Here is a 57,671-nt window from a genome sequence, read left to right on the forward strand (position 1 = left end):
CTCGATGTTTCGGCTGAGCCAGAAACGGCGCCAAACGTCACGATTCATCCGCAACAGCTGGCGTACCTGATCTACACATCGGGCTCGACCGGCAAACCCAAAGGCGCGGCCATCGCCCACGCCGACATTTCGATGCACATCCAGACCATCGGCGAGCGCTACCGCTTCACCGCCGAGGACCGGAAATTCCACTTCCTGTCGATCAGCTTTGACGGCGCCCACGAAGGCTGGATGATGCCGATGTGTTACGGGGCTCGGGTCGTGTTGCGCGATCAGGAACTGTGGAGCGTCGAGCAGACCTACGACACGCTGATTCGCGAAGGCATCACGGTCGCGTCTTTCCCGCCGAGTTATTTGCGTCAGCTGTCGGATTGGGCTGGTTTGCAAGGCAAGGGGCCGGGCGTGAAAACCTACTGCTTCGCCGGTGAAGCTTTTAGCCGCGAGATGCTGCACGACGTGATTCGTAACCTCCAGCCGCTGTGGATCATCAACGGCTACGGCCCAACCGAAACCGTGGTCACGCCGACCCTGTGGCTGGCGTCCTCTGAAACGGCGGATTTCACCACGGCCTACGCGCCGATTGGTGATCTGGTGGGGGACCGTCAAGGCTACGTGATGGACGCGGATTTGAACCCGCTGCCCCAAGGCATCGCTGGTGAGCTGTATCTCGGCGGCGCTGTCGCACGGGGCTATCTGGACCGTCCGGGCGCCACCGCCGAGCGCTTCCTGCCGCACCCGTTCCGGTCGGGCGAGCGTATCTATCGCAGTGGCGACCGCGTGCGCCTGAACAGCGAAGGCCTGCTGGAGTACTTGGGCCGCATCGATCACCAGATCAAGATTCGCGGATTCCGCATCGAGGCCGGGGAAATCGAGGCGGCGCTGAAGGGTTGCGAGGGCGTGCGGGAGGCGTTGGTCATCGTCCGCGAAGGGGCAAGCGGCAAACAGCTGCTGGGCTATGTGGGCGGCGATGACGGTGGCAACGTCCTCAGCGAAGACAGCCTCAAGCAGCAACTGGGCCGCACGCTGCCGGAATACATGGTGCCCGCGCACATCGTGATCATGGAACGTCTGCCGCAGCTCCCCAACGGCAAGCTCGACCGCAACGCGCTGCCGAACCCGCAGATCAGCAGCCACGCCTTCGAAGCGCCTCAAGGCGAGCGCGAAACGCAATTGGCGCAGGTCTGGCAGCAGCTGCTGCGCATCGACTCCGTCAGCCGCCAGGACAGCTTTTTCGAGCTGGGCGGCGATTCGATTCAGTCGCTGGCAGTGATCACCCGCTTGCGTCAGGTCGGTTTGAAACTGGTGCCCAAGGACGTGTTCAGCCATCCCCGGTTGAAAGACCTGGCCCTGCGCCTGACAGCGGTTGAAGCCAGCGCGGAAGTGATCATCGAAGAAACACCCACCGGCGAACTGCCGCTGACGCCGATTCAGGCGCATTTCTTCGAACAGCCGATGATCAATCGGGGGCACTTCAATCAGGCGCTGCTGCTGGAGGTTCAGCGTCCGGTGGAGGCGTCGGTGCTGGATCGTGCGCTGGACGCCGTGCTGCACCATCACGATGGGCTGAACCTGCGCTTCACGCGGCGTGATGACGGCACCTGGCAACAGGCGTATCGCCAGACCCCGGCCAGCAACAGCGTGTGGGTGCGCGACGTGGCCGATGACGCCGGGTTGACCGCGCTGTGTCAGGAGGCGCAACGCAGCCTCGATCTGGAAAACGGACCGCTGTTGCGGCTGGTACTGGCGCAGACGGCTCAACGACAACGCCTGTTGCTGGTGGCCCATCACCTGGTGGTCGATGGCGTGTCCTGGCGGGTGCTGCTGGAAGACCTGTCCCGGGCCTACGCGCAGCTGGCGTCGGACACTGTCGTCAATCTCGGTCCGAAATCCAGCAGCTATCAGCGCTGGGCGCAGCATCTGGTGCAGGCGGCGCAGGCCCCTGAACGCCAGGCCGAAGCCGCGTCGTGGGTCGAGCGGATCGGGCAGGGCGAGGACGTCTGGCCGGTGGACCATGCTGAAGGTCGCGCCACCCAGCAAGACCTTGAACAGACTGAACTGCTATTGGACGCCGAACTGACCCGTCGCCTGCTGCGCGAGGCCCCGGCGGCGCTGGAGGCGCGGGTGGATGAAATCCTGCTGGCCGCATTGGCTCAGGCCCTTGGCGGCTGGACCGGTCAACGTGCCAACCTCGTTGCGCTGGAAGGCCATGGCCGTGAAGCGCTCAGCGAGGGCCTGGACGTTGGCCGCACCGTGGGTTGGTTCACCAGCCTGTTCCCGGTGCGGGTCGAGGCCGCGAATGACATTCGGCAGACCGTCGACCAGGTGCGCGCCGTCGTACGGGGCCTGCCGGACAAAGGCGTCGGTTTCGGTCTGCTGCGTTATCTGGGCAGCGAGCCCGTGCGTCAACGACTGGCCGCGTTGCCGGAGCCGAAGGTGGTGTTCAACTACCTCGGCCAGTTCGATCAGGACCTGGGGGATGGCCGTTTCGCGCCGTCGGAGGTGCCTGCCGGTGACCTGATCGACCCGGCCACGCCCCTCAATCGCGAACTGGAAATCAACGGTCAGGTCTTCGCCGGGCAGTTGGGGCTGACCTTCCGTTTCAGCGGGCGGCGTTACGAGCGTCAGACCATCGAGCGGCTGCAAGCGGCCTATCGCGCCGCGCTGGTGGCGTTGCTGGAGGGCCTGCCGATCAAAGAGGCCTCGCCAGTCGCTCAGGCCCAGGCGGCGAGCAACCCTGGCACGCCGAACCCGCTGATCCGCCTGAGCAGCGGCGCCAGCGACAAGCCCGCCGTGTTCTGCGTGCACCCGGTCAGCGGCACGGTGGTGGGTTATTACGCGCTGGCGCGGCGTCTTTCGGCGCAGTGGGACGTGTGGGGGATTCAGAACCGTCAGGTGCTGGACGGCCAGTGGCGCGACACGTCCATCGAACAAATGGCCCGCGACTACGTCAAGGCGTTGCTGGAGCAGCAGCCCTCCGGGACGTATCGCCTGATCGGCTGGTCCATGGGCGGCACGATGGTGCTGGAAATGGCCCGTCTGCTGACCCGGCTGGGCAAGCGCGTGGAATTCGTCGGCCTGATCGACGGCTACGTGCCGGGCGCCGGGCAGCCGCGTCCACCGGTCCCTGAAACGGCGCCGCAGTCCCTGACTGACGGCGAGACCGAAGGCGACGAACACTGGCAGCAGTTGCTCGGCGTCGAGCGGCACATGCGCCAGTTGGCCAACCAATGCCGGGACATCCCCGCCCTCCGCGTGCCGGTGTACGCGTGGTGGGCCGAGCGGTCTCCGGAAAACAACGAAAACGCACCGGCTCTTCTGGAGCAGGGCATGGGTGGGCGCATGCAGGTTTCAGCCTGGATCGATGCCGACCACCTCTCGATCGTCCGTGATCAGTCGTTCATTACCCAATTGGCCGAGTCCCTCGCGCAGGTCAACGAGCGCCCTCAGTCCCACGATTTCCAGGAGCAGGAATATGCATAGCCCACACAACGTGACGTCCATTGGCGAGCTGAGCCCCGAGGCCGCACTGATCAACGCCGACTACCGCTTCGCGCCCACGCCGCGACTGGAGCGGCAGGCGGCCGTGGAATCCAACGCCCGCAGCTACCCACGCCGCATTCCGCTGGAACTCAAGCGCGCCCAGGGGATTCACGTGCAAGACAGCGAAGGGCGCTGGTTCATCGATTGCCTCGCCGGTGCGGGCACCCTCGCGCTGGGGCACAACCACCCCGAGGTGGTGCAGTCGATGCGCGACTTGCTCGACGGCCAGCGCCCGCTGCACACCCTCGACTTGATGACCGAGGCCAAGGACGAATTCATCCGCGAGCTGTACGCCTTGCTCCCGCCTGAATTCGCCAAGGACGCGCGCATTCAATTCTGCGGCCCGGCAGGCACCGACGCGGTCGAGGCGGCGCTGAAACTGGTGCGCACCGCCACCGGGCGCAGCAACCTGATGGCTTTTCACGGCGCCTACCACGGCATGACCCAGGGCGCGCTGGGGCTGATGGGCAACCTGGGGCCGAAGGCGTATCTGGACGGCATGGCCTCGAACGCGCAATTCCTGCCGTTCCCCTACGACTACCGCTGCCCGTTCGGCGTGGGCGGTGAAGCGGGGGAACGCATCGGCCTGCATTACATCGAGAACCAACTGACCGACCCGGAAAGCGGTGTGCTGCCACCGGCCGGGATGATCCTCGAAACCCTGCAAGGAGAGGGCGGTGTGGTGCCGACGTCTGCCCACTGGTTGCGCGAGATTCGCCGCATCACCCACGACGCCGGGGTGCCGCTGATCCTCGACGAAATCCAGTGCGGCGTGGCGCGGACCGGCAAGCCGTTTGCCTTCCAGCACGCCGGCATCGTCCCGGACGTGTTGGTGCTGTCCAAGGCCATTGGCGGCAGTCAACCGATGGCGGTGGTGGTCTACAACAAGGCGCTGGACGTCTGGAAACCGGGTTCTCACGCTGGGACGTTCCGTGGCAACCAGTTGGCCATGGTCGCCGGTTCCACCACCCTGCGCATCGTGCGCGAACAGCAACTGGACCAGCACGCGGCGGCCATGGGCGAACGCTTGACCGGCCATCTGCGTGCCCTGCAAAAAGACTACCCGCAGATGGGCGACGTGCGTGGCATGGGCCTGATGCTCGGCGTGGAAATGGTCGATCCCGCAGGGCGTCCGGACCTGCTCGGGCGGTTCCCCCACAGCGGTGAGCTGGCGTCGAAGATTCAGCGCCACTGCTTGCAACGCGGGCTGATCATCGAGGTGGGTGGCCGTCACTCCAGCGTCATCCGTTTCCTGCCGCCGTTGATCGTCACGGCGACGCAGATCGATCAGATCGCCGACATCTTCAGTGCCGCTGTTTCGGCTGCCATCCACACCCGTTAAGCCCGTCCGTGTATCCGCGAAGTGACAAGGGAATGCACTTCGTTGTTTGTATTGAATACCAATAGTAATGAGAACGTTTCTCTGTTACATTTTCACGCTTTTTTGACATATGCAGTCAAAATTTTGGGGCTTGAGGCCCCGTGTTTCTTCAAGGGAGGGGGAGTTCGGATGGTCAGCAACAACAAAAATCAATTCAAGGTGAAAGCCCTGGCAGCGCTGGTTGCAACAGTCGCGTGCCACGGTCTGGCATGGGCCGACGATGCCCCTGCGAAATCGGCGAAAGGCTCCACCATTCAATTGCAGAATTCGGTGGTGTCAGGTGAAGCCCCGGTGGCTGAAACGGACGTAGGCTATCAGGCGAAAAACAGCACGGCGGGCACGAAGACCAGCACGCCATTATCGGAAACGCCGCGTTCTGTATCGGTCGTGACACGTCAGCGCATGCAGGATCAGGCGTCCCAAACCCTGACCGACATCCTCGGCTACGTGCCGGGCATTTTCGCCCCACCGTTCGCGGTCGGCGACGGCCTGGCCGGTGACCTGTTCTCGATTCGCGGCTACAACGCCACCGACTACGGCTACGGTCTGCTCAAGGACGGCCTGCGTCTGCAAGGCAACCGCTACGACACCACCACCGAGCCGTATGGTCTGGAGCGCACCGAAGTGTTCCGGGGCCCGAGCTCGATCCTCTACGGCGAAAACGCGCCGGGCGGTCTGGTCAACCTGGTCAGCAAGCGCCCGACCGAAGTCGCGCAAGGCGAAGCCAAGTTCACCTACGGCAGCAACAACCGTCGTCAACTCAGCCTGGACGTCTCCGGCCCGCTGACCGACGACAACCGCATTCTGGGCCGTGTGGTCATGCTCGGCCGCAACGCCGACACCCAGGTCGATTCCGTGCCGGACGACCGCATTTACATCGCGCCGTCGATGACCTTCAACTTCGACGAAGACACCGCGCTGACCCTGCTGTCTTCCTACCAGCGCGACCGCACCAAACTGGAACTGGGCTACCCGGCGGCGGGCACGCTGCTGAACAACCCCAACGGCAAGATCGGCAAGAGCCAATTCAACGGCAACCCCAACTGGGACGATTTCGAGCGTGAAAGCTGGACCCTGGGCTACGAGTTCAGCCACCAGTTGAACGAGAACTGGCAGTTCCGCCAGAACTCGCGCTACATGGAATCGCGCATCGACCGCCACGAGACCTGGCCGAACAACCTGAACAACGGCGGCTTCGGCAGCACGTTGACCAGCACCGCGTACGACCGCGACAACAAATCCATCGCCTACTCGGTCGACAACCAGTTCGAAGGCCACTTCACCTCCGGCGCGCTGGACAACACCGTGCTGCTGGGCGCGAGCTACGACCGGACCTCGTTCAACCAGGATTGGGCGGCGGGCAACGGTGGTACGTTCAACGCCTTCAACCCGGTGTTCCCGGCGGGCAATCCACGGATGCTCGCGACGATCCAGAACTCGCAACTCGACCAGCAGATGTACGGTTTGTACAGCCAGTTGCAGAGCAAGTACGACAACTGGATCTTCCTGCTCGGCGGTCGCCAGGACTTCGTGAACAGCAAATACCGCAACCGCGCCGGTACCACCAGCGGCGTGGCGGATCTGGACGGCTGGGATCACCGTTTCAGCTGGCAGACCGGCCTGATGTACCAGTTCGAAAACGGCATCTCGCCGTACGTCAGCTATTCGACGGCCTTCACTCCGGTGCAGCAGTCGTCGCAGCCGAATGGTGATTTGCTGCACCCGATCCTCAGCCATCAGTACGAAGCCGGTTTGAAAATCGAGCCGAAAGGCTGGAACACTACGTTCAGCGCAGCGGTGTTCGAACTCACCAAAACCGATGACGTCGTGGCCGGGTCCAACGGTTTCAGCCAGCAGGTGGGCGAGAGCAAGTCCAAGGGCATCGAACTGGAAGCCAACAGCGACATCACCCAGAACCTGAGCCTGACGGCGTCGTACACCTACACCGATGCACGGGTGACCAAGGATGCGCCGGGGTCGTTGTTCGAGGATCACCAGTTGACCGGCATTCCGCGTAACCAGGCGTCAGGCTGGGCGACCTATCGTTTCCTCGACGGTCCGCTGAGCGGCTTCCGTGTGGGCGGTGGTGTGCGGTATTTCGACAACACCTTCGCGTACACCGCGCCGACGTTGTACGGCAAGTTGAAGACGGGCGATGTGACGCTGGTGGATGCGTTGGTCGGGTATGACATCGACAAGCACTGGTCGGTGGATGTGAACGCGAAGAACCTGTTTGACAAGGAGTATGTCAGCGGCTGCAACAACGCCGGTCGTTGCTATTGGGGCGAAGAGCGCACCGTGTTGGGTACGGTGGCGTTCCGCTGGTAAGGGCAGGGGTTGAAGAGAAGGGCAGGCACGGGTGACGTGACTGCCCTTTTTTGTTTTTTGTGGCGCTTCGTTATTAGTCCACATCCAATTTTGGTGGCGGCCCACCTTCACCTTTCCGCCCCCCCCCCGGCGGGTCACTTTTGAAAAAGCACCAAAAGTAACCAAAAGTGCCTGCTCCTGGCTTGGCCCTCGTTCCTCGGGTTCCCTCACTCCGGCGACGCTCCGTGGGCCCGCCGCGAAGGGCCATCCATGGCCCAGCGCGGCTCTCGCGGCATCCATGCCGCTCGACCCACTCCGCACCGCCTGCGTTCGGCCTGCGCCCAAGTCGCGATTTGTGGTGTCTGGACTTTCGCGCATGAAGATCAAGAGCAGCTGGCTGGAGCTAACGCTCTTCGCTGCTTGAGGTCGGTCATGCAATGTTCGTCATCCCCCCATCCCCTGTGGGAGCGAATTCATTCGCGAAGAATGGTTCTGGCGATAGAAGTGTATGAGCTGGACCGGCCCCTTCGCGAATGAATTCGCTCCCACAGTTGAGACCCGTGCACGGATTGAAGCTTTGCGCAGGTCATTACACCGCGAGGAGCGTTAGCTCCAGCAGAATGCTTTTGATCTTCAAACGCGATAGACCAGACACCACAGATCGCGACTTGGGTGCAGGCCGAACGCAGGCGATGCGGAGTGGGTCGAGCGGCATGGATGCCGCGAGAGCGCCGCAAGGACATGGATGTCCGTTCGGCGCGGGCCCACGGAGCATCGCCGGAGTGAGGGAACTTCGACGAAGTCGAAGCCAAACCAGGAGCCTGAGCGCTTTGGTTACTTTCGTCTGGGCCGGCACTCCGGCTTTTCGAAAGTGACCCGCCGGGGGGGCGGAAAGGTGAAGCAGTGTCGCCACCGCAAATGGATATACATGCATAACAACGCACCGCCTTTGATCCGCTTCAAGAAAAAACACTAATCATCCGCCCCCCTCATTCGTCTTCTAGATAAGCCCGCATCACACGCGGCCACTCATCACGAAGAGGCAACCCCATGAGCTTTGACGGCGAAAACACCCAATTCCGCGTGGTCATCAACCACGAAGAACAGTACTCCATCTGGCCCGACTACAAAGCCATCCCCGAAGGCTGGAAAAGCGTCGGCGTCGAAGGCGACAAACAGACCTGCCTCAACTACATCGAAACCACCTGGACCGACATGCGGCCCCTGAGCCTGCGCAAGGCCATGGCCTGATTCATCCCCTTTTTGAACTGCTGCCCTGGAGCGTCTTGCCCATGAACATGAGCATGCTCACGCCACATACCCTCCACGTCGAAACCGGCTTCCCGCTGCGTGTCTACCCCGGCCAGACCGGCGCGACCCTGGCCGCCGAATTCGAATCCCTGCGCGGCGTGGTCGACCGGTTGCTCGAACGCGACGGCGCCATCCTGTTCAGCGGCTTCAACAGTGAAGGCGTCGACGGCTTCCAGCGTTTCGCCGCCGCGTTCGGCCATCCGCTGCTCAATTACGAGTTCGGTTCTACCCCGCGCAGTCAGGTGGACGGCAAGGGGGTCTACACCTCCACCGAATACCCGGCGCACCGCTCGATCCCGCTGCACAACGAACAGGCTTACACCAACGAGTGGCCCATGCGCATCTGGTTCTACTGCGCGAAGGCCGCCGCCAGCGGAGGCGAGACGCCAATTGCCGACAGCCGCGAGGTGTTCCGTCGGATCAATCCGGCCCTGCGCAAGCGCTTCGAAGAGAAACGCCTGATGTACGTGCGCAACTACGGCAACGGCCTCGACCTGACTTGGCAACAGGTGTTCAACACCGAGCGCCACAGCGAGGTCGAGGATTACTGCCACAGACGCGGCATTCAGTGCGACTGGAACGAGGACGGCGACCTGCGCACCCGACAACGCGTCCAGGGCGTTGCCCAACACCCGCGCACCAAGGACTGGGTCTGGTTCAACCAGGCGCACCTGTTCCACCTCTCCAACCTCGACCCTGAAATGCAGGAAATCCTGCTGGACACCGTCGGCGAGGAAGGCCTGCCGCGCAACGTCTATTACGGCGACGGCAGCCCGCTGGAAGACGACGCGCTGGCGGAAATTCGCGGCGTGCTCGGTGAGTGCGAAGTGGTCTTTCCCTGGCACACCGGCGACGTGCTGATGCTCGACAACATGCTCACCGCCCACTCGCGCAAGCCCTTCAGCGGTGAACGCAAGGTGGTCGTGGCAATGGCCGAAGGCGTCAATGGCGACGCGCTGCTCAACACCCCATGAGTTCGAAATCCATGCAAAAAACCAAACTGGTGTACGTCTGGTCGCTGCGCAATGGCGCGGCTGACAAGGCCGGTCAATACGTCGATTACCACGGCGAACAACGCTACATGAAGTCGCCGCTGGAGTATCTGGTGCAGGCGCTCAACGACACGCCCCTGGGCGATCATTATTCGCTCGAAGGCATCATTTGCGACGACAACCCCGAGTCGGCGCGGGACCGCGAGAACATCAAGGACTACGGCTTTGGGCCGGGGCAGGGCGAGCACTGGTTCTATCCGGCGGACCTCAAGGTGCAGGGCCGTCCGGTCAACGGTTTGCTGGAAAACGTTCCCTCGACCTACCGTGCCTTGCCGTTGGGCGACAGCGAACGTCCGGCGGGAAAATCGGATTTTGAGCGACGCCTGGGGGAGCGTTTGCACGCCCTGCAAGCCGAAGTCGTGGTCCTCGACGGGCTGCTGGTGATCCTCGACGAACTGGTGCGGCCGGGTGCGGATTTTCATCGGCGCATCGTCAACATCCATCCGGGCATTACCCGTCTGGAATCGCCCTACGAACGTCGCGGCGCCTACGCCACCCTCGACGCGCTGTACGGCGCGCAGGGCAAGAAAGTCATCGACTGGAAGACCCGCGAAACCGTCGACATCCCGGTGGTGGACATGACCGGCGCTTCGTTCCATTACGTGGACAACGGCATCGATTCGGGTGAGGTGATTTTTGACGTCCTCGACACACCGATTGCGCCAGACGACACCATCCTCGAACTGCGCTGGAACAACTTCAACAACAGCCTGTTCCCGGCGCTGGAACAGGGATTGCTGGTGTTGGCGCGGCGTCAGCCTCATTAACATCTGGCTGGAAAAAGCGGCGTCGACCCGGGGATTCGTGCAGTGATCCCTGCGCTGACGCCGTTGTTCATTGCCGATTTCGCGCACTACCGCGACGTGCTCGTGCTCGACGATGATTCACGCCCGAGCGTGCCGCTGCGCACCTTCTTCACGTCGGGTGCATTCGACGACACCCTGACCCGTTTCGGCGAGCAATACCCCAACAGCGACCGACGTGGGTTGGCGTCGATCTGGACCCAGTATTACTGCGTCAAACTGATCCCGCCGGTGGTGGCCGCTTCGCTGATTCTGGGGCATCGTATGCCGCTGGGCTTCGAGGATCTGCACCTGATGCTGGACGGTCACGGCATGCCGTTGGGCTTCAAGCTGCCCCATTCCGGCCAGCGGTGGTCACCAGAGCCTGTCGATGGATGTCAGCGTTTCGACGACCTGATCGAGCATCACCTGCGCCCTTTCATCGAGGGCATGACGAGTCGCATACGGCTGTCCCCCCATGTGTTGTGGAGCAACGCGGGCAATTATTTTGAATGGGTGGTGGGGGTGCTGGCGGGAGCAATGCCTCACGCCGACGTACGCCATGGGCACGACCTGCTCAACGCCAAGACCCTGCCCGATGGGCGACGCAATCCGCTGTATCAACCGGTTCGTTACTTGCAAGTCGCAGGGCAAACGGAATTGAAACGCCAGCGGCGGGTGTGCTGTGTGCGATATCTCGTCGGTGGGTTGGCGTACTGCGAGAGCTGCCCGGTGCTGCGCCGTCCGGAGCGGCAATCTGTTTAGCCCCAGGGCAAACGCGAAACCCTGTAGGAGTGAGCTTGCTCGCGAAGGCGTCGTATCAGTCGCCGCAGGAGGGACAACCCCACCGCTTTCGCGAGCAAGCTCACTCCTACAAGGGATCGGGGAGAGCCACAGGTTCGGGCTGCCCCCACGCTCACCGCATCAAATATCCGTCGAGCGCGTCACGTCTTCCCACGCGGCAATCTCGGCTTCCAGTTGCGCCAGCTTGTCCCGCACCAGTTTCAACGCATCGCTGCCCAGCAACAAATGCGCGGGCGGTGCGTCGCTGGCGATCAGCGTCAGGATCGCGTTCGCGGCCTTGACCGGATCACCCGGTTGCTTGCCGCTGCGCTCTTCCCGGGCCTTGCGGATCGGGTTGAAAGACTCATCGTAATCGGCGATCTGCCGTGGCGAGCGCTGCATCGAGCGACCGGCCCAGTCGGTGCGGAATCCGCCCGGTGCGACCGCCGTCACGAACACGTTGAACGGCTTCAATTCCTTGCCCAGCGTTTCGGAAATGCCTTCCAGCGCGAACTTGCTGCCGTGGTAGAACGAGATACCCGGCATGGTGATGAAGCCGCCCATGGACGTGATGTTGATGATGTGCCCGCTGCGGCGCTGACGGAACAGCGGGACGAACGCTTTGGTGATCGCCACAGCGCCGAACACGTTGACGTCGAACTGATGACGCATTTCGTCCAGCGTCGACTCCTCGAACACCCCTTCGTGGCCGTAGCCTGCGTTGTTGACCAGCACGTCCACCGGGCCAAAGGCCTTGTCGACATCGTTGACCACACTGTCGATGGCGGCGAATTCAGTCACGTCCAGCAGCACGCCGTGGGCGCGGCCGGGGGCCTGAGCTTCGAAACTTTCGATGGCGTCCTGATTGCGCAGCGTGCCGATGACCTTGTGTCCCGCGGCCAATGCCTGAGCGGCCAGTGCCTTGCCGAAACCTGTGCTGACGCCGGTGATGAACAGGGTTTTTGTCGAACTCATAACGTTTCCCTCTCGAAGCGTGTTGCGGTTACTGAAAGTCCCCATGGTAGGAACAGCAGACCGAAACCCGCTCACCCAGTTCTACGCGATGATTGCCTGATTCTGCCGTGGATATCGACAACGCCACACGCCCTCTGTGGGAGCGAATTTATTCGCGAATGGATTCAGGCGGTGGAGACGGGTGGGGTGAACCGGCCCTTCGTCGGATTGCCGCCCAACATGAGGTCGCTCCCACAGGTTCTGTGCCGGTTGCCTGATCGGGCTCAGACCCGAGGATTCGCCGTGTTTTTAGTCACCATCCGCAACCCGCTGGCAATGCTGCCCACCGCTGCGAACCCTGCGCCGATGCTCAACGCCAGCACCGGCCCGTGGGCGTTGGAAATGCCGAAACTCAACGCCACCAACGCCGCGCCGGTGGCTTGCCCGATCAGACGGGCGGTGGCAATGGTTCCACTGGCACCGCTGGAGCGTTCCTTCGGCGCACTGGTCATCAGGGCTTTCTGGTTCGGGGCCTGGAAGAACCCGAAGCCGATGCCGCACAGAATCATCCGCACGATGATCGAGATCACGCTGGCGTCGGCCGGCATGGTCGCCAGGGAAATCATCCCGACGCAAAGCATCGCCAACCCGATCCCGCCCAACAAACCGGGCGGATAACGGTCCGACATACGCCCGGCAAACGGCGCGATCATCGCCACCACCACCGACCACGGCGTCATCAGAAACCCGGTCTGCACCGGATCGCGGCCCAGCGTGGTTTCAAAAAAGAATGGCAGCGACACGAACGCCAGGCCTTGGGTCGCGAACGAGCAAAAGGCTGTCAGCGCCGAGAGGGCGAACATCGGGCGTTTCAGCAGATCCAGCGGAAACATCGGCGCCGGATGCCCGGCCTCGCGCTTGAGCATCGCCGCGCCGCCCACCAGAAAGATCGCCAGCGCAATCAACACGCTGCTCATCGACCCCAATTGCGCTGCCTGGCTCAAGGCAAAAATCAGGGCGCCGAAGGTGATGACGTTGAGGATCGCGGTCACGCGGTCGAAGGTCAGGCTGCCGGGTTTGGTCACCGGCAACGAATTCCAGGCGAACACCAGCGCGAAAATGCCGATGGGCAGGTTGATCGCGAACAGCCACGGCCAATGGGCCACCGACAACACCAGCGAGGCGATGGTCGGGCCGATGGAGAAGGACGTGCCGACCACCAGCGCGTTCATCCCCAGCCCGCGCCCGAGGCGTTCGGCGGGGAAGATCGAGCTGATCAGCCCGGCGTTGACGCTCATGATCGCGCTGGCGCCGATGCCTTGCAGCACGCGGGCGACGGTCAGGGTCGGCAACGACCATGAAAAAGTGCACAACGCCGACGACACCACGAACAGGATCAGGCCGCCGAGGTACACCTTGCGCTGGCCCAACACTCCGCCCAGCGCCGCGAAGGGCAGCAGCGTTGCCACCGCCGCCAGTTGATAGGCGTTGATGATCCACACCGACGCGGCGGGGGAAGCGTTGAGGTCGGCGGCAATGGCCGGCAGGGCGGTGTTGGCGATGGCTGTGTCGAGGGTGGCGAGGGCGATGGACAGCAAAATTGCCACCATGCCGCGAAATTCGCGGGAGGAGAGTTTATCGCTGACGCGCGGCGGATTTTGAGGGGCGGGCTGAGTGACAGGTTGGACCATTATCGACAACGCTCCGGGAAAAAGTGCAAGCAGGGCTGCATACGCAACCAGAAGCGTGATGGTGCCGGTTTGTTAGGGGGCTATGCAATGGACAGAGCGCAGGAATTGAAGCGGATTATTGGATGATTCACCGTAGACAGACACGACGCATAAACCTGTGGGAGCGAATTCATTCACGAGGGGCGGGTACATCCGAGGCATAGCTTGCGGCTGTACGTGCGTTTCGCGAATGAATTCGCTCCCACAGGGCCTGAAACCCGGTTTAACCGCCAGCGGTATCAATATCCCGATCCGTAGCCCCGGTCTGGTTCTCGTCCTTGGTCTTGTCCGGCGACTCATGCTCTTCTGGCTCGAAGTCCGGGGTGAAGCTGTTCTCGCCTGAACTGTTGCCGTTGTTCTCCTGGCTTTGCGCGCCGTTGTTGCTCTGGCTTTGCGACCCTCCCGACGCCGGTGGCTTGTCCTGACCCATGTGATTGTCAGGGGTGTCCGGGTCGATGGCCGGGTCGTTGCGGTCGTTGGTTTGACGCGTGTCTTGGGTAGCCATATGCACCTCTTCTTGATACCGGATTCTCCGGGGCTTATCGATATCGAGGGCAGGGCGTTGCAGGCGTTCGATGAATCTGCCGAGCGGTTGTCAGCTGTCGCGGTAAGCGCCAGTCACGGGCAGGCGGCTGCCGAGGCGATAGCGGGATGAGGGGTGAGCGAGGCGCACGTAGGTGACGACGCGGCCGTTGTTCCAGGTGCGGCGGATCAACACCAGACAGGGTTCGTCGGCCTCGATTTGCAGGTGCTTGAGCTCGTCGGGAGAGGGGTGGCTGGCCTCGACGATGTGCTCCATTTCGTCCGGCTGGATGATTTTCAGCAGGTAGCGCGCCGACTGCAAGCTGTCGCCGAAGGGCTGTTGCAGGAACTCCGGCGCGGTCTGCGGGTTGACATAGCGGTCTTCCAGCTGGACCGCCACATCGTCTTCATAGTGCACGCACAGCAGATGAAACACCGACGCGCCGGTGGGCAACGACAGCGCTGACGCAATAGGCATCGACGCCGATTCCCGCGCCAGGTGCAGCACGTGGCAACGATAGCGGTGGCCCCGGGCGAGGATTTCGTCGGCGATGTTGGTGATGTGCAGCAGGTTTGACTGCGGTTTGCTCTCGGCGACGAACGTACCGACCCCGGAGATTCGCAGCAGACGGCCTTCTTCGGTCAGCTCTCGCAGCGCCCGGTTGACCGTCATGCGCGACATGCCCAGCTCCAACACCAGCCGGTTCTCCGACGGGATAAGGTCGCCCGGTTTCCATTCCCCGGACACCAGCTTGCCCTGCACGAAATCCTTGGCCTGGCGATACAGGGCCTGGGGTGCGGGTTTGTCCATCATTGACCTCCCAGGACCTGTAGGAGTGAGCTTGCTCGCGATGAAGATTTACCTGTCAACGCATGCGTCTCACACACCTCTATCGCGAGCAAGCTCACTCCTACAGGATTCGCGTGTATTCAGATCGACCCGTCTACGATTTTCCGTCCTGCCAAAACGCGTTGCGGTCCAGATAATTCTGCAAAAACTGCTGCAACCTCGGCTGTTCGGCGTTGTGGAAGATCTGCTGCGGTGTACCCCGGGCGACCACTTCGCCTTGATCGAGGAAGATCACCGAATCCGCGACCTGCGCGGCAAAGCCCATTTCGTGGGTCACCACGACCATGGTCATGCCTTCTTTGGCGAGGGTCTTCATCACCTGCAGCACTTCGCCCACCAGTTCCGGGTCCAGCGCCGAGGTCGGCTCATCGAACAGCATGATGTGCGGCTCCATCGCCAGCGCCCGGGCGATCGCCACGCGCTGCTGCTGACCGCCCGACAACTGCGCCGGGTAGGCCGTGGCCTTGTGCGCCAGACCGACCTTATCCAGCATCGCCATGCCGCGTTTGTTCGCCTCATCGGCGGACAATTTACGCACCCGGCGCAGTGCCTCACAGACGTTGCCGATGGCGGTCATGTGCGGCCACAGGTTGAACTGCTGAAACACCATGCCGACGTTGCGGCGCACCTGATTGATCTGCGATTGCGGCGCGCGGCGACGGCCCTTGTCGGCGTCCTGCCAGCCGAGCAACTGGCCTTCGATGTGAATCGAGCCTTCGTCGTATTCCTCAAGGAACGCCATGCTGCGCAACAGCGTGCTCTTGCCGGAACCGGACGGGCCAATCAGGCACACGACCTCCGAGCGCTGCACCTGCAAATCGATGCCCTTGAGCACGCGCAGGGTGCCGAAGCTTTTGCCGACCTTGTTCAGCGTCAGAATGGTGGGCTGCTCGCCGGGTGGGGTTGCCGAAGTCTTCATGCGTTCACCTTGTTTCTCGCGTGTATTGTCGGACACGGCGCCGCTGGGAATCAGGAGACTGTTCATAGGGTGGCTTCTTTCATCGGGCTTGCTTGTTCATGAAGCGGCCGACACGGCTTTCCAGGAACATGCCCAGCCGCGAGCACAGTTCCACCAGAATCAGATAGCCGATGCACAGCATCAGCAGGGTTTCGACGAAGGCGAAGGTCTCCGAGCCGATGCCGGTCAGGACCATCGTCAGCTCCGGAATGGTGATGATCGACAGCACGGCGGTCTCCTTGCACAGCACGGTGATCATGTTGATCAGCGCCGGAAGGATGATCACCAGCATCTGCGGCACCTGAATCCGCCAGATGCATTGCAGGCGGGTGATGCCCAGGCAATCGGCTGCTTCCAGTTGACCACGGGCGACCGAATCGAAACCGGAGCGGAAGATTTCGGCGAAGTACACGCTGCCGTACACCCCCAGCCCGAGGATGCCCGCCGGGATCGGATCGAGGCTCAGGCCGAACGACGGCCCGCCGTAATACACGAGGAACAACTGCACCAGAAATGGCGTGCTGCGGATCAGTTCGATGAACACTCGCAACGGGGCGCGCACCAGGTTGTTGCCGAAGATTTGCGCGACGGCGATCAGCATGCCCAGCACGATGCCGAGCACCACACCGCTGCTCCAGGTGCCGAGGGTGACCAGAAAGCCCGAACCAATGTCGTCCAGGTGATCGGTGATGATTTTCGGGTCGAAGATCATGCGTCTTGCTCCTTCAGCCGGCGTTCCAGCACGCCACCGAAATACGCCAGCGGGATGTTGATCAGGCAATAGAAGCCCGCGAGCATCAGGTAATCCTGCACGAACATGTAATCGCTGGCGGCGAGGTTTTGCGCGGTGCGGGTCAGGTCAGCCAGGCCGACCACCGACACCAGCGATGAGGCCTTGATCAGCAGGATCATTTCGTTGACCAGTGCAGGCAGGGTCAGGCGCACGGCCTGGGGCACGCGGATACGCACCAGCATCTGGCTGGCGCTCAGGCCCAGCAGACCGGCGGCTTCCAGTTGGCCGCCCGGAATGGCCAGGAATCCACCCCGCAGAATTTCAGCGGTATAGGCGCCCGCTGCCAGCGACAGGCCGATCACGGCGGCCACGGTGGGCGAGACGTTGGGCAGGCCGACGCGGGGCAGGAAGTAATAAATGAACAGCAATTGCACCAGCAGCGGAATGCCGCGGAACACGAAAATATAGGCCCCGCCCAGACGGCGGAGCAGGGGAATCGGCGACAGGCGCAACGCCCCGACGACCACGCCAATGACGAAGCCGATCGCCAGCGCGGCGATGGACACCTGCAACGTCACCCACAAGGCGCCGAGCAATAAAGGTGCGTTCTGTTGCAGCAAGGGCCAATCAAACACGGTGCGACTCCAGCTGTGGATCGACGCTTATGGAAAATCTCGGCAGTCAGATCGCGCTCAATCTTGACCACTGCTAAAAACACTGTAGGAGTGAGCTTGCTCGCGATAGCAGTGGGTAAAACACATCATCGGCTATAACCAAGCTCCCATCGCGAGCAAGCTCACTCCTACAGAGAGGTGCGTCCTTCCCGCGAAAATGGAACGACGCCAAGGCTTACCAGGTCGGTTCGAAATCACCCTTCGGCACGTCCATCTCGGCGCCGAGCCATTTCTTTTGCAGGGCAGCCAGGCGGCCGTCGTCGTGCATTTTGTTCACGGCGGCATCGAGCGCGGCGATCAGGCTGTCGGCATCGGCGTCCTTGCGGCCCAGGTAGGCGAAGTAGGATTTCTTGCCGAACGGCGGCTGCACCACTTTGTACAGATTGGCTTTCTGTGCGGCGACGAACGAGATGTTCGGCAGCGAGTTGGCCACCGCGACAATACGCTTGGCGGCGAGGTCAGCGTAAGCCTGGTTGTTGTCGACGTATTCGCGAATGGTGACCTTCTCTGGCAGGGTCGCGGCAAAGGTTTTCAACTCTTCCAGTTGCGCCGAGCCTTTGCCTGCACCGACGGTCTTGCCCGCGATGTCTTCAGGCTTCTTGATGCTGTCGTCCTTGGCGCCGACCATCAGCGCCACGGTCGCTTCGGCAATCGGCGAGACGAAGTGGTAACGCTCCTTGCGCGCCTTGGTCACGATGATCGGACCGGCCACGACGTCGAATTTCTTCGCTTCCAGGCCCGGCAGCACGCTTGGCCATGGCAGGTCGAGGAACTTGATCTTGACCCCCAGTTCTTTGCCCAGCTCGGCGAACAGTTCGGCGTTCAGGCCCTGCTGTTTGCCCGCTTCGAGAAAGTCGAACGGCGCGAACTGCATTTCCGTACCGACCACCAGCTCACCGGCTTTCTTTACGTCGGCCAACTGGTCGGCGTGGGCGGCCAGAGGCAACAGGGCGAGTGCCACTGCCATGCTCAGGCGTTTGACTGTCTTGCTGAACACGTGTGTACCGAAGCGGGAATCGAGTTGCATGGGGTCACTCCTCATTCATCAGATGCAGTGTGGTGTCGTCATGATCGGGGTCAGGTGCAACGGTTGTGTGATGTGAATGTGCAGTTAGCGTGCCATACCGGTCTATACAACCTGCACAGCGTTTAATCGAAGATTTTTCCCGGATTCAAAATCCCGTTGGGGTCAAAGCTGCGCTTGAGCTCGACCATGGTTTGCAACGCTTCGGCGCTCACGGAGTGGTGCAGAAACTCGCGCTTGAGCAGGCCGATGCCATGCTCCGCCGACACCGCGCCGCCCAACTGGCCCACCGCGCGGTACACCAAATCTTCGATTTCAAAGACCGGCGCGGGCTGGGGCAGGCTGTTCAGGTCTACGGTCAGGTGCAGGTTGCTGTCACCGATGTGGCCGAAATACACGCTGTGATTGCCCGGCCAGCGCAGGTCCAGACGCTGGCGACACAGGTCGGCGAATTCACCGATCTGGCCGATGGGCAGGCTGATGTCGAAGTTCAGCGGTGCGAGGCGCACCGGGAATTCGCCGGTGGCTTCGCGAATCTTCCACAGGCTGCGGGCCTGAGCCTGCGAGCTGGCGAGGATCGCATCCACCACTTCACCGGCCTCAAGGGCCGCGTTCAACGTCTGTTCCAGCACCTCGGCACTGGCCGATGATTCCAGCAGCACGTACAGCGGATGATGATCGGGCATCGGCGCGACGGGGTTTTCCAGCCATGCCACGCCCATGCGGTAGAAGTCCTGCCACATCAATTCGTAGGCTTGCGGCGTCCCGGCGCTGCGCTGCACACGACGCAAAAAGGCGACGGCGCTGGCGTAGTCGGGCAGGGCGCACAACAGCGTGGTGCTGTGGCCGGGTTGCGGCGCCATTTTCAGCACGGCGCGGGTGATCACCCCAAGAGTGCCTTCGCTGCCGATGAAGCACTGTTTCAGGTCATAACCGCAGTTGTTCTTGATCATCTTGTTCATCAGGTTCAACACGCGACCGTCGGCCAGCACCACTTCCAGGCCGAGCACCAGATCGCGGGTCATGCCGTAGCGAATCACCGCGTTGCCCCCGGCATTGGTCGCGATGTTGCCGCCGATCTGACACGAACCCCGCGCACCCAGATCCAGCGGAAACAGATAGCCCGCGTCGGCGACGGCCTGTTGAATCGCCTGCAGCGTGGTGCCCGCCTTGACGGTGACGGTGGCCGCCGCTTCGTCGATCTCTTCGATGCCTTGCAAGCGATCCAGCGACAGCGCGAAGTCGGTGGGACGCGGGACCGCGCCGCCCGCCAGGCCGGTCATGCCGCCTTGGGGCACCACCGATTGTCGCGCCGCATTGCAGATGCGCAGGGCCGTGGCGACTTGCTCGGTGTGCGTGGGCAGGATCAAGGCCGCAGGGCAGGCGGGCGCGTGGCGGGTCCAGTCGGTGTGGTGACGCGGGCTGATGGCGTCGCCGGTCAGCACCTGGGCATCGCCCAACGCAGCGCGTAATGCTTTGAGGGTGTGTTGCACGTCACTCATGGGGTCAACTCACGGAAAAGGTCGCGTCAGCCTTCGGGCTCACACGCAATTGGTTCAGGTCCGGCTGGCCGAGCAGGGTCAGGGCTAGGTGCAGTTCCCGGCTCAGCAGGTCCAGCGCATGCCCGGCCCCCGCCTGACCGCCTACCGCTACGCCATATAAGGTGGCTCGGCCCAGCAGCACGGCATCGGCGCCGAGCGCGCAGGCCTTGAGAATGTCGGTGCCGCGACGAATGCCGCTGTCCAGCAGAATGCTCAACTTGCCCTTGGCCACGTCCGCGATGGCGGGCAGGCAATCGAGGCTGGCGGGCACGCCGTCCAGCTGTCGGCCGCCGTGGTTGGTAACGACAATGCCGTCCAGCCCCAGCTGCACGGCCTGTTCGGCGTCCTGCGGGTGCATCACGCCCTTGAGCAGCAGGCGATGAGGCCAGCGGTCGCGCAGGCGGGCGAGGAAGTCCCAGCTCAGCTGATTCTCCATCTTCGCGCCGATGAAATGCGCGGCGCCTGCGGCATTGCGCTGATCGGCGGGCAGGTAGCGGTCGAGGTTGGCCATGCTTGGCATGCCGTGGGGCCAGAGGGTTTGCCGGACCCAGCGCGGGCGGCGCAACACGTCGAGCTTGTTGCGCAGGCTCAACTGGCGCGGCCGGGAGAAATTGCGTTTGTCCCATTCGCGATTGCCCAGCAGCACGGCGTCGGTGGTCAGCAGCAGCGTGCGACAGCCCACGGCGTCGGCCCGTGCGAGCAAGTCTTCCTGCACTTGCGGATCGCTCATGGCGTAGAGCTGGAACCACAGGTTGACGTCCGGGACGGCCGCGACAATCTGCTCCAGCGAGCTGGTCGACACGGTGCTGAGGGTGAACGGCAGGCCGCGCTCGGTGGCGGCCCGGGCCAGGTGAATGTCGGCGTCGCGGTGCAGCATGCCGTTGTAGCCGGTGGGGGCGATCACCATCGGCATGGGCTGTTCGCGCCCGAACAGGGTGCGGCGTGTGTCGGGCGTCTTCCACGGCACCAGTGTGCGCGGCAACAGGCTGACGTCTGCGAAGGCCTGACGGTTACGGGCCAGGGTCAGCTCTTCTTCAGCGCCACCATTGAGGTATTCCCACGCGAAATGCGGCAGCCGCCGACGGGCCATGTCGGCCAGTTCGGCAATGCTGTGCGCGCGCAGGCAATCGGAACCGGTGTGATAACGACGCATGGGAGTCCTTGGACGAGCTGTATAGACAGCTGAGGCAAGATGCAGGCCAGTTGAGATTAGCCAGCACGCCCCCGTGGCAGGGCTGTTCGATCTTGGGGCAGTGACAGCGATGTCACCAAAAGTTGCACCGAATGAATTCGGCGTGCACGTTGCTGGGGCGTTGCGAAACCTGACGTGCACTCACGACACGGTCACGGTGAGCGCTATTGGAGGTTGCCACCGTGGGGAAGGGGCTATCTGACGCACCCCATTCGTCTAAAAGACGCGCGGCATACAAAATGCTTCTTCCTGTCTATACAGCCCTATTTCCCTCTCACAGGAGCCCCCATGACTGTCACTGCCAATCTCCCGCTGATCGACATGGCCGGTGTCTGCGAAGGCGACGAGGCCGCGCTGCATCGCGCCGGCGAGGCCATTCGCAAGGCCTGTAGCGAAACCGGGTTTTTTTACATCATTAACCACGGTGTGCCGCAGGCGGTGATCGATGCGGCGATGGCGGCGGCGAAAACCTTCTTTGCCTTCCCGCCCGACGTGAAACGCCAGGTGGCGGTGAACAAACGCCATCGCGGCTGGCACGCGTTGGGCGGGGCGTTGATGTACGAGGCGACCAAGCCGGATTTCAAGGAATTCTTCAGCATGGGGCTGGAGCTGCCGGAAGACGATCCGTGCGTCCTGGCGGGGGAGGCGCTGCGCGGGCCGAACCAGTGGCCGGATTTCATGCCGGAACTGCGCCTGGCGCTGGACGCCTATTACGAGGCGATCGGCCGTGCCGGCGCGGATTTGCTCAGGGCTGTAGCCGTGGGGCTGGGCATCGAGCCGGAGTTCTTTTCGCCGAAATACGGCAAGCGTTTGCAGCGCACGCAGATAGTGTATTACCCGCCGCATCCCCCGATGGCAGAGTCCGATCAGTTCGGCGTCGCGCCGCACACTGATTACGGGTGCATCACGTTGTTGTATCAGGACAACAGCGGCGGGTTGCAAGTGCGTGAACTGTCCACTGACAGCTGGATCGATGCGACGCCGATCGAAGGCAGCCTGGTGGTGAACGTGGGGGATCTGTTGGCGCGCTGGTCCAACGACCGCTTCCGCTCGACGTTGCACCGGGTCATCAATAGGTCCGGGCATGAACGGTATTCGATTGCGACGTTTTACGACCCGACGTTCAGTGCGGTGGTCGATCCCTGTGACCTGGGCGTGGACACCGGGTCATACCCTCCGGTGACGGCCGGGGCCTATATATTGAAGCGGATCGATGATTCGATGGCCTACCGAAAAAAGGCGCAATAACGCCGTTTCATTGAGTCGACGCCCCAAAGCCGACTCACTGCCGCACCCGCGGCGCACGAGCCCTTGCTGACGGGCCTCGATCCCGTCTGCGCATGACTCTTTACGCTTTCTTTATGGGTTTGGCCCCCCGTCGATCTCGTTCCTTTACACCCTCCGATCCGACAATTCCCTCACACGGCAGTCGCCGTATGACGGAGAGTTTTTCATGAGCGTTCTGGATGGGGTGTCTCTGCTGTTGGCGGCAGGGTTGTTCGTGTATTTGCTGGTGGCGCTGCTGCGTGCCGGCCGGGTCGAGGAGTGACGGCCATGCACGGGTATGACTATCTGCTGATTCTGGCGTTCTTCGCGCTGGTGCTGGTGCCCGCGCCGCTGTTGGGCCGCTTCTATTACAAGGTCATGGAAGGCAAGCGCACGTGGCTGAGCCCGGTGATGGGGCCGGTGGAGCGTGTGTGTTATCGCCTGTCCGGCGTCGATCCCACGGTCGAGCACAACTGGAAAACCTACACACTGGCCCTGCTGGCGTTCAACCTGGCGGGCTTTGTCGTGCTGTTCGCGATTTTGCTGTTCCAGGGCGCGCTGCCCCTCAACCCCCAAGGCCTGCCGGGGATGGAGTGGTCGCTGGCGTTCAACACGGCAATGAGTTTTGTCACCAACACCAACTGGCAGAGCTACAGCGGCGAATCGTCCCTGAGCTACCTGAGCCAGATGGCGGGCCTGACGGTGCAGAACTTCGTCAGCGCCGCCACCGGCATTGCCGTGCTGGTCGCGTTCTGTCGCGGGATTGGCCGTCGCTCGACGCAGCACCTCGGCAACTTCTGGGCCGACATGACCCGCGCCACCCTCTACGGCCTGCTGCCGCTGTGCATCGTGCTGGCGCTGTTTCTGGTCTGGCAGGGCGTGCCGCAAACCTTCGCCCATTACGTTGACGCCGTGACGCTGCAAGGCGCCGACCAGACAATTCCCCTCGGCCCGGCCGCCAGCCAGATCGCGATCAAGCAACTGGGCACCAACGGCGGCGGCTTCTTCGGCGTCAACTCCGCGCACCCGTTCGAGAACCCCACCGCGTGGAGCAACCTGTTCGAGATGGCATCGATCATTTTGATCCCGGTGGCGCTGGTGTTCACCTTCGGCCATTACGTCAAAGACCTGCGCCAGAGCCGGGCCATTCTGGCCTGCATGCTGGTGCTGTTCCTGATCGGCGGGGCCACGGCGTTGTGGGCTGAATACCAACCCAACCCAACGCTGAACCTGGCATCGGTGGAGCAGACCGCGCCGATGGAAGGCAAGGAAACCCGCTTCGGCACCACCGCCACGGTGCTGTGGGCGACCACCACGACAGCGGCCTCAAACGGTTCGGTCAACGGCATGCACGACAGCCTCAATCCGCTGACCGGCATGATCGCCCTGGCCAACATGATGGTCGGTGAAGTGATCTTCGGCGGTGTCGGCGCGGGGTTGTACGGGATGCTGCTGAACGTGCTGATCGCCGTGTTCCTCGCGGGTTTGATGATCGGCCGCACCCCGGAATACCTCGGCAAGAAATTGCAGGCCCGTGAAGTGAAACTGCTGGTGGCGACCCTGATCGTCATGCCCGTCGGCGTGCTGGTGTTCGGTGCCTTGGCGGCGTCGTTGCCCGGTCCTGCGGGGGCGGTGAGCAACCCCGGCGCCCACGGCTTCAGCCAGCTGCTGTACACCTACACCTCGGCCACGGCGAACAACGGTTCGGCGTTCGGCGGGTTCAGCGCCAACACCCTGTTCCACAACCTGATGCTCAGCCTGTCGATGTTCATCGGCCGCTTCGGTTACATCCTGCCGGTGCTGGCGCTGGCCGGGAGTCTGGCGGCGAAAAAGACCGCGCCCCTTGGCCTGAACAGCTTCCCGACCCACGGCCCGCTGTTCGTCACCCTGTTGACCGTGACCATTTTGCTGGTGGGGGGCCTCACGTTTCTGCCGACCCTGGCGTTGGGACCGATTGCCGAACACTTGAGCCTGGGCTTCTGAGGACCGAATCATGAACATGCATGCGCCTGTGACAAAGAACCCCGAGCACACCGCCGAACCTGCGAAAACCGCCATCGCTGCCTTGTGGCGTCCGGCGTTGGTTCAGGCCTTCGTCAAACTCGACCCGCGTCAGTTGCAACGTGCGCCGGTGATGCTGGTGGTCGAGCTGACCGCGGTCCTCACCACCATCCTGTGCCTGATCCCCAACCCGGCCGTGCCGACCTTCGTCGCGGTGCAGATTGCGGTGTGGCTGTGGTTCACCGTGCTGTTCGCCAACTTCGCCGAGGCCTTGGCCGAAGGCCGTGGCAAGGCCAGGGCCGACAGCCTGAAAGCCGGGAGCGAAGGCCTGAAAGCCCGCCTGCAAGGGGCGAACGGCGCGTTTATCACGGTCAACGCCAGCACCTTGCGCAAGGGCGACGTGGTGCGCGTCGAAGCCGGGGAGCTGATTCCCGGCGACGGCGAGGTCATTGAAGGCATCGCGGCGGTCAACGAAGCGGCGATCACCGGTGAGTCTGCGCCGGTGATTCGCGAGTCCGGCGGCGACCGTTCGGCGGTCACTGGCAACACCCGGCTGGTCTCGGACTGGCTACTGGTACGCATCAGCGCCAACCCCGGCGAGTCAACGCTGGACCGCATGATTGCGCTGGTGGAAGGCGCCAAACGCCAGAAAACCCCCAACGAAGTCGCGCTGGACATCCTGCTGATCGGCCTGACCCTGATCTTTCTGCTGGTGGTCGTGACCCTGCAACCCTTTGCCCATTTCGCCGGGGGCAGCCTGCCGCTGGTGTTTCTGGTGGCGTTGCTGGTGACGCTGATTCCCACCACCATCGGCGGCCTGCTGTCGGCCATCGGCATCGCGGGGATGGACCGCCTGGTGCGCCTGAACGTCATCGCCAAATCCGGCCGGGCCGTGGAAGCGGCGGGGGATGTGCACGTGTTGCTGCTGGACAAGACCGGCACCATCACCTTCGGTAATCGTCGCTGCGCAGCGGTCTATGCGGCGCCCGGCGTGAGTGGCAAGGAGCTGAGCGAAGGCACGCTGCTGGCCTCGCTGGCCGACGACACCGCCGAGGGCAAGTCCATCGTCGAGTACCTGCGTGCGCTGAACCCGATGATCGAGCCCGCGCCTAGCCAGCTGATAGCGGTGCCGTTCAGTGCCGAAACCCGCCTGTCTGGCGTCGACTTCGATGGCCGCGTGTACCGCAAAGGCGCCGTGGATTCGCTGCTGACATTCATTGGCCGTGACCGCGCCGACCTGCCGCAAAGCCTGGCCCGAGAGATCGACAAGATCGCCAAGACCGGGGGCACGCCGCTGCTGGTCTCGGTCGACAACACGCTGCTGGGCGCGATTCACCTCAAGGACGTGGTCAAGCCAGGCATCCGCGAGCGTTTTGATGAGCTGCGCAAACTGGGAATTCGCACGGTCATGGTCACCGGCGACAACCCGCTGACCGCCGCCGCCATTGCTGCTGAAGCGGGGGTGGACGACGTGCTGGCCGAAGCCACGCCGGAGAAAAAACTGGAGCGCATTCGTCAGGAACAGAACGACGGGCGTCTGGTGGCGATGTGCGGCGACGGCGCCAACGACGCTCCGGCGCTGGCCCAGGCGGACGTCGGCATGGCGATGAACGACGGCACCCAGGCGGCGCGGGAAGCGGCCAATATGGTCGACCTCGACAGCGACCCCACCAAGCTGCTGGACGTGGTGCAAGTGGGCAAGGAATTGCTGGTCACCCGAGGTGCGCTGACCACGTTCTCCATCGCCAACGACGTGGCCAAATACTTCGCGATCCTGCCCGCGCTGTTCGCGGCGATCTACCCGCAATTAGGCGTGCTCAATATCATGGGTTTGGCGAGCCCGCAGAGCGCGATTCTGTCGGCCATCGTGTTCAACGCGCTGATCATCGTGGTGCTGATTCCGCTGGCCTTGCGCGGGGTGCGGGTGCAGGCGGCGAGTGCGGCGCACCTGCTCCGTCGCAACCTTCTGATCTACGGGCTGGGGGGGATTCTCGTGCCGTTCGTGGGGATCAAGGCGATCGACCTGCTGTTGACCGGCCTGCATCTGGTGTAAGCGCTGTTTTTCGGCGGCGGGGTGGCGTGTCCTGCCTCGTCGCGACCCGATTTGATTGAGGAATGAATGATGTCGACTATAGTGCGTCCCGCTGTGAGCCTGATCGTGCTGATGACCCTGATCACCGGCGTGGCTTATCCGCTGGTGGTGACCGGCGTCGCGCAAGTGGCGTTCCCGGAACAGGCCAACGGCAGCCTGGTGTATGACGATCAGGACAAGGTGCGCGGCTCGGAATTGATCGCGCAGAATTTTACCGGCGAAGAATGGTTTCACCCTCGTCCGTCGGCCGGGGCTTATGCCACGGTGGCGAGTGGGGCGAGTAACCTGGCCCCGAGCAATCCTGCGCTGGCGACCCGGATCGGTGATGATGCGGCGAAGGAAAAAGTCAAAGGGCAGGGGCCGGTGCCGTTGAACCTGCTGACCACGTCGGGGAGCGGTCTCGACCCTCATCTGTCGCCAGCCGCTGCCGATTATCAAGTGACGCGGGTGGCGGCGGCGCGGCATGTGTCTCGGGAGACCGTGCAGCGGCTGGTGGTGGCCAACACCTACAGCCCGCTGATTGGCCCGGCAGTGGTGAATGTGCTGGCGTTGAACCAGCGTTTAAGTGAGATTCGCCAATAACGATGTTCCACATGTAGGAGCGTGGCTTGTCCCGCGATCGGCGGGGAACCCGTCGTAAAGTCAGCGCACGCGGTGCGTCTGACGAGGCCGAGGTGTCCAGTTTTGCTGCCGGTTCCCGGCAGATCGCGGGACAAGCCACGCTCCTACACCGGGGCACCGCGCTACGATTTGATCATTACATCAGGACAACCCCGTGAACTCAGACACCCGCGCCGATGCCTTGCTGGCCACGCTTCCCCGGGATGGCCGTGGCCGCTTGAAGGTGTTTCTCGGCGCTGCTCCCGGCGTGGGCAAGACCTTCGCCATGTTGCAGGCCGCGCACACGCAACTGCGCCAAGGGGTGTCGTTGTTGGCCGGGGTTGTCGAAACCCATGGCCGCGCCGAAACCGAAGCCCTGCTCGGCGGCCTGCCGCAATTGCCCATGCTGCGTTCCGAATACCGGGGCGTGGTGCTGGAAGAAATGGACCTCGACGGCTTGCTCGCGGCCCGGCCAAAGCTGGTGCTGGTGGATGAACTGGCCCACAGCAACGCGCCGGGCAGCCGCCACGCCAAACGCTGGCAGGACATTCAGGAGCTGCTTTCGGCGGGGATCGACGTCTACACCACGGTCAACGTGCAACACCTCGAAAGCCTAAATGATCAGGTGCGCGGCATCACCGGCGTGCAGGTCCGCGAAACCCTGCCGGACTGGGTGCTGCAGGAAGCTTACGAACTGGTGTTGATCGACCTGCCGCCGCGAGAACTGCTGGAGCGACTGCGCGATGGCAAGGTCTACGTGCCGGAGCAGGCGCGAGCGGCCATCGACGCGTTCTTCACCCAGACCAACCTCACCGCCCTGCGCGAACTGGCGATGCAAACCGCAGCGGCCCAGGTCGATAACGATCTGGCCTTGGGGTATCGGCAACTGGGCCAGTCGGCGCCCGCCGTTCGTGGTCGCTTGCTGGTGGGGGTCGATGGCGATGCCCAGGCCGAGCGTCTCGTGCGACACGCCAGCCGCGTGGCTCAGCGCAGGCACCTGCCGTGGACACTGGTGCACGTCGACAATGGCCGTTTTTTCGATGAACTGGCGCGCAGCCGCCTGCAAAGCGCGCAGCAGCTGGCGGAACGGTTGGGCGGCGAAGTCGTGGTCCTGCGGGCCCCGGAAGTGGCGAAAACCCTGATCCAGCACGCCGCCGAACGCCGCGCCAGTCTGGTGCTGGTGGGGCAGTCGCGGCCTTTATTGCGTCGACGGGTGTTCGGCGGTGGGCTGGCGTCGCGTCTGCTGCGCAATGCCCACGGCCTGGAAATCAACGTGCTGGACAGCGAAGCGCGACCCGATCAGCCGTATTCGACCACGCCCCGCACGCTTAGCGGATTCGACTATCTGTTGGCCGTGCTGGCGACGGTCTGCGCCAGCGCGCTGGCCTGGGCGGTGTCCAGTGTCTTGGCTTTGCCGAACATCTCGCTGGTGTTTCTCGCAGCGGTGTTGCTGGTGGCGGTGCGCAGCAGCGTGGGCCCGGCGATGGTCTGTTCGGTGCTGTCGTTTCTGGCCTATGACTTTCTGTTCATTCCGCCGAATTTCTCCCTGAGTATTCAGCGCGAAGAAGACGTGCTGACCCTGCTGTTCTTCCTCATGATGGCCGCGCTGACCGGCAATCTCGCCGCCCGCCAGCGTCGCCAATTGCAGGCGTTGCGCGACACCCAGGAAGAGACCAGCGAGCTGCTCGACCTGTCCAAACGCCTCACCGCCGCCACCGACCGGCAGGCCGTGCTCAGCGCCGCCGACCATCACCTGTCGGGCTGGAAAGAACTGAGCGTCTGCATGCTTGACCGGGACGGCGATCAAGGCTGGAAGGTCGAGGTCGGCGGCGCGCTGGAGTTTTCCGAGTTCGAACGCGCCGCCGCCGACTGGGCCTGGCAACACGGCCAGCCCGCAGGCCGAGGCACCGGGACGCTGCCGTCGGGTGAGTGGTGGTGGCTGCCGTTGTGGGTCGATGAGGCGCCGCTGGCGTTGCTCGGCGTGCGGTCGCGTCCGGGGCAGACGTTCAGCGCCCAGCGTCGGCGATTGTTGACGGCGTTGAGTCAGCCGCTCGGGCAAGCCTTGGCCCGTGCGCGACTGGCCGAAGACCTGGAAGCCGCGCGTCTTCACGGCGAAACCGAACAATTGCGCAGCGCCTTGCTGGCCTCGGTGTCCCACGACCTGCGCACCCCGCTGACCGCGATGCGCGGCAGCATCGACAGCCTGTTGGCGTTGGGTGAGGCGATTCCGCTGGACGACCGCCGCGAGCTGTTGGAAGGCACTCGCGACGAGGCCGAGCGGCTGGACCGCTACATCCAGAACCTGCTGGACATGACCCGACTGGGTCACGGCGCGCTGAAACTGGCGCGGGACTGGGTCTCGCCGGGAGACATCGTCGGCAGCTCCCTCAACCGCTTGCGTGCGGTGCTGGCGCCGTTGCAGGTCAGCACGGAACTATCCGCCGAACTGCCGCTGCTGTACGTGCACGCGGCGCTGATCGAACAAGCGCTGATCAACGTGGTGGAAAACGCCGCGCGCTTCTCGCCGACCCATGGCCGCCTGCAGATTCGGGTCGCCGCGTCGAGCGATGAGCTGACCTTTGCTGTCAGCGACGAAGGGCCGGGGATTCCGGAAGCCGAGCGGGCGAAGATTTTCGACATGTTCTACACCGCCGCCCGGGGGGATCGCGGCGGGCAGGGCACCGGGCTGGGGCTGGCGATCTGTCAGGGCATGGTCGGTGCCCATGGCGGGCGGATCAGCGTCGGCGAGGGCATCGACGGACGCGGCACCTGCATCTCGCTGCACCTGCCGTTGCAGGCCCAGCCGCAGGCGGACGTGGAGCAGGTGGGGTGAATAGGCGATGGGTGACCCTCGGTGTTAACAAAAAAAACAGGCCTGTAAATGAATGACTCACCGGTGTCGCCAATCAACCTGTGGGAGCGAATTCATTCGCGAAGGGATCGTACGGTCGACACTGTGCTATCGACTGGACTATTTTTCGCGAATGAATTCGCGCCTACAGGTTTTGGGTCCGTTACGGACCAAGGGTGACAACGTGACAGGAAAACCATGAGCCAGACCGCAACCATTCTGGTGATCGACGACGAACCGCAGATCCGCAAATTCCTGCGCATCAGCCTCGCCTCACAAGGCTACACCGTGATCGAAGCCGGAACCGGCACCGAAGGCCTCACCCAGGCGGCGCTGAACAAGCCGGATCTGCTGGTGCTCGACCTCGGTTTGCCGGACATCGACGGACAAGACGTGCTGAGCCAGTTTCGCGAATGGTCGACCGTGCCGGTGCTGGTGCTGTCCGTGCGCGCCAGCGAGGCTGAAAAGGTCCGCGCGCTCGACGCCGGGGCCAACGATTACGTGACCAAACCGTTCGGGATTCAGGAGTTTCTGGCGCGGATTCGCGCATTGTTGCGGCAGGCGCCGGACACCGGGCAGGCCGACTCGGCGCTGGTGATCGGCCCGCTGACCGTGGACCTTGCGTATCGGCGGGTGCTGCTGGACGGCAACGAAGTCGCTCTGACCAAAAAGGAATACGCAGTGTTGGCACAACTCGCGCGGCATCCGGGGCGGGTCATCACCCAGCAGCAATTGCTCAAGGACATCTGGGGCCCGACCCATGTGGAAGACACCCATTACCTGCGCATCGTCGTCGGGCACTTGAGGCAGAAACTGGCGGATGACCCTGCTGCACCCCGGTTCATCCTGACCGAGGCGGGGGTAGGGTATCGCTTGGTGGCGTCTTGAGGTTTCTGTACACCCTTGCTCTCAATGCTCCCGCTCATACCGATCCAGCGTATCCCGCGCAATCTCCCGTCCCAGTGCGATCAGCTCCGGGGCCTTGTAGAACTCGAAAAACCGGCACACGCGCTTGGGCACGTTGATCAGGATGTCCGGCGGATACCCGGCGATCTTGTACTGCGCCAGGGACGTCTGCATTACTTCGAAACTCTGGTTGATCAAATCGAGCAGGGACGCAGGCCCGACGTTGTCGATGATCACCGAGCCGCTGGCCGACTTCGGAGCGCCCGGTTCGGTCGGCGCGGCGGCGGGTTGCTGGCCTTGGGGATCGGCAGAGTCGGCGTCGTGTTGGCCCAGCCAGGAGTCGGGCAGGGTGGCCGCCGTGGTCTTGAGGCTGTCCTGCTCCAGACGCAACACATCGCCCGCCGCCACGTCCATTTTGCGGCGGAACGGCAGGTGCGAGCCGATGGAGTTGATCAGGGCGTCAAAGCGTTTCTTCACGGCTGGCGGGCGTTCGATCACCGGCAAGTGGTACTGCTTCTGGTTAGTGGAGTTGAGGTTGACCGCCACGATCAGGTCGCAGTGGCTGGACACCACCGGCACGATGGGCAACGGGTTGAGCAGGCCGCCGTCCACCAGCGTGCGATTGCCCTGAACCACCGGGGTAAACAGGCTGGGAATTGCCGCCGACGCACGCATGGCCGAGTGCAGGTTGCCTTCCTGAAACCAGATTTCCTGCTGATTGGTGAGGTCCGTGGCCACGGCCGTGTAGGGAATACGCAGGTCTTCGATGTTGATCTCGCCGACGATCTCGCGAATTTGCCCGAAGACTTTTTCCCCGCGAATCGCCCCCAGCCGGAAACTCACGTCCACCAGCCGCAGCACGTCGAGGTAATCCAGGCTCTCGATCCAGGCTTTGTATTCCGGCAGTTTGCCCGCTGCGTAAATCCCCCCGATCACCGCGCCCATCGAGCAACCGGCGATGCAGGCGATGTCGTAGCCGCGTCGCTCCAGTTCTTCGATCACCCCGATGTGTGCATAGCCTCTGGCGCCCCCGGACCCCAATACCAGCGCGATTCTTTTTTTCATTCGCAGGCTCCCCGTTGCAGTGGCTCTACCCTACGCCCAAGGGTGCTGTTTTTCATCCGGCGCGTGTATAACCGCTACGACAAAAAACAACGGCCGTGCGACCTGTGGTTATGGCACTTTTACATCGCCGCATCGTCAAACCCGCATCGTTGATTCCATTGTTGACTTTCCACCCTTGAGGAACACCCGATGAAAGCCTGGATCTGCCTGCCACTGCTCGCCCTTGTTCTCACAGGCTGCGCGGGGAAAACCGCTTATCGCGACAGTTGCGCGACCAACCTGGACGCTGCCTGGCACGAACTGGACCTCGCCAAAGCCGAAGGTTTTGCCGGGACCGTCAGCTACTCCAAAGCGCTTTCGCTGCTGACCGGCGCCAAGACCCAGCAACAGTTCGAAGCGTTCGAAGGCTGCAACGAGAAAGCCGAGAAAGCGCGTTTCTACATCCGTGAATCCCGCGCCGGGCGATAAGCCTCGCTGTCGGCTGATGCGCCGGCGGACACGCACATCCCCTGTGGGAGCGAATTCATTCGCGAAAGGATTTGGCAGGCACACATCTGCGCCGGATGTACCGCCTTCGCGAATGAATTCGCTCCTACAGGTCCCGGCCTGGCCTGAAAACCTCGCGTCAGAACGCCTGTCCCCGCATCCTCCTCATAAATCCTCCCGATTCCCCTCATCCGCTCTGGCGAAAAGGCCTACGCTGACTTTAAAGTGGCTGCACGTCTGGCATCTGCTGCAGTCCTACTAGCCAAGAGCTGTCGCCTGGGGAGGCTTTCCGATGGGCAGAAAACTGGATGCGTGTCTCAACGCAATCAATGAAGTGGTGTTGGGCAAGGAGCCTCAAGTCCGTCTGGCCCTGACCTGTCTGTTGGGCGGCGGTCATCTGCTGATCGAAGATTTGCCCGGCATGGGCAAGACCACCCTGAGCCACACGCTGGCGCGGGTGCTGGGGTTGAGCTTTCAGCGGATTCAATTCACCTCCGACCTGTTGCCGGGAGACATCCTCGGCACGTCGATTTTCGACCGGGAGACTGGGCAATTCACCTTCCATCCCGGGCCGATCTTCGCCGAACTGGTGCTGGCGGACGAGATCAACCGCGCCACGCCGAAAAGCCAGAGCGCGTTGCTCGAAGCCATGGAAGAAGGGCAGGTGACCATCGAAGGCGCCACCCGGTTGCTGCCTGATCCGTTTTTTGTCATCGCCACGCAAAACCCGTTCAGCCAGGGTGGCACCTTCGCGTTGCCCGAGTCGCAACTGGACCGCTTTCTGATGCGTCTGTCCTTAGGCTATCCGGCGCGCTCGGCTGAAAAAGCCTTGCTGCTGGGCGAATCGCGGCGGGAACTGCTGCCGCGCATCGAGCCGATCCTCGACCACACTGAGCTGGCCATCTTGCAGGAAGAAGCCCGACGGGTGCGAGCCAGCGACGCGCTGGTGGATTACGTGTTGCGGTTGGTGGACGCCACCCGCAGTCAGCCGCAGTTCGCCTATGGCCTGTCGCCCCGGGCGAGCCTGGCGATCCTCTCGGCGGCGCGGGCGTGGGCACTGCTGATCGGGCGCGATTACGTGATACCGGAAGACGTTCAAGCGATCCTGCCCGCAGTGATCGGTCATCGTCTGCGCGACCGCAGCGACCCGACCGGGCACGGCGGCGGGGCGTTGGTTCAATGGCTGCTGCGTGAGGTGCCGGTGCTTTGATGCCCCAATTCAAGCCGTTCTGGCAGCGCTGGGTGGGACGTCGCATCCCCCCGGCTTCGCGGATCGAGCTGAATCACCGTCAGATCTTCATCCTGCCGACCCGGGCGGGGGGCACGTTCATGCTCGTGCTGTTTTTGCTGCTGCTGGTGTCGATCAACTACCAGAACAGCCTCGCCTACGGCCTGACGTTCCTCATGTCGTCGGTGGGCATCCTCGGCATTCTCCATACCTACCGCAATTTCAGCGGGCTGGTGCTCAGCGCGACCCATGCCCGTTCGGTGTTTGTCGGCGAGCCGGTCCAGTTGCGTCTGCGTCTGGAGAGCGCGTCAAACGGTCATCAGGCCATCGCCTTGGGCTGGGACACTGAAAAGCTGGAGCAAACCGATGTCGAGCCTGAACAGCAGGTGGAGGTGGCGCTGACCTTGCCTGCGCTCAATCGCGGCTGGTTGCGGGCACCGCGTCTGCGGGTCGAGAGCGTGTTTCCGCTGGGCATCTTCCGTGCCTGGAGCTGGCTGGACCTGGAGCAGACCGTGTTGATTTACCCGCGCCCGGTGGCGGGCAGCCTGCCATTGCTGCAAGGGGTTCAGCCCCACGCCGACGACGATGGCCAGGCGACCCAGGGGCAGGGGGTTGATGATTATCAAGGCTTGCGCCCCTGGCAGCCCGGGGATTCCATGCGTCGCATGCACTGGAAAGCCTGGTCGCGTGGGCAAGGGTTGATGGTCAAGGAATTCACTGACCTGAGCGGCCACGACCTGTGCCTGGACTTCATGGCCCTGGGCGGCGACATCGAAGAGCGCCTGTCGCGGCTGTGCTATTGGGTGCTGGAGTTGTCCCACCGACAGCAGCCGTTCGCCTTGCGCCTGCCGGGCTTTCTGTCGGCGGTGGACAGCGGCGACGCGCACCGCGAGGCCTGCCTGCGGCAATTGGCGCTGTACGGGGTGCGGGTATGAAACCGAGCCTCAAGGTGGCGTGGGCATGACCTCCGCCAACCTCGCCCAGCCGATTCCTCGGGTCAGCCTCAACTGGTTGCTGATCGCCCAAGCGCTGGTCATCGTGCCGTTTTCGATGCACATCCCCATCGCCTTGGTGGTGCTGTGGCTGGTGTGCAGTTTCTGGCGCATCCAGATTTTTCGCATGCGTGTGCGGATGCCTGGCACATGGGTCAAGTGCGGCCTGCTGGTGGGCACGGCGGGCGGGATTTTTCTGGCGCGGGGCAGTCTGGTCGGGCTGGATGCCGGGGCTGCGCTGCTGATCGCTGCGTTCATCCTCAAGATGCTGGAAATGCAGACCCGGCGGGATGCGCTGGTGCTGATCTTTCTCGGCTTTTTCTGCGTGGCGGTGGGCTACCTGTTCGAAGACGCGCTGCTCTGGGGGCTGTTCACGCTGCTGCCGGTGGCGACGCTGCTGGCGGGGCTGATCGGTTTGCAGCAGTCCAGCCTGTCCAGCAAACCGGCTAGCACCCTGAAACTGGCGGTCAAGCTGCTGTTGCAGGCAGTGCCGCTGATGGTTTTGCTGTTTCTGTTCTTTCCCCGTCTTGACCCTCTGTGGTCACTGCCGCAGCCCAGCAACAAGGGGCTGACAGGGCTTTCCGACACGATGGCGCCGGGGGACGTGGCCGAGCTGAGCCGGTCGGCGGCGCTGGTGTTTCGCGCCAGTTTTGAGGGGCCGGTTCCACCGCGCAATCAGCAGTATTGGCGCGGCCTGACGCTGGAGCAGTTCGACGGGCGTCGCTGGTCGCAGTCGTCCCGCGCGCTGGTGCCGGACGCGCCGGACTGGCAAAAAACCGGTGAAAAAGTCAGCTACAGCGTGGTCATGGAGCCCAGCGGCAAGCCGTGGCTGATGACCTTGGACGTCGGCGAGACCGACCTTGTCGGCGTGCGACAGATGAGCGATTTCCGCTGGCAGCGACGGCGGCCCATCGAGCAGTCGGTGCTGTACAGCGTCAACGCATGGCCCGACGCGGTGCGGGAAACCAGCCTCAGCGACGGGGCGCGCTCCCAGGATTTGCAACTGCCCGCCAAAGGCAATCCTGAGGCCCGGGAATGGGCGGCGGACATGCACCGGCGCCACCCCAAACCTGACGCGCTGGTGGAAAGCCTGCTGGCGTATTTCACCGAACAACCGTTCCGCTACACGCTGAAACCGCCGACCCTCGGGCAGAACGGCATCGACGACTTCCTGTTCGGCAGCCGCGCCGGGTTCTGTGAGCACTACGCGGGGGCCATGACCTTCGTGCTGCGGGCAGCGGGCATTCCGGCGCGTGTGGTCGCGGGCTATCAGGGCGGCGAGCTGAACCCGGATGGCAATTACATCAGCGTCCGCCAGTTTGATGCCCATGCCTGGGTCGAGTATTGGCAGGCGGGTGTCGGCTGGCGCAGCGTCGACCCGACCGCCGCCGTGTCACCCGCGCGGATCGAACAGGGGCTGGAAGCGGCACTCGGCGACGATGAAGAGTTTCTTGCCGATTCGCCAATGTCAGTGCTGCGCTACCGTCACCTGGCCTGGATCAATTCGATTCGCTTGAGTTGGGATAACCTCAACTACGGCTGGCAGCGCTGGGTCCTGGGGTATCAGGGACAGCAGCAATTGCAGGTGCTGGGGCGTTGGTTCTCGGGCTTTCAGGCGCCGGTGTTCGCGGGCGGCGCGCTGGTCATTCTCGGGCTGCTGGCGCTGTGGCTGTTCAAGCCGTGGCGGCGGGAGAGCGATTCGCAACTGCGCCTGTTCAACAGGTTCGAACGTCTGTTGGCGCGGCACGGTCTAAAACGTCAGCCGGGGGAAGGGGCTCGGGCCTTCGCATCCCGCGCCGCCCAGCGCTTCCCGAATCATGCCGAGGCCATCGAAGGGTTCGCTCAGGAATTCGAAGCCCAGCGTTATGCCGGTGTCTCCGGTTCGGTGGGGCACCTGCGTCGGCGTCTCAAACACTTGCGTCGCCGTTTGCCCTGGCGCTTGTCAGCAGTCAAAGACAAGCCGTCGTCATGAAGAACCGTCATCATGAAAAACCAAGGAGTGTTCAATGTCTGCCATGGTCGATCACCTGATCGCCGAGATTCTCAGTCTCAATGTCAAGCTGCTGGCGTGCCATGCCAGGTTGACCGCGTCCACCGACAGCGAAGCGCTGCATGACCTGCGCACCACGGTTCGGCGTCTGCGCAGTGTGCTGCGGCCTTTGCGCGGGTTGCCCGGATTGGACCAGGTCGAAGAAGCCGCCAAGGGCGTCGGTGACCTGACCACGCCGCTGCGTGACATGCAGGTGCTGGCGGCGTTTTTGGTGGAGCAGGGCCAGGATCAGGCGGCGCTCAAACGCACGACGTTTCTGAAAACGGCCTGCCCGCAAGTGGCAACATCCCCGGAATTGAACCGTCTGTTCGGGGTGCTCGATCAACTGCCCGCATTCCTGCGCGCCCAACAGCGGCATGGCTTGCTCAAGAAGCTGCGCCAGCGCATTGAAAAGCGCATGGACAAACAGTGGAAGAAACTGCGCGAAGCCATGGCCGACCCGGCTCACGACCGGCATCGCCTGCGGCTGTTGATCAAGCGCGTGCGCTACGCCGCCGAGGCCTACCCCGAACTCAGTCATCAACCCGACGGCATGCAGAAACGCCTGAAGTCGGCGCAAGGGGCGCTGGGCGACTGGCACGATCACCTGCAATGGCTCGCCCAAGCGGAACACCAGCACGACCTTTCGCCCTGTGTGGCGGGCTGGGAATTGGGCATCCTGCGTGCCGAAGAGAAGTCGGACAAGGCGTTGGACAAGCTCGCCCACGCCTGCTTTGGCGATGCCCCGAGGCATTGATCCCGATCAGGCCGCAGAATTGGCAGTTATGAGCGCTGTTCGGGAAGCAGCGTCTCGCTAAGATCCGGGCATGTTTCCAGTGAACCCCACGGAGTGCCCATGACCTTTTCCGAACTGCTCGACGCCGTTCGCGCCCACCCGCAGGCCGTGACGATTCCGGCGTCCTGGTCCCAGGGGCGCTCCTGTTTCGGCGGCCTGATGGCGGCGCTGCAATTCGAAGCGATGCGCGCCAAAGTGCCCGCCGACCGGCCGGTGCGTTCGCTGGCGATCTGTTTCGTCGGCCCTCCCGCCATTGATGTGCCGATCTCGTTCGAGGTGGAAATCCTGCGCGAAGGCAAGGCGGTCAGTCAGGTGCTCGGGCGGGCGGTGCAGAACGGCGAGACGGTGACCTTGATTCAAGGCAGCTTCGGCGCGTCCCGTGAGTCGTCGATTTCAGTCGCTGCCGAGCCTGCTCCCACGTTGAAACCCGTGGAAGACGTGTCGCCGTTCCCGTTCATTGCCGGCGTGATGCCGGAATATTTGAAATTCATCGAGATGCGTTGGGCGCTGGGTGGCTTTCCGTACAGCGGCACGCCATCGCCAGCAATTGGCGGGTATGCGCGGTTGCGGGACGTGAAGGTCGAGCCGTTGACCGAGGCCCATCTGCTGGCGCTGGTCGACACCTGGCCGCCTGCGGTCTTGCCCCATCTGAGCAAACCGGCACCGGGCAGTTCATTGACCTGGACGATTGAATTCGTGCAGCCGCTCCCGGCCATGACCACCCATGACTGGACGCAATACAAGGCGGTGATCGAGCACGCGCGGGACGGCTACGGCCATGTGGCAGCAGGGTTGTGGACGCCGAGCGGGGAGTTGGTCGCGATCAGCCGTCAGACGGTGACCGTGTTTGGCTGATGGACAAGTGGGGAGGGGTTAGCCCCGAGACCGTTACTGGCCTCGGGTTTTGATCGCTTGCGCGGCAATGAGCCCCAGAATGCCGATGCCCGCCGAGGTGATGCTGGCACTCAGCGCACCGTCGAGCAGCAACAGGCCCGAGACGATCGACAGCGGAAACGCCAGAGACGACAGCACCAGATTCGACGACAGCCCGGACTTATGGGCGCTGGAGAAGAAATCTTCAAGGTGCAGGTTTGCAATGAATTTGGGCATGACGTTGACCTCACAAAGCCTAATAAGAACCGTTTTCGATGGGTTCAGAATAGGCCTGTGAGTGCATCGCGGCGAATCGAGGTTTGCTATGGGCTTCATAGGTGGAATGGAGGAAAGCAATCGACCCCTTTCACCTGCGTCTGTAGCAAGCACCGCGGCGTCCCACAGGGTTCTGCGGCGTGCCCGGTTTTTGCGAATAATCCCGTCTGCGGTTTCACATGCGCCTCTAGCAAGCACGGCGGTGTCCCCACTGTGGGAGCGAATTCATTCGCGAAAGGATTTGGCAGGCGACACATCTGTGCGGGATGTACCGCCTTCGCGAATGAATTCGCTCCCACAGGGATCTCCATCGGTTTTCAACCCCGTAATTTCAACTGCCCGATCGCCGTATTCAGCTCACCCGCCAGGGTCGCCAGTTCATCACTGGTACTCGCTGAATCCACGGTCTGGCGCACGGTGCGTTCGGTGACGTCGCGGATGCTGACCACTGCCCGGTTCATCTCTTCCGCGACCTGACTCTGCTGCTGTGCCGCGACGGCAATCTGCGTGTTGCTTTCGCGCATCTGGGCGACGGCATCGGCGATGGCCGTCAGGGCTTCACCGGCTTCCTGAGCGTGCTGCACGCAGTCATCGGCCTTGTACGAACTCTCCTGCATGAAATCCACCGCATCGCGGGTGCCCGCCTGCAACGCGGCAACCATGGTGGTGATTTCGTCGGTGGAGGTCTGTACGCGCTTGGCAAGGTTGCGCACTTCGTCGGCGACCACCGCAAAACCGCGGCCCATTTCCCCAGCCCGGGCCGCTTCGATGGCGGCGTTCAGGGCCAACAGGTTGGTCTGCTCGGCGATGCTGTGGATCACGTTGACCACGCCGTTGATCTTCTGGCTGTCTTCGGCCAGGCGCTGAATCATTCCTGCCGTTTGCTGTACGCCGCTGGACAGCCCGGCAATCGAACTCTGCACCCGGTCCACCACGGCCTTGCCGCTACCCGCCAGCGCGTCGGCGCTTTGCGATTGGTCGCGGGTGGCGTTGGCGTGTTGCGCGATGTGATAGACCGTGGCGGTCATTTCGTTGATCGCGGTGGCGACTTGGTCGGTTTCGCTTTGCTGGCCGAGCATGCCTTCGCGCACATCGCTCATGCCGGTCGCCAAATGCACCGCGCCCTGATCCAGCCGCGCCGCCGACTGCGCGACAGTGCCGACGATGCGCTGATACCCGGCCTGCATGGCGTTGAACGCCTTGGCCATTTGCCCGACTTCATCTTCGCCCGTGAGAGGCACACGCGCCGACAGATCGCCGCTGCGCTCAACGTGCAGCATCACGTCCTTGAGGGTGTTGAGGTGGGTCAGCAGGAAGCGGATCAACAACTGCGAGGCGCTGAGCATGGCGAGCATCAGCACCAGCACGGCCACCGCGTATTCGGTGAAATGTTCGGCCAGCAGGTCGTTGAGCCCCGGCACCGCGGGGAGCGGTGGGGGCGTGGGCGCCGGTTGCCCGGCAGGCCAGGCGGCCAACAATTGCGCCTGAGCCTGGACCGCAACTCGGGCGTCCTCGGCGCGGCTGTGCTGTTCCAGGTTCAGTGCATAAAGCACCAGCAGCAAGGTGGTGATGAACGCGACGGCGTTGACCGCCCAGAATTTGTATTTCAGCGAGATGTTGCTCAACCAGCGGCCCATGAGGAAGCTCTTCTGTGATTGCACGTGATAAGGCAAGGTGCCATCAGTTTCCCAGCTGCGCATGACAGATGTGTTGATCTGTATCAATTCCTCCGGTTGCCTGTTCGGCAAACCGGCCTCCAGGCGCAGATCCCCCTGTGGGAGCGAATTCATTCGCGGAAGGATTTGGCGGCGACACATCTGCGTCGGATGTACCGCCTTCGCGAATGAATTCGCTCCCACAGGGTTTTGCTCGGTGCATGACCCGAGGGTGTCAATCAATCACAGGCAGCGAAAAGAATGCGCGGGCGCAGGCCGTGGTGTGGGCAGCGAGGTCTTCCGGGGTTTCGCCCCGGTGCAAGGCCACTTCCCGAAGCACTTCCGGCAGGTACGCCGGTTCGTTGCGGCCGTTTTTCGGTTTGGGCCGCAGGGTGCGCGGCAGCAGATATGGCGCGTCGCTTTCCAGCATCAGGCGGCCTTGCGGAATTTCGCGCACCAGTGGGTGCAGGTGGGTGCCCCGGCGTTCGTCGCAGATCCACCCGGTGATGCCGATGTGCAGGTCCATGTCCAGATAATTGAACAGCGCGCGTTTTTCGCCGGTGAAGCAATGCACCACTGCGCCGGGCAGGTGATCGCGGTACTCGCGCAAGATCGCCAGCAACCGTTCGTCGGCATCACGCTCATGAAGAAAGACCGGCATGTTCAAGGCCACGGCCAGCGCCAGATGGGCTTCCAGGACCTTTTCCTGTTGCGGGCGAGGGGAGAAGTCACGGTTGAAATCCAGCCCGCATTCACCCACCGCGCACACCGAATTTTCTTTCAGGAGGGCGTGCAACTGTTTTTCAGTGTCCAGTGTCCAATCGCTCGCCGAATGGGGGTGAACCCCGGCGGTGCTGAACAATCGCTGGCCGCTTTCGTCCAGTTGGCGACACATCTGCAAGGCCTGTTCGCTGCCCTCGACGCTGGTACCGGTGAGGATCAATTGACCCACGTTGGCAGCGTAGGCGCGGTCGAGAACGTCGCGTTCCTTCAAGGCAAAGCTTGGATTGGTAAGATTGACGCCGATGTCGATTAGTTGCATGGTTCACCTCAGGCCGGAGGCCGAGAAGAATACCAGAGCGATTGAAGCCATAAAAAATCAAGCAGACTCAACTGCTTGGCATGATTAGACCCCTGTGATGTTGCCAGCTCAGGCGCACGCCTGAGGCGAACGCAGCTGCCCGACACAGACTTCAAGCCCGTTTTTTCGGCATTTTCCCGGAGCGTCAATGATCCGAGCCTCATTCATTTCGCTGTGCCTGCTGCTCGTCAGCCACTCGGCATCCGCCCAGGCCTCGACCCGCCCGGCAGGGCCGCCGGTCATCGTCAAGAAAACCCAGATTCGCGATCTGTCGGCCATTCGCAGCAGCAAAGTCCTGCGCGTGCTCGTCAATCAGAGCCGCAACAGCTCCGGTGAAGTGCAGGGTGAGCCGATTGGCGTCGAATACCGCCGCTTGCAAGCCTTCGAAAAATACCTCAACGGCCACGCCCGCGACGGCCAGAAAGTCTCGATCAAACTGATCCCCAAAGCCAAGGACCAACTGCTCGCTGCGCTGCAACGGGGCGACGGGGACATGGTAGCGCCTGGCGAACTGCTCGACGCCAGTGCCGCCCATTACGTCGATGCGACCGAACCGGTGGTGAGCCATGTGCCGCTGGTGGTGGTCGGTGTGCGGGGCGAGCGGGTGTTCAAGCGCCCCGAGCAACTGTCCGGCCGGACGGTCATGCTGACCAACGGCAGCGCTGCCGACGAAGCCCTCGTGCAACTGAACCAGAAGCTGGCCCTGCGCAAATTGCCGCCGGTGAAAATCGAATGGGTCGATCCCAGCCTTGCCGTCGAAGACGTGCTGGAAATGGTGCAGGCCGGGATTTATCACCTGACCGTGGTCGAACAGCCGATTGCCGAGCGCTGGGCGCGGGTGATGCCCAAACTGCGTGTCGATCGTGGGTTGTCGCTGAGCGATCCGGGGGACATGAGCTGGTTCGTGCGCAAGGACGCGGTGATGCTCCACGCCACGGTGGACCGTTTCCTCGAAACCTATGAACCGCCCGCCAATCAAGACGCCGCGTTCCAGAAGGCTTACAAGGACTTGTACCGCGTTCACTATCCGCTGGCCCGTGAAGACCGCCAGCGTCTGGAAAAACTGCGTCCGACCCTGCAACGCCACGCCGACGCGCAGAAAATGGACTGGCTGGACCTGGCAGCGCTGGCGTTCAAGGAATCCCAGCTCAACCCGAGCGCCAAGGGCGGCAGCGGTGCGACGGGCTTGCTGCAAATCACCCCGTCAGCAGCGCAGCGGGTCGGCGTGGGCAATATCCACGACGTCGACGGCAACGTGCAGGCCGCGAGCAAATATCTGGCGATGATTCGTCACAAGTTCTTTGCCAGCCCGAAGATCAACGAACGCGAGCGCATGGCATTTACCCTGGCCGCCTACAACCTGGGTCCGGAGCGGGTTCAAGCGATGCGCACCGAAGCGAAGCGTCAGGGCCTGAACCCCAATCAGTGGTTCTTTCAGGTGGAGCGGGTGGCGATGGAGCAGGTGGGGATGAACGTGGTGACCTACGTCAACAGCGTGAACAAGTACTACCTCGCTTACGATAAGGAACGCAGTTCGCTGGAGAGCCCGTCGCCGCGCAAGGTGGCGATCCGCGAATGAATGTTCCCGAAACAATCGACAAAGCCTGGCACACTCAATTGACAATCCCCGTGCGGCTTCTCTAGGATGCCGCTCATGCGCCGATTTAAACAGCTACTTGCGGGGCGCCGGGTGTCGTGAACAACGACATCGAAATACCGCTAAAGCGCTGGTTCGGTGTTGCCTCTCACCGCTGCCCAGCGGAACACTGAGGCAGAGAAACGACACTATGAGCAGCACTTCCAGCCCCCGCCCCCTCGTTCGCTTGGCGCCCATCGGCAGCCAGTTCAGCCGTCGCAATCCGAAAATCCTGCTGGGCGGTTCGCACCAGCCCACGCTGTTGCGCTACCTTGATGGCTGGCCCCGTCGCCAGCACGGCCCCCACGCTTTTCTCATTCAATTCATCGACCTGCACGACACTCTTGAGCGGTTTGGCAACGACCAGTTCGACCTGGCCGTCATTCAGTCGCCGACCGCCGAAGCCGCTGCAGGGGTGATCCGCCATCTGACGCGCATTGCACGGCAAGGGCTGATCACCCGCACCTGAATCAGCGTTTCAGGGGTTGCAACTCCTCACGGGGATGGCTCAGTTTGCGCCCGCCACGAATGGCGTTGGCGTGCCGGCAGTTAGCGACCAGCCGACTGCGCGATGTCCAGTCCGTATTAATGATGTAGAAGTTCTGGATGTAACTGTTCTCGTCGACTGACTCGAACCACTCATCGACCTTGTGGCTCAGGTCGGTCGGCGCGTGGAGCGGTAGAGAATATTTGGCGCATTGCACGGCGCGCAGCTGCTCGATGCGTTTGTGTTCCCCTGCCACTTGGTCCACGAAGGCCTTGAGCGTGTTGGTGTTAAACAGGTTTTCGCCCGGCCAGCGCTGGCTCACACCATCCCAGCCTTCATCGGACACACTGCCGTGGTTGTAGGCGACGACGACATTACGACCAGGGTGCTGCGCCCAGAGGTGTTCCAGCGCCCAGCCGCGCAGGCGATCCGGTATGACGCGAGCGCCCAGTTCGTTGAAGACCATGGCTTGCAGCTGGGCATGAGCCCGATCAGTGAAACCGTCGAACTGGTGGAAGTCGAGAATGACGATTTCCCGTGCCGGTTCACCCGAGCTTTCCAGCTCTGCGAAGAACTTGCGAATGGCTTCGACGATGTCAATGGCGACGGTTCGGCCAGAGGAGGTGAGGTGGAATAGCTGGAAGCGGTTGGGGTCGCCTTCGACGTAGCCTTCCTTGAAGGTGACGCGCAGGTCGAGCACGCGAATGCCTTGGCGCAGTTGTTCCAGCGGCGATTCGTCCTGTGCGTATTCCTGGGGCACGCCCAGATTGGGCGATTGTTTGTCGCTGCCGGAATTGTGAGCGCCCGGCAGGATCAGTTCATCGATGCGCAGTTGCTCGATGTCAGGGGTTTCGGCGATCCAGCTGAGGTGAGCGGGCGCGCCTGCGTGGCGTTGAGTGCGGTTCATGGTGTCAGTCCTTGACGTGGTAAAAGACGGCTGCTGTTCTGGGCCGCCCGGGCGTGTACTTGCCCTTGGAATCGGTCAAAAGACTTGCCTGCTTTTGGCCTTTGGTCAACCGAACGGCCTCAGGGCAAGCGTGACCTGATGTGTTGCGGATGCGTTTACTTGACCAGCAACACCACGCGGCCCCGCACCGGGTCTTCATCCAGATGGTTGTGCGCCTTGCCGAACTGTTCGAACGGCCAGGTGCGATGAATGTCAGGCTTGAGCTGCCCGTTGACGGTCAGTTCATTGATGACCTCAAGAGCGCGTTTCATCGCCGCGCTGTCCTGTTCGATCCCCAACTCCGCTTTACCGGTGAAGTTTTCCAGGCAGTGCACGAAGAAGCGCATGTTCTTCTTGAACGCCTGCAGGGCCGGGAACGGCGTGCGGTTGCCACCGCGCAGGCCGTACAGCACCAGGCTGCCCCGCGGCGCAAGAACGTCACCCAGCATCGACATCTGCATGCCGCCGAAACCGTCAAACACGGCTTCGATGCCTTGGCCCTGGGTCAGGGCGTCGATGCGCAGACAGATGTCGTCCTCGTCGGTTACGATCACTCGTTCAGCACCGTTGGCGAGCAGGTATTCGCGGTCTTCGGCGTGCTGAGTGGCCGCAATCACCCGCAGGCCGAGTGCCTTGCCCAACTGTACGAACGCGATGCCGGGGCTGTAGGCCGCATCAGTGACCAGCACGGTCTGACCCGCCTGAACATGGGCCAGGTCGACAAGGGCGAAGTAGGCCAGCAGCATGGGCGTGTAGTGAACGCTGGCTTCCACCGGCGTCAATACGTCGGGGTAGCGGACCAGAGCGTTGCGCGGCACCAGCACGTGGTCGCCACACACCGGGTAGTCGTTGGCGCTCATCGCCTTGAAGCTGGCGACCTTGTCGCCGACTTTCAGATCGGTGACGTCCGGGCCCACAGCCTCGACGATACCGGCCATTTCGCTGCCAATGCCCGCAGGCAATTGAACGGGGGCGAGGGCCAGGTTCTGCCGCCACAACACATCGTCCCAGCTGATGCCGATGGCTTCGGCACGAACCAGCACTTCCTGTGGGCCGGGTGACCGGTCAGGCTGCTCCTCGCAACTGAGCACATCGGCTTTGCCGAAGCGATGAAATTTGATGGCGCGGGACATTTCCAACCTCGACTCATTTGATTAGGGTTGTAATGACTTTACGGAGGTAGGGCTTTATCGACTATTTCTGTCTGTCGATACCGGACATGCCCGTTATCAATTGGGGTTTTTGGAACTCTTGGCACCAGCGTCCACATAACGCGTTTTTCGCGGCGCCTGTCGTGTCAGAGTGAGGTGGCGGACGGCATCCCTCGCGCTGCCAGGGGCATCCCCCTGCACGCCGCACACCTTGTGGGAGACGCCGGAGGTACGACGGCAGCGACAGCGTCGGGTCAGGGTTGAATGCATCCGCTGACCCACCGCCTTCGCGGCCGTCGCACAGCTCCGGCTGCTCCCACAGGTTTGGTGTCGGTCGCGGACCTTGAGCCACCCCCGCTGCGGCCTGCCCGGCGGCAGCTTTTCATTTCCCCCACGCCGCCAGGGCGCTCTCGACGAAATGCCTGACCTTGGGGAGTCGATAGCGGTCCTGGGGGTACATCAGCCACATCGGGCGGCTCGGTGGCGTGTAGGCCTGCAATAACGGAATCAGGGTGCCGGCCTTCAAATCTTCGCTGATCAGCACGTCCGGCAGCATCGCCACGCCCATGCCCGCCAGCGCCGCCTGACGCAGGGCGGGGGAGCTGTTGACGATCATCGGGCCGGACACCGGAATTTCCATCACGCCTTCAGGCCCTGTCAGCTTCCACAGCTTGTCGGCGGCGCGCCAGTCGTCGCCAGCGGGGTAGGCGAACGCCAGGCAGTTGTGATCGCGCAGGTCGTCTGCCGTGTGCGGCGTGCCACGGCGGTTCAGGTAATCCTGCGACGCGCAGATGGTCAGGGTGTAGTCGCGCAGGGGGCGGGCGATCAAGGCCGATGACTCGGGGACGCCCAAGCGGATCGCGGCGTCGAACCCGTGCTCGACCAGGTCCATCAACTGGTTGCTCAACACCAGTTCGACCTTGATTTCCGGGTAGCGCTGGGTGAACGCACTGAGCATCGGCGACAGCCGCTCCGCGCCGAATGCCGGGGCTGCCGTGAGGCGCAACGTGCCGCTGGGCTGGGTCTGCACGTGTTCGGCCATGCGCTCGGAGTCATTGACCAGCCCCAGCACCTCGACACAACGGCGGTAATACTGAATGCCGAATTCCGTCAGGTTCTGGCGACGGGTCGTACGCTGCAACAGGCTGACGCCCAGACGTTGCTCCAGCGCCTTGAGGTGATTGCCTACCATGGTCGTCGACATTTCGCACTGGCGGGCGGCGGCGGTCATGCTGCCGGTCTCCACCACTTTCACGAACACGGTCATCGCCTGGAACACGTCCATTATCAAGTCCTGCTTAAAAGTCACTCAAGAATGTCGATCTTTATACAGGAAAACGGGTTAACGATACTGGCGTCACACACCACTGCTGGAGCGAAACCCATGACCGCCGCCTGCCTGATGAACACTTACAAATCGATGCCCTTGAGTTTCGTCAGAGGCGAAGGCGCGCAACTCTGGGACGACACCGGTCGCCAATACCTCGATGCCGTGGCGGGCGTCGCCGTGACCAACGTCGGCCACAGCCATCCGCAGATCGTCGCGGCCATCACCGAGCAGGCGGGTTTGCTGCTGCACACCTCCAACCATTACCGCATCGACTGGCAGCAGCAACTGGCGGCCAGACTGACTCAGCTATCCGGGCTGGATCAGGCGTTCTTCAATAACTCCGGCGCTGAAGCCAATGAAACCGCGCTCAAGCTGGCGCGGCTGTATGGCTGGGCCAAGGGCATCGAGCAACCGCTGGTGTTGGTGATGGACAACGCGTTTCATGGCCGCACGCTCGGGACGTTATCGGCCAGTGACAACGGTACGGCGCGGCTGGGGTATCAGCCGATGTCCGGGGAATTCATCAAGGTGCCGTTCGGCGACATGGGCGCGATCAAACAGGCCGCCGCAACCTATGGCGAACGGATCGTCGCAGTAATGCTGGAACCGGTGCAGGGCGAGGGCGGCGTGGCCGTGCCGCCGCCGGGTTATCTGAAAGCCGTGCGGGCCCATTGCACGCAGAACGCCTGGCTGATGATCCTCGACGAAATTCAGACCGGCATCGGGCGGACCGGGCGCTGGTTCGCTTACCAACACGACGGCATCGTTCCGGATGTCGTGACACTGGCGAAAGCGCTGGGCAATGGCATCCCCGTTGGCGCCTGCCTCGCGACCACGGCCGTCGCCCGGCTGTTCACCCCGGGCAGCCACGGCAGCACCTTCGGCGGCAACCCGCTGGCGTGCCGGGTCGGCTGCACGGTGCTGGACATCATCGAACGAGAAGGCCTGCTCAACAACGCGGCCGGGCAGGGCGAACGGCTGCTGACCCTGCTGCGCGATGCCTTGGCCGGGCACCCGAACGTGGTGCAGGTGCGCGGGATGGGGTTGATGGTGGGCATCGAGTTGAAGGCACCCGTGCGGGATTTGTGCCTGATGGTGGCGCAGGAATATGGCGTGTTGATCAACGTGACGCGGGGCCAGACCATTCGGTTGCTGCCTCCGTTGATCATTGATGAGGTCGATGTGGAGCGGATCGTGGTGGCGGTGGTGGGCGCATTGGCAAATAAGCCGATGTGAACGTCCTGTAGCCGCACGGCTTGCTGGCGGTGGCGATCCCATGTCCGTCACCGCCGGCGAGCCAAACCGCTACAGGGATCGAGGCGATCACCTGACCTGCGGCACGATTTATTTCTCCGCCGACAACGTCATGATCATCGCCGCCGACAGGTACAGTCTTGGCGCGATGCTGGTCAGGTCGGAATACTCGTCGTCCGCATGCAGCCCGGCGCCGACGACGCCCAAGGTTTCCAGCACGGCAGGCTTCTGGTTGTCCGGGACGTAGGCGTAACCGGCATCGGTGCCGAAGCGCATGGCGATGGGTTCGATGGAGCGACCGATCTTGCCGTACAGCGCCTGTGCGGTTTTGGCGAGGTCTTCGCTGGCGGGGTTTTTCACTAGGGGTGGACGGCCTTTTTCGAGGCGGAAGGTGACCTCGGTCCCGTCGATCAGCTTGTCTTTCACGATGCGTTCACCGTCGGCCTGCACCCGGTCCGATTCACTCAGGTCCGAATAACGCATGTCACCCTCGGCCGAGGCGCTGGAAGGAATAATGTTGCGCTTTTCGCCACCCTTGATCAGCGTCCAGTTCACGGTCGTGCCCTTGGCCGGGTCGCCCAGGTCCTTGAGTTGAACCAGTTGGTGGGCCAACTCCATCGCCGCGTTGCGGCCCGCTTCAGGCGCCGATCCTGCGTGGGACGACTTGCCCTTGACGTCGACGAACACCCCGTTGATGCCGTTGGTGGCGACGGTCACGGCGTCCTTGTCCGGCGGCTCGTACGAGAACACGTAGTCGTGCTTGCGCGCGAGGTCGGCGATCAGTTTTTTCGAGCCTGCCGAGCCGGTTTCTTCATCGGGGTTAAACAGCACGGTAATCGTGCCGAAACCTTTGAATTTTTGATCTTGCAGCAGTTTCAGCGTGTGCAGGACCATCGCCACGCCACCCTTGGCATCCGCCACGCCCGGCCCGTAGGCCCGGTCGCCGTCGATGCGGAACGGGCGCTTGGCCGCAGTGCCCGGCCCGAACACGGTGTCGTAGTGAATCATCAGCAGAAAAGTCTTGCTGCCGGTGCCTTTGATCGTGCCGACGATGTTGTCCCCGGCGGAAGGGGTGGCCGGGGTTGTCTCGACCGTGGCGCCCAACGCTTTGAGCCGGTCCACCAACACCGCGCTGACGGTTTTCAGCCCCGGCGCCTGGCCGGTGCCGGTGTCGATGTCCACCAATTGCTTGACGGTGGCCAGGTAAGGCTTCTGTTCAGCCTCGGCTTTTTTCAGCAGTTGATCGGGCGGCAGGTCGGCCGCGAAGGCCATGGAGCAAAGCAGCGAGGCGGCTACGGCGGTCGCCAGGGAGGTGCGTCGAACGAGCATGCTGGATCCCTCAGATGATGTGCGAGTCTCGTAGGGTCTGATCACCCATGGTTCGGCATTGTTCCCCTCGAATGAATGGATGAGCCGTGAAGGGGCGTGTACGACGCGCTTTCCCACACCGATCCCCGTAGAATCCCACCTCGGCACGTGAGTTTTCGAGGTTGCAGCGGTGGATTTACAGCAGGGCTTCGTCCTGACCCGGCATTGGCGCGACACGGACGCAGGGACGGAGGTGGACGTCTGGTTGGCCACCGACGACGGCCCGCGTCACTTGCGCTTGCCCCTTCAAACTTCCACGGCGTTCATTCCGGAACAGCACCGGGCGAGGGCCGAGGCGGTGTTGCGGCAGGAACAGGGCGTCGAGCTCAAGCCATTGCAGCTCTGCGATTTTCGTCACCGTCCGGTGCTGGGCCTTTACACACAGCACCATCGCCAATTGATGGGGTTGGAGAAAGCGCTGCGTCAGGCCAGTGTCGACGTCTACGAAGCCGACATTCGACCGCCCGAGCGCTACCTGATGGAGCGTTTCATCACCGCGCCGGTGCAGTTCAGCGGCACCCTTGATGCCGACGGTATCTGGCAGAACGCGCAACTCAAACCCGATCCTCACTATCGCCCGCGCCTGAAACTGGTGTCTTTGGACATCGAAACCACCGAGCGCGGGGAGCTGTATTCCATCGGACTGGAAGGCTGCGGCGAGCGGCAGGTGTACATGCTTGGCCCGCCCAATGGCGATGATTCCATCGTCGATTTCAAACTCGATTATTGCGACAGTCGCGCGCAGTTGCTGGAACGGCTCAATGACTGGATGGCCTTGCACGACCCCGACGCGATCATCGGCTGGAACGTCGTGCAATTCGATTTGCGCGTGTTGCACGAACACTCCCGGCGCCTCAACGTGCCGCTACGTCTGGGGCGCGACGGCGAGGCCATGGGCTGGCGTGAACATGGCGCGCGCAACAGCCATTTCTTCGCCTCGGCGGCGGGGCGCCTGATCATCGACGGGATCGAGGGCCTGCGCTCGGCGACCTGGAATTTCCCGTCGTTCAGCCTGGAAAACGTGTCGCAGACCCTGCTCGGTGAGGGCAAGGCCATCGACACGCCTTACCAGCGCATGGACGAAATCAACCGCATGTTCGCCGAGGACAAGCCCGCGCTGGCGCGCTACAACCTCAAGGATTGCGAGCTGGTGACGCGGATTTTCGAAAAGACCGAGCTGCTGACCTTCCTGCTCGAACGCGCCACCGTCACCGGTTTGCCTGCCGACCGCAGCGGGGGTTCGGTCGCGGCGTTCGAGCATCTGTACATGCCGTTGATGCACCGGCAGGGTTTCGTCGCGCCGAACCTCGGTGAACGCATGCCGGAAGCCAGCCCCGGCGGATTCGTCATGGATTCTCGCCCCGGCCTGTACGAGTCGGTGCTGGTGCTGGACTACAAGAGCCTTTACCCGTCGATCATTCGCAGTTTTCTCATCGACCCGGTGGGTCTGATCGAAGGCCTGAAACACCCCGAGGACAGCGAGTCGGTGGACGGCTTTCGCGGCGGGCGTTTCTCCCGCACGCGGCATTGCCTGCCCTCTATCGTCGCGCGGGTAGCCGAGGGCCGCGAGGTGGCCAAACGCGAGCGTAACGCGCCGCTGTCCCAGGCCCTGAAAATCATCATGAACGCCTTCTACGGCGTGCTCGGTTCCAGCGGCTGCCGCTTCTTCGACACCCGGCTCGCGTCGTCCATCACGATGCGCGGCCATCAGATCATGCGCCGGACCCGCGAACTCATCGAAGCCCAAGGCTACGAGGTGATCTACGGCGACACCGACTCGACCTTCGTCTGGCTCAAACGACGCCACGGTCAGGAAGAAGCGGCGCAGATCGGCAACGCGCTGGTCAAGGGCGTCAACGACTGGTGGCGCGAGCATCTCCAGGCGGAATACGGGCTGGAAAGCGCCCTTGAATTGCAATTCGAAACCCACTTCAAACGCTTCCTGATGCCGACCATTCGTGGCGCGGATGAGGGCAGTAAAAAGCGTTACGCCGGGCTGGTCACCCGCGCCAATGGCGAAGACGAGATGGTCTACAAAGGCCTGGAAGTGGTGCGCACCGATTGGTCGCCGCTGGCCCAGACCTTCCAGAAAGAACTCTATCTGCGCATCTTCAACAGCCGGCCGTTCGACGACTATGTGCGTGATTACGTGCGTCGCACCCTCGCCGGGGAGCTGGATGACCAGTTGATCTACCGCAAACGCCTGCGCCGCCCGCTGGACGACTACGAACGTAACGTCCCGCCCCACGTCCGCGCCGCCCGCCTGGCCGATGAATACAACCGTCAGCAGGGGCGCCCGTTGCAATACCAGAACCGGGGCTGGATCAGCTACGTCATCACCCTGGCAGGGCCGGAGCCGCTGGAAGTGCGGACGGCGCCGATCGACTACGACCACTACATCACCCGACAGCTGCAACCGATTGCGGATGCGATTTTGCCGTTCGTGCAGGAAGATTTCGCGACATTGGTTGGGGGGCAAATGGGGTTGTTTTGAACCTGGAGGGCCGTTGAAAGCCAAGGTTTCCGGTCTGATATGACGAGACCCACAATCAGCCCGCCTTTCATCGCCCTCAAAAAGCAAGCGCTTGCGTGAAACGATTCAGCTGTTCTAGAGTGTTTCAACGTTATTCCCGAGCGCCACCCGAGAACGAGGTGGATCGCCGATAAGAACAAGAAACCTCGGAGAGACCCATGAACAGCTTTTTGGCTGGACTGCCGCGTGTTTTCCCTGCGCTTTATGCGCTGTTTTCCCCTGTTTCAGGCACTCTCACATGAGTGCCGTCCTCGCTGAACATCCCTTGCCCGTGCTGGAAATGAACGCCATTTCCAAGACCTTCAACGGCCTGCGCGTGTTGAAAAATGTCGCCCTGAAAGTCTATGCCGGTGAAGTCCATGCGCTGATGGGCGAGAACGGTGCGGGCAAGTCAACATTGATGAAAATCCTCTCGGGGGCTTATCAGGCCGATGCTGGGGGTGAGATTCGCATTGGCGGTCAGACGCTGGCGGCGTTCGATCCGCTCACTGCGAAAGCCCAAGGCATTGCGGTGATCTATCAGGAACTGAGCCTGTGCCCGAACCTCAGCGTGGCCGAGAACATTTACCTGGGGCGAGAACTGCGTCGCGGCTGGAGCATTGATCGCAAGGCGATGGAAGCCGGTTGCGTCGAGGTGTTGAGCCGCTTGGGTGCGGATTTCAAACCTGCGACCAAGGTCAGCGCGTTGTCGATTGCCGAGCGCCAACTGGTGGAGATCGCCCGTGCCTTGCACGCCAACGCGAAGATTCTGGTGATGGACGAGCCCACCACCCCGCTGTCGTCCCGGGAAACGGACCGGCTTTTCGCGCTGATCAAGCAGCTGCGGGATCAAGGTCTGGCGATCATTTACATCAGTCATCGCATGGCGGAAATCTACGAATTGTCGGATCGCGTGTCGGTGTTGCGGGACGGTGAGTACGTGGGCATGTTGCAGCGCGACGGGCTGTCGGCGGACGTGCTGGTGAAGATGATGGTGGGCCGCGATCTGTCCGGGTTTTACAAGAAAGAACACGCGGCGTACGACCCTGGCGAAGTGGTGATGCGCGTGCGCGACATGGCGGACGGAAAGCGGGTCAAGCCGTGCAGTTTCGACCTGCATGCGGGCGAGGTGCTGGGCATCGCCGGGCTGGTCGGGGCAGGGCGCACAGAGCTGGCGCGGCTGATTTTCGCAGCCGACCAGCGCACCTCGGGCACGCTGGAAGTCGCAGGAAAACCAGTCACTGAGCTGCGCAATCCCACCGATGCCATTCGTGCGGGCGTGGTGTACCTGACTGAGGATCGCAAGGCTCAGGGCCTGTTTCTCGACATGAGCGTGCGCGACAACATCAACGTCTGCGCCTGCGTGGCCGACGCCCATGCCGGTGGCGTGCTGGATCGTGGACGCGGGGCGCAGCGGGCGGTGGAAGCGATTCGTTCGCTGTCGATTCGCGTGGCGTCGGGCAAGGTCAACGTTGGCGCGCTGTCCGGTGGCAATCAGCAGAAAGTGCTGCTGGCGCGGCTGCTGGAGGTCAAACCCCACGTGCTGATTCTCGATGAACCGACCCGTGGCGTGGACATCGGCTCGAAATCGGAGATCTACCGGATCATCAACGAACTGGCCAAGGCCGGAGTGGGGATCGTGGTGATTTCCAGCGAGCTGCCGGAAATCATCGGCACCTGTGATCGGGTGCTGATCATGCGCGAAGGGGAGTTGGTGGCGGAGGTCGGCGGCGCGTCGGGGGAAGCGATTTCTCAGGAGCAGATCATTGATCTGGCGACCGGTGGCGAGCAGGTACAGGTATCACAGCCCCCGCGTGACCTGTAGGAGTGAGCTTGCTCGCGATGACGTGGGCTCGGACGCATGAGATGTTTCGGATGTACCGGCCTCTTCGCGAGCAAGCTCACTCCTACAAGGGATCTGCGCCCGCTCTAAACATTATCTACAACAATAAAAAGGAACCCAGGCCATGAGTCTGCCTCTGGAGAACTCGCCCACCGTCGCCGCGATCAGCAAGCGCGAGCGGGTGCGTGAGCTGATGCGCACCATCGGTATGCTGCCGGTGTTGATCCTGTTGCTGATCGGCTTTGCGCTGATGACTGACAGCTTCATGACCCTGCAGAACCTTTCGATCATCACCCAGCAGGCGTCGGTGAACGTGGTGTTGGCGGCGGGCATGACGTTCGTGATTCTGACGGCGGGGATCGACCTGTCAGTGGGCGCCATTCTCGCGGCGTCGGCGGTGGTGGCGTTACAGGCCTCGATGTCGCCGCAGTGGGGCATGCTCGGGATTTTCGCCGGGGTCGGGTTCGGCCTGTTGCTCGGGCTGGTCAACGGCGGACTGATCGCCTTCATGCGCCTGCCTCCCTTCATCGTCACCCTCGGCGCACTGACCGCCATGCGCGGCCTGGCGCGATTGCTGGCCGACGACAAGACCGTGTTCAACCCCGATTTGCCCTTTGCCTTCATCGGCAACGATTCGGTGCTCGGCGTGCCGTGGCTGGTGATCATCGCCGTGGCCGTCATCGTGATCTCCTGGTTCATTTTGAGGCGCACGGTCATGGGCGTGCAGATCTATTCCGTGGGCGGCAATCCCGAGGCGGCGCGGTTGTCCGGGATCAAGGTGTGGAAGGTCTTGCTGTTCGTCTACGCCGTTTCCGGTGCGTTGGCAGGGCTGGGCGCGGTGATGAGTGCGTCACGCCTGTTCGCTGCCAATGGCCTGCAACTGGGGCAGTCCTACGAGCTGGACGCGATTGCGGCAGTGATCCTTGGCGGCACCAGTTTCACCGGCGGTGTTGGCACCATCGGCGGCACGTTGATCGGCGCGCTGATCATTGCAGTGTTGACCAACGGCCTGGTGCTGCTCGGCGTCTCGGACATCTGGCAATACATCATCAAAGGCATCGTGATCATCGGCGCGGTGGCGCTGGATCGTTATCGCCAGTCCGGCGCGCGGACCTGATTCGTCATTCTGGCTGTACGCGTTTCATCCTTTGGCTCTGACAATAACCACAAGAGAGGCATCATGAACTTCAAACGCAAATTCCCTGCTGTCGTGTCCCTGTGTCTGGCGGCGCTGTTGTCCCAGGTCGTCGAGGCCCGCGAACTGAAATCCGTGGGCATCAGCCTCGGCTCGCTGGGCAATCCGTATTTCGTGACCCTGGCCGACGGCGCCAAGGCCAAGGCGTTGGAAATCAATCCCAACGCCAAGGTCACGTCGGTGTCCGCCGATTACGACCTGAGCAAGCAGTTCTCGCAGATCGACAACTTCATCGCGGCGGGCGTGGACCTGATCCTGATCAACGCCGTGGACCCGAAAGCCATCGCGTCGGCGATCAAGAAAGCCCAGGCGGCAGGTATCAAAGTCGTGGCCGTTGACGTCAGCGCCACCGGTGTGGACGCTACGGTGCAGACCGACAACGTCGAAGCGGGCAAGCTGGCCTGCCAGTTCATCGTCGACAAGCTCTCGGGCAAGGGCAACGTGATCATTGAAAACGGCCCGCAAGTGACCGCCGTGACCGACCGCGTGACCGGCTGTAAATCGGCCTTCGCTGCGGCGCCTGACATCAAGGTGCTGTCCGATGATCAGGACGCCAAAGGCTCCCGCGACGGCGGCTTGAACGCGATGCAGGGCTACCTCACGCGCTTCCCGAAAATCGACGGCCTGTTTGCAATCAACGACCCGCAAGCCATCGGCAGTGATCTCGCGGCCCGTCAGCTCAAACGCAGTGGCATCGTCATCACCTCGGTGGACGGCGCGCCGGACATCGAGCACGCACTGAAATCCGAGTCGTCGATTCAGGCCTCCGCGAGCCAGGACCCGTGGGCCATGGCGCAGCAAGCCGTGGTCATCGGCAATGACCTGCTCAACGACAAGAAACCGGCCGAAGCCGTCACGCAACTGACGCCGAAGCTGATCACCCGTGACAACGTCGGTTCATACACTGGCTGGTCGAGCAAGCGCTGAAACGGAAAGCGGAGGGAGTGAACGCAGTGGTCAAAATGGAGGACGTGGCGCGACGGGCTCGGGTGTCGACATCGACGGTGTCCCACGTGCTGAACGGCACGCGCAAGGTCAGCCCGGAAACGGTGGAGGCGGTGCAGCAGGCGGTGCGGGAGTTGGGCTACATCCCCAACACCCTCGCGCGCTCGCTGGCCCGCTCGCGCACCAACACCATCGGCGTGGCGATTTCGGCGCTGTCCAACCACTATTTCAGCGAGACCGTTCACGCCATTGAGACCGAGTGTGCGCGCCACGGCATCATGATGCTGTTCGTCGACACCCACGACGATCCCGCGCAGGAATTGCGCGTGGTCAGGGCGCTGCACCATCGGCGGGTGGACGGCATCCTCCTGGCCCCCTCCAGCGATCCCGAACAGGCGGCGCTGGCCTATCTCCAGGCCAATGCCATCCCCACGGTGCTGGTAGATCGGCTTGCGGCAGACGGCTTCGATCAGGTCGGGGTCGAGAATCGCGATTCGACCCGCGAACTGGTCACGCACCTGATCGGCCACGGTCACACTCGCATTGCCATGATCGCCGGCCATCGCGGGTTGAGCACCACCGAGGAGCGCATCGACGGTTATCGCCTGGCGCTGGAAGATGCCGGTCTGACGTTCGACGACACGCTGCTGGTCAACGGCGAATCCAACAGCGAGTCGGCGCGCAAGGCGGCTGCGGGATTGCTGGCTCTGGCCACGCCGCCGACCGCGATCATGGCCGCCAACAACCTGATGACCATTGGCGCCATGCACGCGTTGCGGGATGCGAAGATTGCGGTGCCCGAGCAGATGGCGTTGGTGGGTTTTGATGATTTCGACTGGGCGGATTTTTTCCTGCCACGTTTGAGTGTCATTGCGCAGCCGGTGCAAGCCCTGGGTGAGCGCGCTGTGCAACTGCTGCTGCAACGCATCGACAACCCAGAGGGCCGACGAGGCTCGGAGCGATTGGCCGCGACGTTACGCATCCGAAACTCATGTGGATGCCCTTGAGCGTCTTTCGCTGACAGGAACTGAACAACGATGAGTCATGCTGTTTCTCTGGGCATCGATCTGGGCACCTCGGAAGTCAAGGCCGTGCTGATGAGCGCCGAGGCTGAGGTGCTGGGACAGGCGGGGGCGCGTATCAGCGTGTCGCGCCGCCAATCCGGCTGGTCGGAGCAGAATCCTGCCGATTGGTGGCAGGCCTGCGTGACCGCGCTGGATCAACTGCGCGCCGAACAACCCGAGGCGTGGAAACGCATCGAATGCATTGGACTGTCGGGGCAGATGCACGGCGCGGTCTTACTCGATCAGGCAAACGAGGTGCTTTATCCCGCCATCCTCTGGGACGATTCCCGAGCGATGGCGCAAGCCGAGCAACTGAACCGCGACTTTCCCGATTACGCCGACGCGACTGGCAGCCTGGCGATGGCCGGGCTGACGGCGCCGAAGCTGCTGTGGCTCAAGCAGCACGAGC

Annotated in this window: 47 protein-coding genes (1 of these 47 running past the window's edge); 29 read left to right on the forward strand and 18 right to left on the reverse strand. The window is 62.8% G+C overall.

Annotated elements, in window-relative coordinates; all coding sequences use genetic code 11:
• From GVN17_RS10440 to fhuF, 7 genes are all read left to right on the forward strand, one after another.
• On the forward strand, nt 1–3,480 hold a 3,480-nt coding region (locus GVN17_RS10440), incomplete at its 5' end, for a condensation domain-containing protein (RefSeq protein WP_166595189.1).
• A complete protein-coding gene (locus GVN17_RS10445; protein WP_166595190.1) occupies nt 3,473–4,882 on the forward strand; it encodes an aspartate aminotransferase family protein in 1,410 nt (469 codons plus the stop codon). The genes GVN17_RS10440 and GVN17_RS10445, both read left to right, overlap by 8 nt.
• A gap of 168 nt (nt 4,883–5,050) precedes the next feature.
• Nucleotides 5,051–7,249, forward strand: coding sequence for a TonB-dependent siderophore receptor (locus GVN17_RS10450; RefSeq protein ID WP_166595191.1), 2,199 nt, complete (start codon nt 5,051–5,053; stop codon nt 7,247–7,249).
• A gap of 1,029 nt (nt 7,250–8,278) precedes the next feature.
• Nucleotides 8,279–8,479, forward strand: coding sequence for an MbtH family NRPS accessory protein (locus tag GVN17_RS10455; protein WP_081569556.1), 201 nt, complete (start codon nt 8,279–8,281; stop codon nt 8,477–8,479).
• A 47-nt stretch (nt 8,480–8,526) separates the two neighbouring features.
• Complete coding sequence (locus GVN17_RS10460) at nt 8,527–9,513, forward strand: TauD/TfdA family dioxygenase (protein WP_371928537.1); 987 nt, start codon at nt 8,527–8,529, stop codon at nt 9,511–9,513.
• A gap of 11 nt (nt 9,514–9,524) precedes the next feature.
• Nucleotides 9,525–10,358: a formyltransferase family protein gene (locus tag GVN17_RS10465; RefSeq protein WP_166595193.1), complete on the forward strand. Its 834-nt coding sequence runs from the start codon at nt 9,525–9,527 to the stop codon at nt 10,356–10,358.
• A 42-nt stretch (nt 10,359–10,400) separates the two neighbouring features.
• Nucleotides 10,401–11,138, forward strand: a complete 738-nt coding sequence (fhuF, locus tag GVN17_RS10470; RefSeq protein ID WP_166595194.1) for a siderophore-iron reductase FhuF — start codon at nt 10,401–10,403, stop codon at nt 11,136–11,138.
• Nucleotides 11,139–11,297: 159 nt separating this feature from the next.
• On the opposite strand, the gene GVN17_RS10475 is transcribed toward fhuF, so the two are convergent.
• The 10 genes from GVN17_RS10475 to GVN17_RS10520 form a co-directional block, all read right to left on the reverse strand.
• Entirely contained in the window at nt 11,298–12,131 is an 834-nt protein-coding gene (locus tag GVN17_RS10475; protein WP_166595195.1) for an oxidoreductase, read from the reverse strand.
• A 263-nt stretch (nt 12,132–12,394) separates the two neighbouring features.
• Entirely contained in the window at nt 12,395–13,720 is a 1,326-nt protein-coding gene (locus GVN17_RS10480) for an MFS transporter (RefSeq protein WP_178115716.1), read from the reverse strand.
• Nucleotides 13,721–14,063: 343 nt separating this feature from the next.
• Nucleotides 14,064–14,345 carry a hypothetical protein gene (locus tag GVN17_RS10485; RefSeq protein ID WP_166595197.1) on the reverse strand — a complete coding sequence of 94 codons (282 nt, stop codon included), beginning with the start codon at nt 14,343–14,345 and terminating at the stop codon, nt 14,064–14,066.
• A gap of 90 nt (nt 14,346–14,435) precedes the next feature.
• Nucleotides 14,436–15,176 (reverse strand): histidine utilization repressor, encoded by a 741-nt coding sequence (gene hutC, locus GVN17_RS10490; protein WP_256665178.1) that lies wholly within the window; start codon nt 15,174–15,176, stop codon nt 14,436–14,438.
• A 130-nt stretch (nt 15,177–15,306) separates the two neighbouring features.
• Nucleotides 15,307–16,131, reverse strand: a complete 825-nt coding sequence (locus tag GVN17_RS10495) for an amino acid ABC transporter ATP-binding protein (protein ID WP_166595539.1) — start codon at nt 16,129–16,131, stop codon at nt 15,307–15,309.
• Nucleotides 16,132–16,210: 79 nt separating this feature from the next.
• Nucleotides 16,211–16,882, reverse strand: a complete 672-nt coding sequence (locus tag GVN17_RS10500) for an amino acid ABC transporter permease (RefSeq protein WP_166595199.1) — start codon at nt 16,880–16,882, stop codon at nt 16,211–16,213.
• The gene (locus tag GVN17_RS10505; protein WP_166595200.1) at nt 16,879–17,538 is read right to left on the reverse strand and encodes an amino acid ABC transporter permease; all 660 of its coding nucleotides are present in this window, start codon (nt 17,536–17,538) and stop codon (nt 16,879–16,881) included. The genes GVN17_RS10500 and GVN17_RS10505 overlap by 4 nt, the downstream gene beginning before the upstream one ends.
• A gap of 214 nt (nt 17,539–17,752) precedes the next feature.
• Nucleotides 17,753–18,604: a transporter substrate-binding domain-containing protein gene (locus GVN17_RS10510; RefSeq protein WP_178115717.1), complete on the reverse strand. Its 852-nt coding sequence runs from the start codon at nt 18,602–18,604 to the stop codon at nt 17,753–17,755.
• Nucleotides 18,605–18,726: 122 nt separating this feature from the next.
• Complete coding sequence (locus tag GVN17_RS10515; RefSeq protein WP_166595201.1) at nt 18,727–20,103, reverse strand: FAD-binding oxidoreductase; 1,377 nt, start codon at nt 20,101–20,103, stop codon at nt 18,727–18,729.
• Nucleotides 20,104–20,107: 4 nt separating this feature from the next.
• Nucleotides 20,108–21,295: an alpha-hydroxy acid oxidase gene (locus GVN17_RS10520; RefSeq protein ID WP_166595202.1), complete on the reverse strand. Its 1,188-nt coding sequence runs from the start codon at nt 21,293–21,295 to the stop codon at nt 20,108–20,110.
• 327 nt (nt 21,296–21,622) lie between these two features.
• Here GVN17_RS10520 and GVN17_RS10525 point away from each other — a divergent pair, with 327 nt between their 5' ends.
• The 7 genes from GVN17_RS10525 (at nt 21,623) to GVN17_RS10555 (ending at nt 31,032) form a co-directional block, all read left to right on the forward strand.
• On the forward strand, nt 21,623–22,582 hold the full coding sequence (locus GVN17_RS10525) for an isopenicillin N synthase family oxygenase (protein ID WP_166595203.1): 960 nt from the start codon (nt 21,623–21,625) through the stop codon (nt 22,580–22,582).
• Between the two features lie 205 nt (nt 22,583–22,787).
• A complete protein-coding gene (gene kdpF / locus GVN17_RS10530) occupies nt 22,788–22,883 on the forward strand; it encodes a K(+)-transporting ATPase subunit F (RefSeq protein ID WP_037009437.1) in 96 nt (31 codons plus the stop codon).
• Between the two features lie 5 nt (nt 22,884–22,888).
• Nucleotides 22,889–24,583, forward strand: a complete 1,695-nt coding sequence (gene kdpA, locus GVN17_RS10535; RefSeq protein WP_166595204.1) for a potassium-transporting ATPase subunit KdpA — start codon at nt 22,889–22,891, stop codon at nt 24,581–24,583.
• Nucleotides 24,584–24,593: 10 nt separating this feature from the next.
• On the forward strand, nt 24,594–26,654 hold the full coding sequence (gene kdpB / locus GVN17_RS10540) for a potassium-transporting ATPase subunit KdpB (protein ID WP_166595205.1): 2,061 nt from the start codon (nt 24,594–24,596) through the stop codon (nt 26,652–26,654).
• Nucleotides 26,655–26,723: 69 nt separating this feature from the next.
• The gene (gene kdpC / locus GVN17_RS10545) at nt 26,724–27,275 is read left to right on the forward strand and encodes a potassium-transporting ATPase subunit KdpC (RefSeq protein WP_166595206.1); all 552 of its coding nucleotides are present in this window, start codon (nt 26,724–26,726) and stop codon (nt 27,273–27,275) included.
• A gap of 193 nt (nt 27,276–27,468) precedes the next feature.
• Entirely contained in the window at nt 27,469–30,126 is a 2,658-nt protein-coding gene (locus tag GVN17_RS10550) for a sensor histidine kinase KdpD (protein WP_166595207.1), read from the forward strand.
• A gap of 216 nt (nt 30,127–30,342) precedes the next feature.
• Nucleotides 30,343–31,032, forward strand: a complete 690-nt coding sequence (locus tag GVN17_RS10555; protein WP_166595208.1) for a response regulator — start codon at nt 30,343–30,345, stop codon at nt 31,030–31,032.
• Nucleotides 31,033–31,053: 21 nt separating this feature from the next.
• Here the strand turns inward: GVN17_RS10555 and GVN17_RS10560 are convergent, their stop codons facing one another.
• On the reverse strand, nt 31,054–32,115 hold the full coding sequence (locus GVN17_RS10560; RefSeq protein ID WP_166595209.1) for a patatin-like phospholipase family protein: 1,062 nt from the start codon (nt 32,113–32,115) through the stop codon (nt 31,054–31,056).
• Between the two features lie 189 nt (nt 32,116–32,304).
• On the opposite strand from GVN17_RS10560, the gene GVN17_RS10565 reads away from it, so the two are divergent.
• The 6 genes from GVN17_RS10565 to GVN17_RS10590 all read left to right on the forward strand — a co-directional run bounded on the left by GVN17_RS10565 (nt 32,305) and on the right by GVN17_RS10590 (nt 38,501).
• Nucleotides 32,305–32,583: a hypothetical protein gene (locus GVN17_RS10565; protein ID WP_166595210.1), complete on the forward strand. Its 279-nt coding sequence runs from the start codon at nt 32,305–32,307 to the stop codon at nt 32,581–32,583.
• Nucleotides 32,584–32,893: 310 nt separating this feature from the next.
• Nucleotides 32,894–33,811, forward strand: a complete 918-nt coding sequence (locus GVN17_RS10570) for a MoxR family ATPase (protein ID WP_166595211.1) — start codon at nt 32,894–32,896, stop codon at nt 33,809–33,811.
• A complete protein-coding gene (locus GVN17_RS10575) occupies nt 33,811–34,764 on the forward strand; it encodes a DUF58 domain-containing protein (RefSeq protein ID WP_166595212.1) in 954 nt (317 codons plus the stop codon). Before GVN17_RS10570 ends, GVN17_RS10575 begins: the two co-directional genes overlap by 1 nt.
• Before the next feature lie 25 nt (nt 34,765–34,789).
• Entirely contained in the window at nt 34,790–36,793 is a 2,004-nt protein-coding gene (locus GVN17_RS10580) for a DUF3488 and DUF4129 domain-containing transglutaminase family protein (protein WP_166595213.1), read from the forward strand.
• Between the two features lie 34 nt (nt 36,794–36,827).
• Nucleotides 36,828–37,607, forward strand: a complete 780-nt coding sequence (locus GVN17_RS10585; RefSeq protein ID WP_166595214.1) for a CHAD domain-containing protein — start codon at nt 36,828–36,830, stop codon at nt 37,605–37,607.
• A gap of 99 nt (nt 37,608–37,706) precedes the next feature.
• Nucleotides 37,707–38,501: an acyl-CoA thioesterase II gene (locus GVN17_RS10590; RefSeq protein WP_166595215.1), complete on the forward strand. Its 795-nt coding sequence runs from the start codon at nt 37,707–37,709 to the stop codon at nt 38,499–38,501.
• A gap of 33 nt (nt 38,502–38,534) precedes the next feature.
• Here GVN17_RS10590 and GVN17_RS10595 read toward each other — a convergent pair whose 3' ends face one another.
• The 3 genes from GVN17_RS10595 to GVN17_RS10605 all read right to left on the reverse strand — a co-directional run bounded on the left by GVN17_RS10595 (nt 38,535) and on the right by GVN17_RS10605 (nt 41,492).
• Nucleotides 38,535–38,756, reverse strand: coding sequence for a hypothetical protein (locus tag GVN17_RS10595; RefSeq protein ID WP_166595216.1), 222 nt, complete (start codon nt 38,754–38,756; stop codon nt 38,535–38,537).
• Nucleotides 38,757–39,112: 356 nt separating this feature from the next.
• The gene (locus GVN17_RS10600) at nt 39,113–40,432 is read right to left on the reverse strand and encodes a methyl-accepting chemotaxis protein (protein ID WP_166595217.1); all 1,320 of its coding nucleotides are present in this window, start codon (nt 40,430–40,432) and stop codon (nt 39,113–39,115) included.
• 253 nt (nt 40,433–40,685) lie between these two features.
• Nucleotides 40,686–41,492: a TatD family hydrolase gene (locus tag GVN17_RS10605; RefSeq protein ID WP_166595218.1), complete on the reverse strand. Its 807-nt coding sequence runs from the start codon at nt 41,490–41,492 to the stop codon at nt 40,686–40,688.
• Between the two features lie 187 nt (nt 41,493–41,679).
• Between GVN17_RS10605 and GVN17_RS10610 the strand changes: the two genes are divergently transcribed.
• Together GVN17_RS10610 and GVN17_RS10615 are read left to right on the forward strand one after the other, a co-directional pair.
• Entirely contained in the window at nt 41,680–43,110 is a 1,431-nt protein-coding gene (locus GVN17_RS10610; protein ID WP_166595219.1) for a transglycosylase SLT domain-containing protein, read from the forward strand.
• Nucleotides 43,111–43,318: 208 nt separating this feature from the next.
• On the forward strand, nt 43,319–43,636 hold the full coding sequence (locus GVN17_RS10615; RefSeq protein WP_166595220.1) for a class I SAM-dependent methyltransferase: 318 nt from the start codon (nt 43,319–43,321) through the stop codon (nt 43,634–43,636).
• 1 nt (nt 43,637) lies between these two features.
• Here the strand turns inward: GVN17_RS10615 and GVN17_RS10620 are convergent, their stop codons facing one another.
• The 3 genes from GVN17_RS10620 to GVN17_RS10630 all read right to left on the reverse strand — a co-directional run bounded on the left by GVN17_RS10620 (nt 43,638) and on the right by GVN17_RS10630 (nt 47,036).
• A complete protein-coding gene (locus GVN17_RS10620) occupies nt 43,638–44,561 on the reverse strand; it encodes a hypothetical protein (RefSeq protein ID WP_166595221.1) in 924 nt (307 codons plus the stop codon).
• Nucleotides 44,562–44,716: 155 nt separating this feature from the next.
• Nucleotides 44,717–45,733, reverse strand: coding sequence for a zinc-dependent alcohol dehydrogenase family protein (locus tag GVN17_RS10625; RefSeq protein ID WP_166595222.1), 1,017 nt, complete (start codon nt 45,731–45,733; stop codon nt 44,717–44,719).
• A gap of 400 nt (nt 45,734–46,133) precedes the next feature.
• Nucleotides 46,134–47,036, reverse strand: a complete 903-nt coding sequence (locus GVN17_RS10630) for a LysR family transcriptional regulator (protein ID WP_166595223.1) — start codon at nt 47,034–47,036, stop codon at nt 46,134–46,136.
• A gap of 99 nt (nt 47,037–47,135) precedes the next feature.
• Here GVN17_RS10630 and GVN17_RS10635 point away from each other — a divergent pair, with 99 nt between their 5' ends.
• A complete protein-coding gene (locus GVN17_RS10635) occupies nt 47,136–48,317 on the forward strand; it encodes an aspartate aminotransferase family protein (RefSeq protein ID WP_166595224.1) in 1,182 nt (393 codons plus the stop codon).
• 108 nt (nt 48,318–48,425) lie between these two features.
• Here GVN17_RS10635 and GVN17_RS10640 read toward each other — a convergent pair whose 3' ends face one another.
• Nucleotides 48,426–49,664 (reverse strand): M20/M25/M40 family metallo-hydrolase, encoded by a 1,239-nt coding sequence (locus GVN17_RS10640; RefSeq protein WP_166595225.1) that lies wholly within the window; start codon nt 49,662–49,664, stop codon nt 48,426–48,428.
• Between the two features lie 169 nt (nt 49,665–49,833).
• Between GVN17_RS10640 and GVN17_RS10645 the strand changes: the two genes are divergently transcribed.
• The 6 genes from GVN17_RS10645 to xylB form a co-directional block, all read left to right on the forward strand.
• A complete protein-coding gene (locus tag GVN17_RS10645) occupies nt 49,834–52,197 on the forward strand; it encodes a DNA polymerase II (RefSeq protein WP_166595226.1) in 2,364 nt (787 codons plus the stop codon).
• 277 nt (nt 52,198–52,474) lie between these two features.
• Entirely contained in the window at nt 52,475–54,040 is a 1,566-nt protein-coding gene (locus GVN17_RS10650; RefSeq protein ID WP_218576161.1) for a sugar ABC transporter ATP-binding protein, read from the forward strand.
• 142 nt (nt 54,041–54,182) lie between these two features.
• Entirely contained in the window at nt 54,183–55,175 is a 993-nt protein-coding gene (locus GVN17_RS10655) for a ribose ABC transporter permease (protein ID WP_166595227.1), read from the forward strand.
• Nucleotides 55,176–55,238: 63 nt separating this feature from the next.
• Nucleotides 55,239–56,180, forward strand: a complete 942-nt coding sequence (locus GVN17_RS10660) for an ABC transporter substrate-binding protein (protein WP_166595228.1) — start codon at nt 55,239–55,241, stop codon at nt 56,178–56,180.
• 26 nt (nt 56,181–56,206) lie between these two features.
• The gene (locus GVN17_RS10665) at nt 56,207–57,205 is read left to right on the forward strand and encodes a LacI family DNA-binding transcriptional regulator (RefSeq protein ID WP_166595229.1); all 999 of its coding nucleotides are present in this window, start codon (nt 56,207–56,209) and stop codon (nt 57,203–57,205) included.
• Between the two features lie 30 nt (nt 57,206–57,235).
• Nucleotides 57,236–57,671: the beginning of a xylulokinase gene (xylB, locus tag GVN17_RS10670; protein ID WP_166595230.1), read on the forward strand. The gene runs 1,049 nt beyond the window's last position; 436 of the gene's 1,485 nt are visible here — the first part of the coding sequence; its start codon is at nt 57,236–57,238; its stop codon lies off the right edge, out of view.

The sequence above is a fragment of the Pseudomonas sp. SLFW genome (assembly GCF_009905615.1).
GTDB classification, from domain to species: Bacteria; Pseudomonadota; Gammaproteobacteria; order Pseudomonadales; family Pseudomonadaceae; genus Aquipseudomonas; species Aquipseudomonas bambusae.

Bases quoted from the DNA above. Each gene is read 5' to 3' on its own strand.
- GVN17_RS10640 (WP_166595225.1), bottom strand. From the start codon at position 49,664: ATGCTCGTTCGACGCACCTCCCTGGCGACCGCCGTAGCCGCCTCGCTG.
- GVN17_RS10495 (WP_166595539.1), bottom strand. From the start codon at position 16,131: ATGAAGACTTCGGCAACCCCACCCGGCGAGCAGCCCACCATTCTGACG.
- GVN17_RS10485 (WP_166595197.1), bottom strand. From the start codon at position 14,345: ATGGCTACCCAAGACACGCGTCAAACCAACGACCGCAACGACCCGGCC.
- GVN17_RS10445 (WP_166595190.1), top strand. From the start codon at position 3,473: ATGCATAGCCCACACAACGTGACGTCCATTGGCGAGCTGAGCCCCGAG.
- GVN17_RS10570 (WP_166595211.1), top strand. From the start codon at position 32,894: ATGGGCAGAAAACTGGATGCGTGTCTCAACGCAATCAATGAAGTGGTG.
- kdpA (WP_166595204.1), top strand. From the start codon at position 22,889: ATGCACGGGTATGACTATCTGCTGATTCTGGCGTTCTTCGCGCTGGTG.
- GVN17_RS10480 (WP_178115716.1), bottom strand. From the start codon at position 13,720: ATGGTGGCAATTTTGCTGTCCATCGCCCTCGCCACCCTCGACACAGCC.
- GVN17_RS10555 (WP_166595208.1), top strand. From the start codon at position 30,343: ATGAGCCAGACCGCAACCATTCTGGTGATCGACGACGAACCGCAGATC.
- GVN17_RS10565 (WP_166595210.1), top strand. From the start codon at position 32,305: ATGAAAGCCTGGATCTGCCTGCCACTGCTCGCCCTTGTTCTCACAGGC.
- GVN17_RS10460 (WP_371928537.1), top strand. From the start codon at position 8,527: ATGAGCATGCTCACGCCACATACCCTCCACGTCGAAACCGGCTTCCCG.
- GVN17_RS10625 (WP_166595222.1), bottom strand. From the start codon at position 45,733: ATGTCCCGCGCCATCAAATTTCATCGCTTCGGCAAAGCCGATGTGCTC.
- GVN17_RS10455 (WP_081569556.1), top strand. From the start codon at position 8,279: ATGAGCTTTGACGGCGAAAACACCCAATTCCGCGTGGTCATCAACCAC.
- GVN17_RS10595 (WP_166595216.1), bottom strand. From the start codon at position 38,756: ATGCCCAAATTCATTGCAAACCTGCACCTTGAAGATTTCTTCTCCAGC.
- GVN17_RS10575 (WP_166595212.1), top strand. From the start codon at position 33,811: ATGCCCCAATTCAAGCCGTTCTGGCAGCGCTGGGTGGGACGTCGCATC.
- GVN17_RS10585 (WP_166595214.1), top strand. From the start codon at position 36,828: ATGTCTGCCATGGTCGATCACCTGATCGCCGAGATTCTCAGTCTCAAT.
- hutC (WP_256665178.1), bottom strand. From the start codon at position 15,176: ATGATGGACAAACCCGCACCCCAGGCCCTGTATCGCCAGGCCAAGGAT.
- GVN17_RS10510 (WP_178115717.1), bottom strand. From the start codon at position 18,604: ATGCAACTCGATTCCCGCTTCGGTACACACGTGTTCAGCAAGACAGTC.
- GVN17_RS10515 (WP_166595201.1), bottom strand. From the start codon at position 20,103: ATGAGTGACGTGCAACACACCCTCAAAGCATTACGCGCTGCGTTGGGC.
- GVN17_RS10660 (WP_166595228.1), top strand. From the start codon at position 55,239: ATGAACTTCAAACGCAAATTCCCTGCTGTCGTGTCCCTGTGTCTGGCG.
- GVN17_RS10650 (WP_218576161.1), top strand. From the start codon at position 52,475: ATGAGTGCCGTCCTCGCTGAACATCCCTTGCCCGTGCTGGAAATGAAC.
- GVN17_RS10610 (WP_166595219.1), top strand. From the start codon at position 41,680: ATGATCCGAGCCTCATTCATTTCGCTGTGCCTGCTGCTCGTCAGCCAC.
- GVN17_RS10620 (WP_166595221.1), bottom strand. From the start codon at position 44,561: ATGAACCGCACTCAACGCCACGCAGGCGCGCCCGCTCACCTCAGCTGG.
- GVN17_RS10500 (WP_166595199.1), bottom strand. From the start codon at position 16,882: ATGATCTTCGACCCGAAAATCATCACCGATCACCTGGACGACATTGGT.
- GVN17_RS10525 (WP_166595203.1), top strand. From the start codon at position 21,623: ATGACTGTCACTGCCAATCTCCCGCTGATCGACATGGCCGGTGTCTGC.
- GVN17_RS10655 (WP_166595227.1), top strand. From the start codon at position 54,183: ATGAGTCTGCCTCTGGAGAACTCGCCCACCGTCGCCGCGATCAGCAAG.
- GVN17_RS10580 (WP_166595213.1), top strand. From the start codon at position 34,790: ATGACCTCCGCCAACCTCGCCCAGCCGATTCCTCGGGTCAGCCTCAAC.
- GVN17_RS10560 (WP_166595209.1), bottom strand. From the start codon at position 32,115: ATGAAAAAAAGAATCGCGCTGGTATTGGGGTCCGGGGGCGCCAGAGGC.
- kdpF (WP_037009437.1), top strand. From the start codon at position 22,788: ATGAGCGTTCTGGATGGGGTGTCTCTGCTGTTGGCGGCAGGGTTGTTC.
- GVN17_RS10465 (WP_166595193.1), top strand. From the start codon at position 9,525: ATGCAAAAAACCAAACTGGTGTACGTCTGGTCGCTGCGCAATGGCGCG.
- GVN17_RS10605 (WP_166595218.1), bottom strand. From the start codon at position 41,492: ATGCAACTAATCGACATCGGCGTCAATCTTACCAATCCAAGCTTTGCC.
- GVN17_RS10475 (WP_166595195.1), bottom strand. From the start codon at position 12,131: ATGAGTTCGACAAAAACCCTGTTCATCACCGGCGTCAGCACAGGTTTC.
- kdpC (WP_166595206.1), top strand. From the start codon at position 26,724: ATGTCGACTATAGTGCGTCCCGCTGTGAGCCTGATCGTGCTGATGACC.
- GVN17_RS10615 (WP_166595220.1), top strand. From the start codon at position 43,319: ATGAGCAGCACTTCCAGCCCCCGCCCCCTCGTTCGCTTGGCGCCCATC.
- GVN17_RS10600 (WP_166595217.1), bottom strand. From the start codon at position 40,432: ATGGGCCGCTGGTTGAGCAACATCTCGCTGAAATACAAATTCTGGGCG.
- GVN17_RS10630 (WP_166595223.1), bottom strand. From the start codon at position 47,036: ATGGACGTGTTCCAGGCGATGACCGTGTTCGTGAAAGTGGTGGAGACC.
- GVN17_RS10635 (WP_166595224.1), top strand. From the start codon at position 47,136: ATGACCGCCGCCTGCCTGATGAACACTTACAAATCGATGCCCTTGAGT.
- GVN17_RS10590 (WP_166595215.1), top strand. From the start codon at position 37,707: ATGACCTTTTCCGAACTGCTCGACGCCGTTCGCGCCCACCCGCAGGCC.
- GVN17_RS10520 (WP_166595202.1), bottom strand. From the start codon at position 21,295: ATGCGTCGTTATCACACCGGTTCCGATTGCCTGCGCGCGCACAGCATT.
- kdpB (WP_166595205.1), top strand. From the start codon at position 24,594: ATGAACATGCATGCGCCTGTGACAAAGAACCCCGAGCACACCGCCGAA.
- GVN17_RS10450 (WP_166595191.1), top strand. From the start codon at position 5,051: ATGGTCAGCAACAACAAAAATCAATTCAAGGTGAAAGCCCTGGCAGCG.